Below are 57671 nucleotides of genomic sequence, written 5' to 3' on the forward strand. Positions count from 1 at the left end.
CGCGCACCTCGCGCTGCGCGGCGGCCAGCTGGCGCGCCGGGTCGTCGCTCAGGTCCAGCATGGCCAGCGCCGAGGTGGCGTGGCGCAGCGCGCTTTCGCTCAGGCCCGGCACGAAGCCGTACACCGGCCACGCGCACAGCTTCTGGCGCAGGTTCAGCCACTGCGGCGCGATCAGCGGCTGGCGCGGGTCCAGTTGCAGGCTGTGCAGCAGCGCCTGCTCGGCCTGCGGCAGGTCGCCCTGCGCCTCGGCCAGCCGGCCGATGTTGTTGTACAAGCGGATCTGCAAGACCGGCGACACGGCCGCCGCGGCGTCGAGGTCGTCCAGCGCGGCGCGCCACTGCGCCAGCGCCGCTTCCGGCTGGCGTTGGCGCTCCAGCAGCGCGCCCAGTCCCAACTGGCTCTCGGTGAAGCCGGGACGCAGCCGCAGCGATTGCCGGTAGCCGCGCTCGGCGCCGGCCTCGTCGCCGGCCTGCAGCTGCACCACGGCCAGGTTGTACCAGGTCACGTATTCCAGCGGCGAGTCGCAATGCTCCAGCCACAGCTGGTACAGCGAGATGGTTTGCTCGGTCCGGCCCTGCGCGGTCAGCAGGCCGGCCAGGCCGATCAGGTCGATGATGGCCAGCTCGCCCAGCCGGGCCAAAGCCAGCGCCAAGGTGCCCGCCTCGGCCAGGTTACCGGCCGCCATAGCCTTTTGCAGTTGCTGGGACATGGGCGGGCTCCGGTCGGTTGGCGTGGCGTCAGTGCTGCTCGGCCAGCATCAGCACGCCGACCAGGTCGAGGTAGCGCTCGGGCGCGTCCGGCAGGCCGGGCGCGTAGCAGTCGAAGCCGGTCTGCGCGCCGCCGGCCTGCTCCGGCACCGACACCGCCAGCCGGCTGGCGCCGTACGGGCGCAGCAGGCTGTGGCTCCACAGCAGCGGCAGCGGAATGCTGGAGTAGACGAAGGGCAGCGTCTCGGTGTCGGCGTGGCGGGTGGCCACGCGGGCGTTGAAGGCCAGGCCGTCGTCGCTGCTCAGCTCCAGTTGCAGCGCGTCGTGGTGCGGATCGGATTTCAGGAACAGCGCCAGCGGGAACATCTCGCTGTTCAGTTCCAGGCGGCTGCCGGGCAGCATGCGCAGGTAGTCCAGCTGCATCAGGCGGTTGCCGGTGTGGCCGGGCTGCACCGGGCCGGTGGTGAACTGCTGCAGGTTCCGGCCGGGCAGGTACATCGCGCTCAACTTGGCGAACGGCGACACCGCCTGCAGCCGCGCCGCCGTGACCGACAGCGGCTCGGCGTGCTGCGCCGCCAGCGTCAGCAGCCGCTGCGCGACGATGGCGCCGACGATGGAGGTGGCGTGCGGCGTGTCGTAGTGGGCCGGGTCGCGGTACAGCCAGTCCGGCGCGCGGCCCAGGAACAGCGACGACAGCGCGGCGCGCACGTCGATCACCGGCAGGGCCAGCTGCTCGAAGGCGCGCAGCTGGGCGTCGTAGATCGGATGCGGCGCGGCCGACGAGAAGTGCTGCTGCTGCGCCAGCACCAGCGGCACGAAATGCGCCGCCGGGTACAGCTGGGCGGCGGCCTTGAGCACCAGGTGGAAGCAGAACAGCCAGGACTCGGCGCCGCCGGGGCGCGGCGCGAAGTGGCCGGTGTCGTTGATCGAATACTCGTACAGCACCACGTCCACCGGCTTGCCGTCGTAGGTCTCGTACAGCCGGCCGATGGCCGACAGCGAGGTGGTGGCGCCGACCGAGATCTGCACGATGTCGGGCTCGGTGTAGCCCTGTAGCGAGTGCGCCAGGTGGGTGACGTAGCCGTCCTTGAGCAGCGAGTTGGAGCCGCCGATGATGAGCACTCGCATGGCGTCAGGCCGGCACGGCGGTGATGAGGTAGCGTTGCGCCAGCGCGTCCTGCGCCGCCAGCTCGGGATCGCTGCCGCTGGCCTGGGCCAGCTGGCGCAGGATGGGCAGGAAGGCCTCGCGGCCCGGCTCGTTGAAGACCACCGGCATGCCGCCGCTCATGCGGAAGCCGGCCTGGTCCAGCAGCTCCAGCAGCGAGCCGCGCGTGAAGCCGTGCAGCTCGTCCGGCTGCATGACGCCGTCCGCGCGGTAGCGGAAGTCGCCCATGTTCAGGCGCACCTGCACGCTCCAGTGCTGCAGGTTGCGCACCGACAGCGCCAGCGTGCCGCCCGGCGCCATGCTGGCGCGGATGGCCTTGAGCACGGCCAGCGGATCGCGCACGCGTTCCAGCGCGCCGTCCAGCACCCACAGGTCGGCCTGCGCCACCTGGCGCTCGCGCTGCGGGTCCGCGGTCTCGATGTCCTGGCTGTAGACGAAGTCGCAGTGCGCGCGCGCCTGCTCGGCGGCGATGGCGTCGCGCTCGATGCCGGTGTAGTTGCACAGCGGGTGGCGCTGCTTGTAGGCCTTGGCGAAGGCGCCGTCGCCGCAGCCCAGCTGCACCACCTTGACCGCGGCCGGCGCGAAGTCCAGCAGCTGCTGGTTGATCTGCACGGTGGCGGCGGGCTTGTCGTAGTGGTAGCCGCCGGTGCGGCGCACCGTGCCCTGCCAGTCGTGGCGGATGAAGATGCGCTGCGCCGGCTGGTCGCTGAAGTCGTTGTTGACCCAGGCGATGTTGCGCATCAGGCGGTCGCTCTGGCCGGCCTGCGCCATCGCCACCATCGGCGGCAGCATCGGCGCGCCGTGCTTGACCGGCAGCGGCCACTGGCGCACCACCTCGATGTTGGTCAGCATGCAGGCCGGGTGCAGGTAGGGCATGCTGCCCGCGCCATGCGGTTGGCCGTCGGCGTTGACCGGCGTGACGTTGCCGACGCCGTACATGTGCGGCTCGAGGTTCTCCACCAGCGATTCGAGGAAGCCGCGCTTGAGGATCTCGACGTCGGAGTCGAGGAACAGCACCTGGCCGGACAGCTCCAGGTTCTCGATGGCCCACGCCATGCCGGGGCCGTGGTGGATGTTGTAGCCGAACGGGATGAAGCGCACGCCCGGGTATTGGGCGGCGATCGGCGCGATCTGCGCGGCGATCTCCGGCGTGGAGCCGTCGATGATGGTGACCGGATTATCGGGATAGAACTGGCGGAACGTGCCCAGCAGCGAGGCGATCAGGTCGGGCGCGTTGTAGGACACGGCGATCATCGGAATCTGGTCGATATTCATGGGGGCTTTCGTCGTGTGGGTTGCAGCGGTTGCGCTTGCGGCGGCGGTTGCGGGCAGCGCCACGCGCCGCATGGCCGCTTCCAGGTTGCGTACCAGGCGCGGCGTGTCGAACAGCGCGCAGCTCAGGCGGTTGTCGACCAGCTGGCGCTTCATGGCGGCGATGGCGGCCGGGTCGTGCGCCAGCGCCACCGCTTTCTCTTCGTAGTCGGTGAAGTTGTAGGTGATCAGCTGCGGCAGGTCCACCGCGCGCAGCAGGCTGCCCGCCATGCGCGAGGCGAAGGTCGGCCCGGCGCAGGTCAGCAGCGGCAGGCCCGCCCACAGCGCATCGCTGGCGGTGGTGCCGGCGTTGAACGGGAAGGTGTCCAGGAACAGGTCGGCCAGCTGGTAGCGCGCCAGGTAGTCGGCCGGCAGCGCGCGTTCGGCGAAGATCAGCCGTTCGGCAGCGATGCCGGCTTCGGTGGCGTGGCGCTTGAGGTTCTCGGCCACCAGCGGCGTGTCGGCCACCAGCCACAGCACGCTGCCCGGCACGCGGCGCAGGATGTTCATCCAGTGCGCGAACAGCTCGGGCTTGAGCTTGTAGCTGTTGTTGAACGAGCAGAAGACAAACGCGTCCTCCGGCAGCTTGACGCTGGCGCGGGTCGGCTTGTTGCCGATCAGGCGCTGGCGGTCGTTGATCTGGAAGGTGTCCGGCAGGTACAGCGGCTGCTCGGTGAAGTCCTTGGCCATCTCCGGCGTGATCAGGAATTCGTCGGCGATCACGTAGTCGACGCCGGGCAGGCCGGTGCTGCCGGGGAAGCCCAGCCACGTCATCTGCACCGGCGCCGGGCGGTAGGCCAGGATCTGCGGGCGCGCGCCGGAGGTCAGGCCGTGCAGGTCGACCAGGATGTCGATCTCGTGGGCGCGGATCAGGCGGGCGGCCTGCTCGTCGCTCAGCGCGTGAATCGGAATGTAATGGTCCATGCCGGCCACCACGCGGGCGCGCAGCGGCGAGCCGTCCTCGCGGCTCCAGCTGAAGGCGTAGACCTCGAACTGGCTGCGGTCGTGCAGGCCGTACAGCTCGGCGGTGAGGATGGACACCGCGTGCGAGCACAGGTCGGACGACAGGTAGCCGACCCGCAGCCGCTCATGGCCGTAGCGGGAGCCCTGTCCGGCCGGGCCGGTCAGCGACGGCACCGTGGTGTCGAGCTTTTCGGCCACGAAGCGGGCCGCGGCGGCCGCTTGCAGCGCCGGATCGTCGGTCAGGCTCAGCATGGCCAGCGCCGAGGCGCCGTCCTCCATCTGGCGGCGGCTGATGTGCGGCAGGCCGCTCCAGGTCGGCCAGTGGCACTGCTTCTGGCGCAGGTGGACCCAGTGCGTCATCACGTGCGGCTGGTCCGGCTCCACGGTCAGGCTTTGCGCCAGCATGGCTTCGGCCTCCGGGTACTGCTTCCGGATTTCCAGCAGGCGGCCCAGGTTGTTCAGGGTTTGCAGGTATTGCGTGCGCTGGGCTTTCTGGTCCAGCTTGACGGCCGGGCCGAGGATGGTGCGCCACATGGCCAGCGCTTCCTCCGGCTGGCCCTGGCGTTCCAGCAAGGTGCCGAGGTTGAGCCGGCCTTCGACAAAGCGCGGCTGCAAGGCGATGCACTTGCGGTAGGCCGCCTCGGCGCCGGCGTCGTCGGAGTCGGCGGCCAGCAGCGCGCCCAGGTTGAACCAGGCCGCGTACAACAGCGGCTGGCGGGCGCCGTGCTCGATCCAGCAGCGGTACAGCGCGATCGCCTGCTGCGGCTGGCCCTGCTTTTGCAGCGCGGCGGCGGCGTCGAACAGCTGCGGGATGGTCATGTTGCCGCGCGCCGCCTGCTTGAGCCATTGCGTGTGGGGTGTCGCGCCGAGGTTCATGGGCCGCACGCTAGACAACGGTGTTGAAGATTTTCAGCACGTCGGGCAGGTACAGGTTCGGCTCGCGCATCAGCGTGAAGCGGCGCATGCCGATGATCTCCTCGAAGCGCTTGCCGTTGAGCCATTCGGCCGACGAGATCTCGTCCAGGCGGAAGCGGTGCACATTGCGCCCGGTGGCGAAGGCCGGCACGATGGTGGGGACGTAGTTCATGCAGTCGATCTCGACCAGGATGGGCTGGCCCAGGTAGGTCAGCTCGAACTGCAGCACGTTGTCGATCGGCGTGTCGCACACCTCCAGGCGGGTGCGCAGCACGGCCAGGAAGCCGTCCAGGTCGACCTGCTGCCAGTCGGTGCGCACCGTCTTGGCCGGGCGCGAGCGCAGGAAATCGTTGGCGGCGTCGCGGTACTCTTCAACGGTGTAGACGCGCTGCATGGTGACGGCCAGTTTGCCGTCCGGCTTGCCCGCGTAGTCGCCGGCCAGCATCGGCAGCACCACCTCGGCCAGCTCCGGCCGGCGCGCACGCGCGTAGGCGGCGAATTCCACCGGCGTGCGCACCGCCATGTTGATCTCCGAGTGCATATTGCCGTCGTCGATCAGCAGGTTGGCGCCGAACGGGATCACCACTTTCGGCTTGAGGATGTCGATCACGTTCAGGCAGTCGTCCTGGTACATATTGACCAGGCGCTCGCTCTCGATCTGCTTCTCGTGCAGCTTGTCCTGCGGGTACTCCATCAGGAACGGATACCAGTGGATGTAGGCGTACGGGATGCAGGCCACGTCGATGTCGACGCCGACCGTGGTGAACTTGGCCATCGTGGCCGGCTTCAGGTAGTTGTCGTTGCCGTGGTAGATGCAGAAGCGGTCGTTGTAGGCGATCACCGAGGAGTCGATGCCGTTGCTGTCGTGCGTGACGCCGAACACCTTCACGCCGGGCAGCAGCTCGGTCACCGTTTCCGGTTCGATGATGGTGATCGGACGGTCGGCGTTGGCCTGGATGTCGGCCTCGAACGACGGCCGCTGGCCGACGATGGCGACCTTGACCGACGGCTTGAGCGCGCGCAGGAACGGCAGGTCGTAGTGGTCCTGGTGGATGTGCGAGACGATCACGGCGTCCACGTCGTACAGCGCCGGGTCGTCCAGCTGCGGCGGGAAGAACACCCAGGAGTCGCCGTAGGGCTGCGACTCGATGATGGGGTCGAACAGGATCTTCTTGCCGCCGATGACGGCCAGCAGGCCGGCATGCCCCAGGTAGAGCACGCCGTCGGTGGCGCCGTATTGTTCGAGGAACTGGTGCAGTTGTTGGTTCATAACGATTCCGAACGGGGTGAAGGTGGAATGTCCCAGCCGGCCGTGACGTCGGCCGGGTAGCCGCGCCGGAAGTGGCTGGTCCAGGGGTAGGCCGGGCGGTCGGTGCCGTCCTTGAGCTTGATCTTGCTGGTGTCGCAGATGTATTTCGACGGGCTGCCGCCGGCCACGGTGTCCGGCGCCACGTCGCGCCCGACCATGCTGTGCGCGGCCACCAGCGCGCCGCTGCCGACCTTGACGCCGGGCAGCACCACGCTCATGGTGGCCACCGCCGCGTAGTCGCCGATCTCGCAGCCGAGCAGCACGTCGCTGGGCGGATGCGGGTCGTTGGTCAGCACCACGTACGGGAAGATCCAGACGAAGTTGCCGACCTTGGACATCTTGCCGATGTGGACGTTGGAGTGGAAGCGCACGTAGTCGCCGATGCTGCAATCGCCCTGGATGTCGCTCAGCGTGCCGAGCTGGAAGTTGACGCCGGCGGTGGTCTTCTCGCGCACGGTGACGCGGTGGCCGGTGATGAAGCGCGCGCCGAAGGTCGAGCCGGCGTACAGGATGGAGTGCGAGCGGATGCGCGAGTCGGCGCCGATCACCAGCGGCAGGCCCTCGGCCAGCGGGCTGGGGTAGCCGATTTCGCAGAAGCTGTCGATCACCGTGTTGTCGCCGATGTGCACGTTCTCATGGACGATGGTGAACGCGCCGATGCTGACATTGGCGCCCAGGATGGCTTGCGGTGAAACGGATGCGCTGGGATGTATCATGCTGGTCTCCTCCTGTTGTTGGACTTCTATTGTTTTTTTATTTGGCCAGCGCCTGGCGGACGGCGGCGCAGACGGTCAGCGCGTCGGCCTCGCTCATGGTCGGCCCCATCGGCAGGCTCAGCACTTCCTTGTGGATGGCCTCGGCCAGCGGGAAGTCGCCCGGCTTGTAGCCCAGGTGGGCGTAGGCCGGCTGCAAATGCGGCGGCACCGGATAGTGGACGATGGTGCCGATGCCCTGTTCGGCCAGCGCCTTGGCCAGCGCGTCGCGACCGGCGTGGCGGACCACGTACACGTGCCACACCGGCTCGGCCCATTCCGGCACGTGCGGCAGCGCCAGGCCGGGGATGCCGGCCAGCTCGCGCTGGTAGATGGCGGCGATGGCGCGGCGCTTGGCGTTGTCGCCGTCCAGCTTGGGCAGCTTGACGCTCAGCAGCGCCGACTGCACCTCGTCCAGGCGCGAGTTATAGCCCGGCACCTCGTTGTAGTACTTGACCTTGGAGCCGTAGTTGCGCAGGGTGCGGATCTTGTCGGCCAGCGCGTCGTCGCTGGTGGTGACGGCGCCGCCGTCGCCCAGCGCGCCCAGGTTCTTGCCCGGGTAGAAGCTGAAGGCCGCGGCGTCGCCCAGCTGGCCGGCCACGCGGCCGCGGTACAGCGCGCCGTGGGCTTGCGCCGCGTCCTCGATCACCTTCAGGCCGTGCTTGGCGGCCAGTGCCAGCAGCGGATCCATGTCGGCGGTCTGGCCGTACAGGTGGACCGGCATGATGGCCTTGGTGCGCGGCGTGATGGCCGCTTCCACGCGGGCCGGGTCGATGTTGAAGCCGTCGGCGGTGGGCTCGACCGGCACCGGCGTGGCGCCGCAGTCGCTGACCGCCAGCCAGGTGGCGATGAAGGTGTTGGACGGCACGACCACCTCGTCGCCGGGGCCGATGCCGTAGGCCTTGAGGATCATGAAGATCGCGTCCAGGCCGTTGGCCACGCCGATGCCGTGCTTGCTCTTGCAGTAGGCCGCGAAGCTGGCCTCGAAGGCGCTGGTCTCGCCGCCCAGGATGTACCAGCCGGAATGCAGCACGCGCTTGAACGCGGCTTCCAGCTCGTCGGCTTGCGACAGGTTGATGGCTTTCAGGTCGAGGAAGGGAACGCTCATGGCAAGACTCACTTAGGTTGTCGCTTGGGTTGTTGGTGTGCCGCGGCCACGAATTCGTCGTAGTCGTGGTAGTAGTCCTTGGGGTCGTACAGCGTGGAGGCCAGCACCACGCACACCGCGCCCGAGGAGAAATTCTCGACCTCGCGCCACATCATGCCGGGCACGTACAGGCCGTAGTAGGAACGGTTGAGCTGGAACTTCTTGCGCTCGTAGCCGTCGTCGACGATCACGTCGAAGCTGCCCGACATGGCGACAAACAGCTGCTGCAGCTCGATGTGGCCGTGGCCGGCGCGCGCCGAGCCGCCCGGCACGTCGTACAGGTAGTACACGCGCTTGATGTCGAACGGGATGTGCACGCCGCCCTCGATCACCGACAGGTTGCCGCGGATGTCGTGGTGCGGTGGCAGTTCGATCAGCCTGCATTGGTCCATCATGATGCCGCTCCTTCCCGTTGCGCCGCCAGCACCTGGTGGTAGCGCTGCTGCGAGCGCGCCACCATCGGGAATACGCCGCTCAGGCGCGCGGCCACGTCGTCCACGGTCGGCTGCATGGCCGCCAGTTCCTCCGGCGCGACCATGCCGATGTCGCACGATTCGATCAGCAGGTCGATGTAGTCGGAGAAGCAGTAGCCGAAGTTGGGGTTGCTGTTGATGTTGCTGTTCGATTCCAGCCGCTGGTCGTGGCGGAAGTAGGACAGCTCCTCGTCGATGTAGAACACCTTGCCGTCGCGCGCCAGGTTGAAGTAGGTGGCGACGTCGGCCAGGCCCAGCGTGCAATCGTGGTTGTGGTAGCGGAACAGGTGGCGGCCCACTTCCCACAGGCGCTCGCGGCGGAACATGATGGAGGTGAACTCGCCGATGAAGTTGCGCATGCCCAGCACCATGCTGCGCTGCATGTCGCGCCCGTCCATGCTGCCGCTGGCCTGGTAGGGGCGGCGCAGCTCGGTGCGCTCGTTGTCGACGTTGATCACCTGCGACGACGAGAACACCAGCTGGATGGCCGGGTCCATGTTCATCGTGGCCACCATGCGCTCGACGCAGAACGGGTGCAGCACGTCGTCGTCGAACAGCGGCTTGATCAGCTGGCCCTTGGCGCCGAACAGCGCGGTCAGCACGTTCTGCTCGCGCAGCGCGGAGTTGCGCTGGTAGATCAGGTGGCCGGTGTATTTGGCGCAGATTTCCTTGATCGCCTCGGTCGGGCAATTGTCGCTGACCATGATCTCGATGTTGGGGTAGCTCTGGCCCAGCGCCGACTTCAGGCACGCCTCGAAGTGGGCGGGCTTGTAGGACGGGATAACGATGCTAACTAATGGCAAACTCATAGATTGTCTGGCTCCTGGCTGAGGCGGTTAAGCGGCGACCGCCATCACGATGTATTGCCACGGCAGCGCGTCTTCCACCGCCACCACCGGATCGAGGCCGCTGGCGCCGGCCATCAGGCGGATGGCGGGCAGGTATTTTTCGCGGGCCGGCTCGTCGATGATGCGGGCGCTGCCGCCGGCGATCTGGAAGCCGGCCTGCTGGAACAGCTCCAGCATGGCGCCGCGGGTGAAGATGCGCTTGCGCGATTTCTCGATGCCGCCGGGACCGTAGCGCATGTCGCCGGCGTTCAGGCGGGCCTGGATGCTCCAGTGCTGGAAGTTGCGCAGCGTGGCGACCACCTTGCCGCCCGGCGCGATGCTGGTGCGGATCTTCTGCAGCACGGTCCACGGATCGTTGAGCGTCTCCAGCGTCTCGTCGATGACCCAGCAGTCGGCGCCGCGCACATGGTCCCACAGGTCGGCGCCGGCATGCTCGATGTCGAGGTTGAACACGAAGTCGCAATGCGGACGGGCGGCCTGGGCCGGTGCCGGATCGGCCTCGATGCCGGTGTAGTTGGCCAGCGGGTTGCGCACGCGGTAAGCCTTGGCGAAGGCGCCGTCGCCGCAGCCCAGCTCGACCACCTTGACCGCGGCCTGCGGCACGAACTGCAGCAGGTCGGTGTTGACCTCGCTGGTGGCGCTGGGCAGGTCGTAGTGGTAGCCGCCGGTGCGGATCACCGTGCCCTGCCAGTCGTGCTTGATGTAGGTGCGGGTCGGCTCGCGGGCGAAATCGTCGCGCACCCAGTCGACCGCGTGCAGCAGCGCGTCCTGGCCGGCGCGGTGCAGGGCCAGCATGGCCGGCAGCAGCGGAGCGCCGTGCTTGATCGGCAGCGGCCACTGGCGCATCACCTCGGCGTTCACCAGCATGCAGGCCGGGTGCAGGTAGGGGATGCCGTCGGCCTCGCGGCTGTGGCCCAGCTCGTTGACGTGCTGGACGTTGCCGACGCCGTACATTTCCGGGCGCAGCTGGCTGTGCAGCGATTCCAGGAAGCCGGGCTTGAGGATCTCGACATCGGAATCGAGGAACAGCACCTCGCCCGACAGGCCCAGGTGGTTGAGCGCCCACGCCATGCCGGGGCCGTGGTGGATGTTGTAGCCGAACGGGATGAACTCGACGTTGTCGTGGGCGTCGGTGATGGCGCGGATCTTCTCGGCCACGTCCGGATTGGAGCCGTCGATCACGTACACGCGGTTGCCGTAGAACTGGCGCAGGGTGCGCAGCAGCGCCTCGATCAGGTCGGGCGCGTTGTAGGAAACGGTGACGATGGGGATGTCGGCGATGCGCACCGGCTCGGCGGCCTGCGACGGTTCCTGCGGACGCACCGCGTGTTCCGGCGCGGCCAGGCGCGGCGCGGCCGGCTTGGCGACCTTCTGCAGCGCGGCCTCCAGGTTGCGCACGAAGCGCGGGCTGTCGAACAGCGGGCAGGTCAGGCGGTTGGCGGCCAGCTGGCGCTTCATCGAGGCGATGCGGGCCGGATCGTTGGCCAGCGCCACCGCCTTTTCCTCGTAGTCGGCGAAGTTGTAGGTGATCAGCTGCGGCAGGTCGACCGCGCGCAGCAGGCTGCCGGCCATGCGCGACGAGAAGGTCTGGCCGGCGCAGGTCAGCAGCGGCAGGCCGGCCCACAGCGCGTCGCTGGCGGTGGTGCCGGCGTTGAACGGGAAGGTATCGAGGAACAGGTCGGCCAGCTGGTAGCGCGCCAGGTACTCGGCCGGCACGGCGCGGCTGTTGAAGATCAGGCGGTTGCGGTCGATGCCGGCTTCCTCGGCGTAGCGGTACAGGTTCTCGCGCACTTCCGGATAGTCGGCCACCAGCCACAGCACGCTGCCCGGCACGCGGCGCAGGATGTTCATCCACACCGTGAACAGGTCGGGCGTGAACTTGAAGTTGTTGTTGAACGAGCAGAAGACAAAGGCGTCCTCCGGCAGGTTGACGCTGGCGCGGGTCGGCTTGGGCGCGATCAGGCGCTGGCGGTCGTTGATCTGGAAGGTGTCCGGCAGGTACAGCGGCTTCTCGGTGAAGTCCTTGGTCATTTCCGGCGTGATCAGGAACTCGTCGGCGATCACGTAGTCGACGCCGGGCAGGCCGGTGCTGCCGGGGAAGCCGAGGTAGGTCAGCTGCACCGGCGCCGGGCGGTAGGCCAGGATGTTCGGGCGCGCGCCCAGCGTCAGGCCGTGCAGGTCGACCAGGATGTCGATCTCGTGGGCGCGGATGGTGCGGGCGGCCTGCTCGTCGGTCAGCTTGTCGATGCGGATGTAGTGGTCCATGGCCTTGACCACGCGGGCGCGGATCGGCGAGCCGTCCTCGCGGCTCCAGCTGAAGGCGTAGACCTCGAACTTGCTGCGGTCGTGCAGCTCGTACAGCTCGGCGGTGAGGATGGACACCGCGTGCGAGCAGAAGTCCGACGACAGGTAGCCGATGCGCAGGCGGCCGTGGCCGTAGCCGTGCTGGCCGGTCAGCGGCGCCACGGCGGCGTTGACCTTCTCGTTGACGAAGCGGCGCGCGGCGGCCAGCTGCTGGGCCGGATCGGCCGAGGCGCTGAGCATGGCCAGCGCCGAGGTGCCCTCCATCATGGTCGCGACCGAGATGTGTTCAAGGCCGCTGTAGACCGGCCACTCGCACTGCTTCTGGCGCAGGTGGACCCAGTGGGTCATCACGTTGGCCTGTTGCGGATCGACGCGCAGGCTCAGCGCCAGCATGGCCTCGGCCTCCGGGTAGCGCTTGCGGATTTCCAGCAGGCGGCCCAGGTTGTTCAGGGTTTGCACGTACAGCGTCGGATTGGTCTTGATGTCCGGCTGGACCTCATCGGAGAGGATGGTCTTCCACATCGCCAGCGCGTCGTCCGGGCGGCCGGTGCGTTCGAGCAGCGTGCCCAGGTTGAGGCGGGCCTCGACGAAGCCGGGATTCTGGCTGATGGCCTTGCGCAGCACGGCCTCGGCGCCGGCATCGTCGCCCGCGTTGGACAGCACCACGGCCAGGTTGAAGCAGGCGGCGTAGGCCAGCGGCGACGGCGTATGGTCGATCCAGGCGCGGTAGAGGGCGATGGCGGCGGGCAGTTGTCCGCTTTCCTGCAACACGGCGGCGGCGCCGAACAGATCGCCGATGGACAGCACGCCCTTGACGGCCAGCGCCATAACGGTGCCCAACGGGCTGGTATCGATGGGAGCGGCAGGTACTTGAGCGGTCATAGCGGGCGTAGGATGGGATGAGCCATAAAAGGTACGCACTATCATACCTTTTTGTCGCTGGATGAGGGGCAACTTTTGGCTCAGGAGCAAGACTGTAAAACGCTACCTGCTCAACGGATAGGCAGGAGTAACAATCAACTTGGGGGCAAACTTGGGGTCAAGTCTGGCATTCGGACACGAGCCCGGCAGTAACGGCGTGGGGTCAGGTCTGACATTCGGACACGAGCACAACCGTAGCCCCCGCTACGGTTGTGCTCGTGTCCGAATGTCAGACTTGACCCCAATGTGACGGCAGAGGTCGTGTCCGATTGCCAGACTTGACCCCACCGGGTCGACCCCACCGGGGTTAGCGGTTGGGGACGCTGAACCAGTTGCCGGTGTTGTGTTGCTGGTCGTCGGGCTGCTTGTTGAGCGCGGCTGCGGCGCCCGCCAGGGCTTGCCGGCTGCGGTAGTGCTGCAGCGCGTCGGCCATCGCTTGTGCGTTGCTATCGACTGCCGCCGTGTCGGACTTGCACAACGCCGCTTGGGGCGCCGGCGCCGCAGGCGCGTTGCCGGCGTAGGCGGCCATTGCGTTGCTCAGGCCGCTCACTTGCTGTTGCAGCGTGGCCGCGGTCGTGGCCGCGCTCTTCTGCGCCAGGAACCAGACGTCGGCGCTGGCGTGGCTGCTGCCGTCCGTGCCGGTGTAGCTCGATGTCAGGCCGACCATGTTGCCGTTCTGTTGCGTCAGCGCGTGGCCGGCGCTGGTGCTGATGGCGGCGATGCCCAGCTGGTCCAGCGTCTTCAACTCGCCGGCCTGGCTGATGCCGTCGGAGTTGCCATCCACCCACACCCGCAGCGCGCCGAAGCCGCTGTCGGCGCTGGTGATCTGGCCGTCGCCGTTGCTGTCGAGCGACTTGAGCGCGGCGTAGCCGTCGGCCGCCGTGCTGCCATCGGCCAGCCTGGTGGCGCTGCCGAACAGTTCGCCGCCGTCGTTGATGAGGCCGTCGCCGTTGCGGTCCAGGGCCAGCAGGCCGTCGTGGGCGTCGACCCAGCCGGTGTGCACGGCCTTGCCTTCGGCGCGGATGTCGAATTGCACTCCCGCCCCGATGCCCAGCGTTTGCACGCCGTTGCCGTCCAGGTCCAGCACCAGCGGCGTGGCGTAGTTGGTGGACGAGGCGTTCAGCGCCATGGTCTGCGTGACCGTCATCGCCGCCACCTGCGTGCCGGTGAAGGCGTTGGCTTGCGTGACGCTGAGCGCGGTCAGCCCGGCCGTGGTGAGCGACGGTACCTGCGCCGCCGTGAACGCGGCGATCTGGTCGGTGGTGAAGACGATCAGCTGGCTGGTCTTCAGGCCGGCCACCTGGGCGTTGGTCAGGCCGGCGATCTGCGCGGTGGACAGGTAGCCGATCTGCGTGGCCGTCAGCGAGCCGAGCTGGCTGGTGCTCCAGGCGCCCAGCTGCGTGGTGGTGAAGGCGTTGATCTGGTCCACCGTCAGCGCGGCGATCTGGGCGTTCTTCAGCGCCGCCATCTGCGTGGTGGTCAGCGCGGCGGCCTGGGTGCCGGTCAGCGCGTTGAGCTGGGTCGAGCTCAGCGTCTGCAGCTGCGAGGTGGTGACCGCTTGCAGCTGGTCGGTGCTGAACGCGGCCATCTGGTCCACCGTCAGCGCGGTAATCTGGCTGAGCTTGATGCTGGCGACTTGCGCCGTGGTCAGCGCCTGGACCTGCGTGTTGGACAGCGCGGCCAGCTGCGTGGTGTTCAGGTAGCCGATCTGCGCGGTGCGCAGCGCGGCGATCTGGCTGGTGCTCAGCGCGAACATCTGGTCGGCCGTCATCGCGCCCAGCTGCAGGCTGGTCAGGGCCTGCATCTGCGCGGTGTTGAGGCCGGCCAGCTGGCCGGCGGCCAGGCTGGACACTTGCAGCGTGCCCAGCGCGGCCACGTCGGCCGTCTGCAGCGCGCCGATCTGGTTGGTCGACAGCGCGGTCACGGCGTTGATGCTGAGCGCGGCCGCTTGCGCGGTGCTCAGCGAAGCGATCTGGTCGGTGCTGAGGACGTTCACCTGCGGCACGTCGATGGCGGCGATCTGCGCGGTTTTCAGGCCGCGGATCTGCGCCGTCGTCAGCGCGACGGTCTGGTCGGTCGACAGGCCGGTGAACTGACCGGCGGTCAGCGCGGCGACGTCCTGCGTGTCAAGCGCGGCCACCTGCGCGGTGCCCAGCGCGGCCAGCTGGCCGGCGCTCAGCGTCGGCATCTGCGCGGTGGACAGGCCGGTGACCTGGGCCGTGGACAGCGCGGCGATCTGGTCGGTGGAGAGGTTGCTGGCCTGGTCGGTGGTCAGCGCGGCGATCTGCGCGGTTTTCAGCGCGCGGATCTGGTCGCTGCCCAGCACCTGCAGGTTGTCCAGGCTCAGGCCGTACGCCAGCTGCGCCGTGCTGAGCGCGGCGATGTGGTCGGTGTCGAGCGCGGCCACCTGGCCGGTCTGCAGGCCGTAGGCCAGCTGGCTGGTGCTGAAGGCGGCCAGCTGCGCCAGGCTCAGCGCGTTCAGCTGAGCGGTGTTGAGCTCGCTGACCTGGGCGGTGGTGAAGGCGGCGACCTGGCGCGTGCTCATCGCGTTCAGGTCCACCGTTTCCAGCGCGGCGATCTGGCTGGACGTCAGCGCGGCAACCTGCTGCGTGGACAAGGTGGACGCCTGCGCGGTGCTCAGCGCGACGATCTGGTCGGTGGTCAGCGCCTGCACCTGGGCGGTGCCCAGCGCGACGGTCTGCGCGGTGCGCAGCGCGCCGATCTGGTCGGTGGTCAGGGCGGCGATGGCGTCGCTGCCCAGGCCGTAGGCCAGCTGCGCCGTGCCCAGCGCGGCGATGTGGGCGCTGTCCAGCGTGACCAATTGGGTGGTGCTGAGGCCGTTGTTGATCTGGCTGGTGGTCAGCGCGGCCAGCTCGGCCGTGGTCAGCGCGTTCAGCTGGTCGCTGCCCAGCGCGGCGACCTGGTCGCTGCCGAGCGCCACCATCTGGCGCGTGCTGAAGGACGACAGGTCGGCTGTTTCCAGCGCGGCGACCTGGGCCGTGGTGAGGGCCGCCACCTGGCGGGTGGCCAGCGAGCTGGCTTGCGCGGTGGTCAGCGCGGCGATCTGGTCGGTGCCCAGGCCGCTGGCGACCTGGTCGGTGGTGAGCGCCGCGACTTGCGCGGTGCCCAAAGTGGCGAACTGGTCGGTCAACAGCGCCTGCAGCTGGTCGCTGCCTAGCAGGACGACCTGGGCGGTGGTCAGCGCGGCCAGGTCGGCCGTTTCCAGCGCGGCCACCTGGTTGCTGGTGAGCGCGGTCAGCTGCACGCTGCTCAGCGCGCGCACTTGCGCGGTGCCCAGCGCGACGATCTGGTCGGTGGTGAGCGCGGCGAACTGCGCGGCCAGCAGGTGGTTGACGGCGCTGGTGCTCAGCGCGGCGAACTGGTCGGTGCCCAGCGCGGTCAGCTGGTCGGTGCTCAGCACCGGCGCCTGCACCGAGGTCAGCGCGGCCACTTGCGCCGTGCTCAGCTGGCCGAATTGCGCCGACGTCAGCGCGGTGATTTCCTGCGTGGTCAGGCCGGTGAAGGCGCTGGTGGACAGGGCGTTGAGCTGGTCGCTGGTCAGCGCGGCGAACTGGGCCGTGCTGAACGCGGCCAGCTGGTTGCTGCGCAGCGCCACGAAGTCCTTGGTGCTGAGCGCGGCGATCTGGCTGGTGCTCAGGCCGCTGATCTGCAGCGTGCTCAGCGTACCGACCTGGGCCGTGCCGAGCGCCTGGATGTGGTCGGTGCTGAGGGCGGCGATCTGGCCGCTGGCCAGGCCGGCGATCTGCGCGGTGGTCAGCACGCTGACCAGGTCGGTGGTCAGGGCGGCGATGTTGGCGCTGCCGATGGCGGCGACCTGCGCCGAGCCCAGCGCGACGAAGTCGGCGGTCTCCAGCGCGTCCAGCTGGTCGCTGCTGAGGGCGGCCACTTGCGCGGTGCTCAGCGCGGCCACTTGCAGGCTGCTCAGGCCGACCATCTGGTCGGTGGTGATGGCGCCGAACTGGCCGGCGTTGAGCGCGCCGATCTGCGTGCTCGACAGCGTGGCGAAGTCGTCGGTGCTGATGGCGGCGATCTGGTCGCTGCTGAGCGCGTTCAGCTGGCGGGTCGCCAGGTTGTCCACTTGCAGCGTGGTCAGCGCGGCGATCTGCGCGGTGGTCAGCGCGGCGGCCTGGGCCGAGGTCAGCGCGTCCATCTGCGCCGTGGTCAGGTTTTGCAGCTGGTCCATCGTCAGCGAGACCAGCTGATTGGTGGTCAGCGCCTGCACTTGCGCGGTCTTCAGCGCTTGCAGGTCGTCGGTGCCGAGCGCCTGCAACTGGTCGGTCGACAGCGTCACCAGCTGGCTGCTGCTCAGGGCGGCCGCCTGCGCGGTGGTCAGCGCGCCGATGTGGGCCAGGTCCAGTTGCGAGATCTGCAGCGTGCTCAGGGCCAGGATCTGGTTGCTCAGCAGCGCGGCCAGGTCGGGCAGCTCGATCGCGGCCAACTGGTCGGAACTGAGCGCGGCCAGCTGCGACGTGCCCAGCTGCGCGTACTGCTGCGTGGTCAGCGCGATGATCTGGTCGGTGCTGAGGGCGCGGAACTGCGCCGTGCCCAGCGCGTTCAGTTGCGCCGAGCCCAGGTTTTGCAGCTGGTCGGCGATCAGGACGTTGAGCTGGTCGCTGCCCAGGGCGGCGATCTGCGCGGCCTTCAGCGCGTCGAGGGCGTCGCTGCCCAGGGCCTGGATTTGCGCCGAGCTCAGCGACACCAGTTGATTGGTGGTCAGCGCCTGCGCCTGCGCGGTGGTCAGCGCGGCAATGCGGTCGGCCGCCAGCGCCTGCATCTGGTTGGTGCTCAGCGCGGCGATCTGCGCGGTCTTCAGCGCGGCCAGGTCTTCGGTTTCAATCACGGCCACTTGCTGCGTGGACAGCGCGGCCACTTGCGCCGTGCCCAGGGCCACGAATTGCTGCGTGGTCAGTTCAATGATCTGGTCCGAGCTCAGCGACTGGATCTGCGCGCTGCCCAGGGCGTTCAACTGCGTGGCTCCCAGGCTCTGCACCTGGGCCAGCGCCAGCGCGGCGATCTGGTCGCTGCTGAGCGAGGCGATCTGCGCGGTCTTCAGCGCCAGGATCTCGTCGGTGCTGAGCGCCTGCACCTGGCCGGTGGTCAGCGCCTGCACCTGCGCGGTGGCCAGGCTGGACGCCTGCGCCGTGGTCAGCGCCTGCACCTGGTCGGTGGTGAGCTGCTGGATCTGCGAGGTCTGCAATGCCGCCAGTTGCGCGGTCTTCATCGCGGCCAGGTCTTCCAGTTCCAGCGCGCGCAGCTGGTCGCTGCTCAGTACGCTGACGCCGGCCGTGCTCAGGCTGCCGATCTGTTTGGTGGTCAGCGCGACGATCTGGTTGGTGCCCAGCGCGGCGATCTGGTCGGTGGTGAGGCCGCCGATCTGCGCCGGCGTCAGCGCCTGGATCTGGTCGGTGCTCAGGTTGTTCAGCATGCCGAGCGCGCTCAGCTGGGCTGCCGTCAGCACGGCGAAGTCTGCCGTGCTCAGCGCGCCGATCTGGTCGGACGACAGCGAGGACAGCTGGGCGGTCGACATGGCGCCTACCTGGTTGCTGGTCAGCGCCATGATCTGGTCCGTGCTCAGCAGCGTGACCTGGGCGGTGCGCAGCGCGTTGATCTGCGCGGTCTTCAGCGCGGCGATCTCGTCGGTGTTGAGCGCGGCCAGCTGGCCGGCGCTCAGGGTGGCGATCTGGCCGGTGGCCAGCGCGCCTACTTGCAGCGTGGTCAGCGCGGCGATCTGCGCGGTCTGCAGGCCGAGGAATTGCGCCGTGCTCAGCGAGGACAGCTGGGCCGCCGTCATCGCCTGCAACTGGTCGGTGCCGATGGCGTCGAGCTGGTCCGTGCTGAGCGATTGCAGCTGCGCGGTGCGCAGCGCGGCCAGGTCTTGCGTTTCCAGCGCCTGCACCTGGCCGGTGGTCATGGCCGTCAGTTGCTGCGAGGTCAGGCCGGACACCTGGGTGGCGGTCAGGCCGGCGATCTGGTCGCTGCTCAAGAGAATGAACTGGTCGGTGCTCAGCGCAGCCACTTGCAGCGTCTTGAAGGCGGCCAGGTCCTGGGTTTCCAGCGCGGCCAGCTGGGTGGCGGAAAGCGCGCGCACCTGGGCCGTGCCGAGGTTGGCGGCCTGCTGCGTGCTCAGCGCAACGATCTGGGCGCTGGTCAGCGCCTGGAACTGGGCGCTGCCCAGGGCCGCCATCTGCGTGATGCTCAGGGCGCGGAACTGGTCGCTGCCCAGCGCTTCAAGCTGGTCGGTGGTCAGCGCCAGGATCTGCACGGTGCGCAGCGCCGCGATGTCTGCGGTGGAGAACACCTGCAACTGCGCGGTGCCCAGCGCGGCCAGCTGGCGCGAGCTCAGGCTCGCTACCTGCGTGGTGGTCAGCGCGGCCGCTTGCGCGGTGCTGAGGCTGGCGATGACGTCGGTGCCCAGCGCGGCGAACTGCGCGGTCTTGAGCGCGGCGAAGTCCTGGCTTTCCAGCGCGTTCAACTGGTCGCTGCCGAGGGCGGCGATCTGCTGCGTGGTCAGGTTGCTGACCTGGACGGTGGTGAGCGCGGCCAGCTGGTCGCTGTTGAGGGCGGCGATCTGCGCGGTCTTCAGCGCGGCGATCTGCGCCGTCTTCATCAGCGACAAGCCTTGCGTGCCCAGCGCCACCAGCTGGTCGCTGCCCAGCAGGCCGACTTGCGCCGTGGCCAGGCCGGTCACCTGCGCGGTGCTCAGGTTGGCGATCTGCGCGGTGGCGAAAGCGGCCAACTGGGCGCTGCCCAGCGCGGCCAGCTGGGCCGTGGTCAAGGCTTGCACCTGCGACGCGGTCAGCGCGTTCAGGTTGTCGGTGCCGAGGCCGGCGATCTGCGAGGTCTTCAGTGCGGCCAGGTCGCGTGTTTCCATCGCGACGATCTGGCTGCTGCCCAGCGACAGCAGCTGGCGCGTGCTCAGGCTGCCGACTTGAGCGGTGGTCAGCGCGACGATCTGGTCGCTGCTCAGCAGGCTGATCTGGTTGGTGCCCAGCGCGGCCAGTTGCGCGGTCTTCAGCGCAGCCAGGTCGTCGGTGGCGATGGCCAGCAACTGGTCGCTCGACAGCACGGCGATTTGCTGGCTGCCCAGGTTGCTGGCCTGGGCGGTGCTCAGCGCGGCGATCTGGTCGGTGCTCAGCGCGGCCAGCTGCTTGCTGGTCAGCGCGGCCAGCTGCTGGGTCTTCATCGCCTGCAACTGGGCGGTGGTGATGGCGGCCACGTCGGATGTGTCCAGCGCGACGACCTGCTGCGACTTGAGCGCGGCCAGGTCGGCGGTTTCCAGTGCGACGATCTGGTCGGTCGACAGCTGCGCCACTTGCTGGGTGGCCAGCGCGCCCGCTTGCAGCGAGGTCAGCGCGACGATCTGGTCGGTGGTGACGGCGGCCAGCTGGTTCGAGCTCAGCGCGTTGAGCTGGCTCGACTTCAGCGAGGCCCAGTCGGCCGTGGTGAGCGCGGCCACCTGTTCGGTCAGCAGGTAGCCGATCTGGGCGGTGCTCAGGGCGTTCACCTGCGCGGTGTTCAGCGCGCCCAGCTGGGCCGAGTTCAGCACGCGGATCTGGTCGGATGTCAGCTGCGTGATCTGCGCGGTTTTCAGCGCGGCCACCTGGCCCACGGTCAGCAGGGCGATGGCCTTGGTGCCCAGGCCCAGCAGCTGGCTGGTCTGCAGCGCGGCGAAGTCCTGGGTTTCCATGGCGTTGAGCTGGTCGGTGCTCAGCGCGTTGAGCTGGCCCGGCGTCAGCGCGCCGGCCTGGGCGGTGGTCAGGGCGACGATCAGGTCGGTGCCCAGCGCGGCCACCTGGGCCGTGGTGAGGGCGATGATCTGCGCGGTCTTGAGGGCGGCGAAGTCCTGCGTCTCCAGCGCGTTGAGCTGGTTGGTCGACAGCGCGGCGATCTCGCGCGTGCTGAGCGCGGCGGCTTGCGCGGTGGTCAGCGCGACGATCTGGTCGGTGGTCAGCGCGGCGATCTGGGCGGTGGTGAAGTTGCTCAGCTGGGTGCTAGCCAGCGCGGCGAACTGCGTGGTGGTCAGCGCGGCCACGGCGTTGCTGCCCAGCGCGGCGGCCTGCTGCGATTTGAGCGCCACCAGGTCCTGCGTTTCCATCGCGGCCACCTGGTCGGAGGTGAGCGCGGCGATCTGCTGGGTGGCCAGCGAGGCCACCTGCTGCGAGCCCAGGCCGACGACCTGGTCGGTGGTGAGCGCGCCGATCTGGGCGCTGCCCAGCGCGGCCAGCTGGGCCGTTTTCAGCGCGGCCAGGTCGCGGGTTTCCATCGCGGCCAACTGGCTGGTGCCCAGCGCGGCCAACTGGCGCGTGGTCAGCGCGCCGGCTTGGGCCGTGGTCAGGCTGACGATCTGGTCGGTGTCGAGCGCGCCGGTCTGCTGGGTGCCCAGGGCCGCCACCTGCGCGGTGGTCAGCGCGGCGACCTGGTCGGTGCCCAGGCTGCGGATGTTGTTGGTGCTCAGGCCGCCCAGTTGCTGGGTGCGCAGCGCGGCCAGGTCTTGGGTGCTCATTGCGGCGAGCTGGTCGCTGCTCAGCGCCGACAGTTGCAGCGAGCTGAGGGCGTTGGCTTGCGCGGTCTTCAGCGCGGCGACCTGGTCGGTGCTGAGCGCGGCGATCAGGCTGGTGCCCATGGCGGCCAGCTGCTGCGTCTTGAGCGCGGCCAGGTTGGCGGTGCTCAGCGCGCCCAGTTGCGTGGTCGACAGCGCGGCCACCTGCTGCGAGGCCAGGCCGCCGATCTGGGCGGTGCTCAGCACGGCGATCTGGTCGGTGCCGAGCGCGGCCAGTTGCGCGGTCCGCAGCGCGCCCATTTGCAGCGAGCTCAACGCTGCGATCTGGTCGGTGCCCAGCGCGGCCACGCCGCTGGTGGACACGGCGGCGATCTGCTGCGTGCGCAGCGCGGCCAGGTCCTGCGTTTCCATCGCGGCCAGCAGGGTGGTGCTCAGCGCGGCCAGTTGCTGTGTGGCCAGGCCGGCCGCCTGCGCGGTGCCCAGGCCGGCGATTTGACCGGTGCCCAGCGCGTTGATCTGGGCGGTGGTGAAGGCCGCCACCTGCGCGGTCTTCATCGCGGCCAGGTCGCGGGTTTCAATGGCAGCCACCTGGTCCGAGCTCAGCACGATGATCTGCGCCGTGCCCAGCGCGGCCACCTGGGCCGTGGTCAGTGCGACGATCTGGTCGGTGGACAGGCCGCGCAGCTGGCCGCTGCGCAATGCGGCGATCTGGGCCGTGGTCAGCGCGGCGACCTGGTCGGTGCTCAGCACCGAGGTGCTGATGGTGTTGAGCGCGTTCAGCTGCTGGCTCTTGAGCGCGGCGAAGTCCTGGGTTTCCATCGCGGCCAGCTGGGTGCTGGACATCTGGCCCAGTTGCAATGTGGTCAGCGCGGCGGTCTGCGCGGTGGTCAGCGCGACGATCTGGTCGGTGCTGAGGGCGGCGAATTGCTTGGTGGTCAGCGCGGCGATCTGCGCGGTCTTCAGCGCGGCGAAACCGTCGGTGCCGAGCGCGGCCAGTTGGTCGCTGCCGAGGGCGCTGATCTGCTGGGTCGCCAGGCTGCTGCTTTGCGCGGTGCGCAGCGCGGCCATCTGCGCCGTGGTCAGCGCGCCCAGCAGGCCGGTGCCCAGCGCGAGCAGCTGCTGCGTGCCGAGCGCGGCGATGTCGTCGGTGTCGACGCTGGCCAGCTGGTTGCTGGACAGGGCGGCGATCTGGCGGGTCTGCAGCGCGGCGGCCTGGCTGCTGGTCAGCGCGGCGATCTGGTCGGTGCTCAAGGCGCGCACCTGCGCGGTGTTGAGCGACACCAGCTGGGCGCTGCGCAGCGCGGCGATGTCGCCGGTGCCGACGATGGACAACTGCTGCGTGCCGAGCGCGGCCAGCTGCAGGGTCGCCAGCGCGGCGAACTGGTCGGTGGTGAGGCCGTTGACCAGCTGGTTGGTGCTCAGGCTGACGATCTGGCCGGTGGTCAGCGCCGCGATCTGTTTGGTGGTGAAGCCGTAGCCCAGCTGCTGCGTGGTGAGCGTCTGCAGGTTCTGGGTGGACAGCGCCCGCAACTGGCTGGTGCCGAACGCGGCCAGCTGATCGGTGCTCCACGCGGTCATCTGCAAAGTGGTGAGCAGCACGATATCCGCAGTCGTCAGTAAAGCGATCTGATTGGTCTGCAGGCTGGCGATTTGGTCGGTCGTTAAACCAGGTACGAGTGATGGCATGTGAAATAGTCTCCTTACGGAAATATATAGTACCGCCAAACGATGTCATACAGTAAGGAAAGGGGGGAAAGTAGTGTAAATCTTGGTCTGAAAACAATGACTTAGCACGCGTTCTGTCATCAGGATGTCATCAATTCCCAGGACCAAAGTAAGCATTTAGGAAACACTGTAAGATCATGGCTTGCGATTCCACCCGAGCCCCCCTGCCATGCTGCTGACTCCCGCCACATTTACCCCGCTGATCCGCCCCCAGGACCATGACGATCCATTAACTTTCGTGTTTCACCGTGGGGAGTTGCTTTTGCGCAACGAAATCCTCGGCCTGCCCGACCGCGAGGCGGTGGCGGCGCTGAACCTGCCGGCCGAGCGCTTCCACGCGCTGGGGCTGTGGGAAGGGCGCTACTACCAGCTGGCCTGGGTCGACCAGCCGCAACTGCCGGGGCCGGAATACGGCTACCACGGCCTGCGCTCGCTGTTCGGCGTGGTCGACGAAAGCTTCGTGGCGCTGGCCGCGCGCGCCAGCCAGCTGGCCGAATGGGCGCGCACCCACCGCTACTGCGGCGTCTGCGCCACGCCGATGCGCCAGCTCGAGGGCGAGCGCTGCTACCAATGCCCGAGCTGCGGCATGAGCGCCTATCCGCGCATCTCGCCGGCCATGATGGTGCTGGTGCGCAAGGGCGACCAGGTGCTGCTGGCCATGCACGCCAACGCGCCGTACAAGCGCTACACCGCGCTGGCCGGCTTCCTGGAGGCGGGCGAGTCGATCGAGGAGGCGGTGCACCGCGAGGTGTACGAGGAGGTCGGGCTGCGGGTGCACAACCTGAAATACTTCGGCAGCCAGTCGTGGCCGTTCCCGCATTCGCTGATGATCGCCTACACCGCCGAGTACCTGGACGGCGAGATCCGCGTCGACCAGAACGAGATCGCCGACGCCCGCTGGTTCGGCGCGGACGACGAATGGCCGGACATGACGGTCACCGTATCGATCGCCGCCGAGTTGCTGAACGCCCACCGGCCAAAGCGACAGTGAACTGTGACGGAGTAAACGATAGTGCCTGCCGCGCGGAGCGCCACGCATGGCGGCGTTGCAAATGCTCGCAATAGCTCGCTATTGCTGCGCTTTGCGCCTTGCCCTGCGCGCCGCCCGCGCGTCCTGCCCTACCGTTTCCTCCGCCACAGTCCACTTGCCGGTAGCTTGCCGCGGATTTCTATATACTGTCGGCAATCGTTAAAAAAAGGTGTTTCAACATGTCTCAAAAAGAATTTTCGGAAGGCGACTGGCGTCGTCTGATCGCCAGTTTCGGTGAAGATCCCGACCGTCCGGGCCTGCTGGAAACCCCGGCCCGCGTCTCCAAAGCATGGAAACACTGGACCTCCGGCTACGGCCAGGACCCGGTCGAGCTGCTGAAAGCGTTCGAAGACGGCGCCGAACAGTACAACGAGCTGATCGTCGTGCGCGGCATCCCGGTCTACAGCCACTGCGAACACCACCTGGCGCCGTTCTTCGGCAAGGCCACGGTCGGCTACGTCCCGAACGGCAAGATCGTCGGCCTGTCCAAGCTGACCCGCCTGGTCGACTGCTTCGCCAAGCGCCTGCAGGTGCAGGAACGCATGACCATGCAGATCGCCAACGCGCTGATGGAAGTGCTGGAACCGAAGGCGGTCGGCGTGGTGGTCAAGTGCCGCCACCTGTGCATGGAAAGCCGCGGCATCCGCACGCCGGGCGAAGAAACCGTCACCTCCGCCATGCTCGGCGAGCTGCAGCCCAACCTGGCGATGCGCACCGAATTCCTGGCGCTGGCACGCGAGTCCTAAGCGGCATGGCGGCGATCGCTTGGCAGCACGGCGGCCTCGACGCCGCCTTCGCATTGGCGGCCGCGCAGCAGCGGCCGCTGTTCCTGTACTGGGGCGCGGTCTGGTGCCCGCCCTGCAACCGGGTCAAATCCGACATCTTCGCGCGCGACGAGTTCATCTCGCGCTCGGCCTCGGTGGTCTGCCAGCAGCTGGACGGCGACAGCGCCGGCGCGCAGGCGCTGGGCGCGCGCTACGGCCTGCGCAGCTATCCGACGCTGGTGCTGTACGCGCCGGATGGCCACGAAATCACGCGCCTGCCGTGCGAGCTGGACGGCGAACTGTTCACGTCCGCCTTCGACAACGCGCTGGCCGTGCACGCGGCCGGCTCGTGCGCATCGAGCGCGCTGGCGGCGGCCTTGTCCGGCGAGCGCAAGCTCAGCGCCGGCGAATGGTCGCTGCTGAGCCATTATTCCTGGGACACCGACGAAGGCCGCCTGCTGGGGACGCGCGCGCTGGCGCCGACCCTGCTGGCGCTGGTGCGCGCCTGCGACGATGCCGACGCCGGAGTGCGCCTGCAACTGCACGCGCAACTGGCCACGGCCGGCAAGGACATCGACGCCGAAGCCAACGCCGCGCTGTTGCTGAAGGTGTTTGCCGACGCGCGGCTGGCGCGCGCCAACATGGACATCCTCACCAACAGCGGCATCAACCTGATCAAGTTCGCCACGCGGCGCGAAGAACTGGTGGCCGCGCTGGGCGCGGTTGCCGCGCAATGGGCCGACGACTTCTGGCTCGGCGCGCCGGACCGCCTGATGGCGGTGCGCCTGCAGATGCGCCTGGGCCGCCTGCTGGCGCCATCGCAAGGCTTGCAGGAGCGGGTGCGCGAGCGGGTGGAGCAAGCGCTGGCGGAGTCGACCGATCCGTACGAACGCCACACGCTGGTCAACACCGCGGTGAGCGCCCTGAACGACGCCGGCCTGTCGGCGCAGGCCGAGCAAGTGCTGCTGGCCGAACTGCCGCGTTCGCATTCACCGTACTACTTCATGTTGAGCCTGGCATCCAGCGCCAAGCGGCGTGGCGACACGGCGGCTGTGCTCGAGTGGTACGGCAAAGCCTGGCAAGCGGCGGTAGGCCCGGCGACGCGACTGCAATGGGGCGTCACCTACCTGAGCAGTTTATTGGAGCTGGCGCCGCAAGACAGCGCCCGCATCGAGCAAGCCCGCACCGGCCTGCGCGCCGACATCGCCCAAGCCGGCGCCGACGCCCACCAGCAACGCAACCAGGCCCAGCTGCAAAAACTCAATTGGGGTCAAGTCTGACATTCGGACACGAGCTCAGCCCTAAGGTGGGGTCAAGTCTGACATTCGGACACGAGCTCTGCCGTTGCAGGGTGGGGTCAAGTCTGGCAATCGGACACGAGCTCAGCCCTTGTCCCGGCGCTCCAGCGTGGCGACGGCGCGGCTCACCGTCTTGACCGAGACGCCGAAGTGCTCGGCGATTTGCCGCATCGAAAACGCGGTGGAGCGGTAGGCTTCCGCCATCGCGACATCGCGCGCGTACCGCAACGCGTACTCGTCAAGCGGCATCGCCAGCGCGCGCCGCTGCACCCGCGCGATTTCCACCGATCTGGATTCCTTCGCCAATTCGCGGTGCTGCGCGATGAACCCGGCATCACCCAATATGCACCGGAAGCGCACCTGCTTGAGCGGGCTGTCCGCGTGCATGCCGGCCATGACGAACTGGTGATAGGCAAGCCGCGCCGCCATCTGATCCTGGCCGAAGCAGGCCAGCAGCCAATGGGTTGCCAGCCAAGCGGCTGCCGGGGCCTCGCCAGTCATCGCGCGATAGCTGCTCCACTCCCAATCGCCGGGCGCGCACGCCATGCCGGCGCGCACGGGATTCAGAACGATGTAGCGCGCCAGTTCGCGCAGGTAGCTCTCCTTTTGCACGAGGATGGCGTGATATCGGCCCTGCATGACGTGGCCGGCCAATTCGTGGCGGCGGTTGTAGTACTGCGAGTACGCGCTGTTCAACTGGCGCATGCCTCGCCCGAGATTGCCTTCGGGCGTCTCGACCAGCACGTGATAGTGGTTCGCCATCTGGCAAAACGCGTGGACGACGAAATGAAAACGCCCGCATACGCGTTCAATTTCCGCGAGCCAGGCCAGGCGATCGGTGCGATCGCGAAAGATACGCTCACGCCGGTTGCCGCGGCAAGTGACGTGGTAAAGCGCACCGGGGAATTCGAGTCTGAGTGGACGGGCCATCGCCACAATGTAGCGGTTGCTTGACGGCGCGGCGCTGATGCAGCGCAGAAGTCGTCATAGTCCCGGCCGCCAGATACGGCAGAGCTCGTGTCCGAATGCCAGACTTGACCCCCACAATCTTCAGCAGAGCTCGTGTCCGAATGTCAGACTTGACCCCACATCAGCGCTTGAACTCGGCGTTGTCTTTCCATTGCGGGCGGTCTTTGCCCTGGGCGACCTGGTAGCCGGCTTTGAACAGCAGTTCGATGTCTTCCACCGCGCCGCTGGTGTCCCATTTGGCTTGCACCGTGTCGTTGACGGTGTGGTACTGGTGCGCGCTGTAGTTGAGCAGCTTCTCGCGGCCGTAGCCGGCGGCCTTGCCAATGAAGTTGGCGCTGCTGCGCAGATACACCACCGGCACGCCGCCCCTGGCGAATTCGAACTGGTCGCCCCGGTAGAAGCTGCCGTAGTCGGCGTTGCTGTCCGGCCGCACGCTGCGGCCCTGCCCGCGCGCGATGCCGATCACCAGATCGTCAGCGCTGGATTTGCCCATGCCGCTCAACTCGACGTCGCGCGTGCGGCCCCACATGTTCAGGCCGTCCACGTTGATGTCCAATAGCGTCTTGTTCAGCGGGTAGGCCGGGTTCCGCGCGTAGTATTGCGCGCCCAGCAGGCCGCGCTCCTCGGCCGTGGTCAGCACAAACACGATGGTGCGCTTGGGCGCCACCGGCAGCGCTTTGTAGGCGCGCGCGATTTCCAGCAGCGCGGCGACGCCGGTCGCGTTGTCCATCGCGCCGTGGAAGATCTGTTGCGTGCGCGGTCCCGGCAGCGTGTCGTCGATGCCGAAGTGGTCCCAGTGCGCGCTGTAGACGATCGCTTCGTTCTTCAGCAACGGATCGGAGCCGGGGATCCGCGCCACCACGTTGTGCGAGCCCACCTCGCGCCACGCGTTCAGCGCCGTGACGTTGAGCTTGACGCCCAGCGGCACCGGCTTGAAGTTGCGCGACAGCGCCTGCTGCTTGAGCACATCGAAGTCCTGGCCGGCGGCCTTGAACAGTTCGCGCGCGCGGTCGCCCTGCAGCCAGCCGGGGATGGCCGGGAACAGCGGATCGGGCGTCTTGCCCTTGATGGCGAAATTCTCGCGGCCCCAGCTGTTGCGCACCACGTCGTACGGATAGGTGGCCGGCTTGGTCTCGTGCACGATCAGCGCGGCGGCCGCGCCCATCTTGGCCGCCATCTCGAATTTGTAGTTCCAGCGGCCGTAGCGCGTGGTGGCGCTGCCGCCGAACATGGCCGGGTCCAGCTGCTTGGGATGCTTGGGGTCGGGCAGCTGGGGGTCGTTGATCAGCATGACCAGCGTCTTGCCCTTCAGGTCGGCGCCCTTGTAGTCGTCCCACTGAAACTCGGGCGCCTGCACGCCGTAGCCGACAAACACCAGCTCGGAATTGGCGACCTCGATTTTCTTGTCGGTGCGCGCGGTCCACGCCACGTAGTCGTCGCCGAAGGTCAGTTGCTTGCTTTGGCCGTCCTTGATGTAGCTCATCGTCGGATGGCTGGAGATGGCCACCAGCGGCACCGGCTGCAAATAAGTGCCGTCCGGGTTGCCCGGCTCCAGGCCCATCTTCTTGAACTGCTGTTGCAGGTATTCGATGGTCACGGTTTCGCCGTGGGTGCCCGGCGCGCGGCCCTCGAACTCGTCGGAGGCCAGCGTGGTGATGTGCTCCAGCAGGCGTTCGCCGTCGATGCGCGGCGTCGCCGCCTCGGCCGGTTTTCCGGCCTTGGGCGCGGCGGCCAGGGCGTGGCCGGTGCTTAACGCCAGCAGCGCCATCGACAGTAGGTATCTCATTTGGAAATGATTGCTAAGAGGGAAGCCCTTATTCTGACACATTTTGTTGCTCAAGAACACTAGCAAGCCAATCGACCACCACCCGCACGCGTGGCGACAGGTGGCGGTTGTGCGCGTACACGATGTTCAGCGGCAGCGGCGCCGGCCGCCATTGCGGCAGCACCTCTTCCAGTTGGCCCGAGGCCAGCAGCGGCGCCAGGCTCTGGCGCGGCATCTGGATCAGGCCCAGGCCGGCCAGGCAGCAGGCCAGGTAGGCGTCGGTGCCGCTGACCGACACCTGGCTGCGCATCGGCAGGGTGCGTTCGGCGCCGTCGGCGTCGACGTATTCCCAATCGAGGTCGCGCCCGCTCTGGCTGGAGAAGAAATTGACCGCCGTGTGGTGGCGCAGGTCGTCCAGCGTTTGCGGCCGGCCGTGGCGCGCCAGGTAGGTGGGCGCGGCGACATTGATTTGTTCCATCGCCGCCACACGGCGCGCCACCAGCGTGGAATCGCGCAGGGTGCCGCCGCGCACCGCGCAGTCGATGCCTTCGCCGACCAGGTCGACGTAGCGGTCGGTGGAGCCCAGCCGCAGCTGCAGGCGCGGATGGCGCTGGCAGAACGCCGGCAGCGCCGGGATCACGTACAGGTGCGCCAGCCGCTCCGGCAGGTCGATCCGCACCGTGCCGCTGAGCAGGCGGCCGTCGCCGGCGAACAGGCCGTTCAGGTTGTCCAGGTCGTTGAGCAGGGCGGTGCAGCGCTCCAGGTATTGCGCGCCCTCCACCGTCAGGCTGACCTTGCGCGTGGTGCGCTGGAGCAGGCGCACGCCCAGCTGCTGTTCAATGGCCTGCACGGCGTTGGTGACGCTGGGCTTGGGCAGGTCCAGCCGCTCGGCCGCCTGCGTGAAGCTCTTGCAGTCGGCCACCGCCTGGAAGATCTGCATGGCCTTGAACTGGTCCATGATTGTTATCTCTGGTCGAATAAAGTAATAGGATCTACTGTATTTATTGCTGATATCGATAATAGCATAATGGCGCCACTCACTCACCACCCTGGAGATTTCATCATGCAAACACGCAAACTTGGCCGCACCGGCCCGCAAGTCGCCCAGCTGGGCCTGGGCCTGATGGGCATGTCCGACCTGTACGGCCCGGCCGACCGCGGCGAAAGCCTGGCCACCATCCGCGCCGCCATGGACGCCGGCGTCACCTTGCTCGACACCGGCGACTTCTACGGCATGGGCCACAATGAAATGCTGCTGGGCGAGGCGCTGGCCGCCGGCGGCCGCGACGGCGTGCAGATCAGCGTCAAGTTCGGCGCGCTGCGCGATCCGTCCGGCCAGTGGAGCGGCCTCGACACCCGCCCGGTCGCGGTGAAGAACTTCGCCGCGTATTCGCTCAAGCGCCTGGGCGTCGAGCACATCGACATCTACCGCCCGGCCCGGCTTGATCCCAACGTGCCGATCGAGGACACGGTGGGCGCCATCGCCGAGCTCATCCAGGCTGGCCGCGTCAAGCACATCGGCCTGTCCGAGGTGGGCAGCGAGACCTTGCGCCGCGCCCACGCGGTGCATCCGATCGCCGACCTGCAGATCGAGTATTCGCTGATCTCGCGCGGCATCGAGAACGGCATCCTGCAGACCTGCCGTGAGCTGGGCATCGGCATCACCGCCTACGGCGTGCTGTCGCGCGGCCTGATCAGCGGCCACTGGAGCAAGCAGCGCGAAGGCGAGGCCGATTTCCGCGGCCTGGCCAGCCCGCGCTTCCAGGGCGAGAACCTGGACCGCAACCTGGCGCTGGTGGAGAAGCTGCGCGCCATCGCCGGCGAGCTGGGGGTGTCGGTGGCGCAGGTGGCGATCGCCTGGGTGGCGGCGCAGGGCGAGGACATCGTGCCGCTGGTCGGCGCCCGCACCCGCGTGCGGCTGGAGGAGGCGCTGGCCTCGACCAGGGTGAAGCTGTCGCCGTCCGACCTGGCGCGGCTGGAGCAGGCGGTGCCGCCCGGCGCGGCGTCCGGCGGCCGCTACGACGCCCACTCGACCTCGGTGCTGGACAGCGAGAACAGCTGACCTATCGGATAAGCGGATGAGTTTAAGCGGATATTTGCGCTTTTATATCTGAAAAATTAATCCTACTATGACTCCATCGACGACACAAAGCCGGTTGGCCCCCAGGACTGGGTGCCACACTTAATCTGACAAGGAGCATCACATGAACGCCAAATCCATCATCGCATCGGTCTCCCTCCTGCTTGCCGCTGGCGGCGCTTTCGCGCAGGGCCCTGTGGAGCAGAACGAAGTCACCGCCGACATCGCCAACGCCAAGCCGGTCGCCAGCACGGTCACCCGGGCCCAGGTCAAGGCGGAAACCATTGCCGCCATCCAGGCCGGCGCGCTGGAGCAGAACGAAGTCACCGGCGACATCGCTTACCAGGCGGCCCATGGCGGCAAGACCCCAGGCGTGGAAGCGCGCCTGGCCGCCAAGTCGGTCAAGGACCGTAGCGTTCAATAAAAATCCGCCGCAGTCTTCCGGCGGGCGCCGCGATGCAGATCGCGGCGCCCGTTTTTTTTTGATGCACATATGCAAATAAACGACAGTGTCTAGGACACAATTGGGGTATTCTGATTGCCATAAGACAATACGGAGACCCTGTACCATGAATAAGTTGTCCTTCCAACAGAAGCTCTGGGTACCGTTGATTTGCAGCCTGCTGTGCATCACCGCCATCTTCATTTACCAGACCCTGCAGATGCGCGACGTGCGCATCGAGGAACGCCAGATCGATCTGATGAATCTGGACGAGGCCGGCCTCAGCCTCCTCAAGCTGTACGGCGACAAGGCCAGCTCCGGCGCCATGAGCAAGGAGGACGCCCAGAAGCAGGCGATGGCCGCGATCCAGGCGCTACGCTTCGGCAAGGACGGTTACATTTCCATCACCCAGGGCACGCGCTCGCTGATGAATCCGTTCAAGATGGATAACAACGGCAAGGACATGGCCGACTTCAAGGACCCGAACGGCGTCTACCTGTACCGCGACATCGCGGCGGCCGCCGCCAAGCCCGAGGGCGGCGGCTTCGTGCGCTATTCGTGGGTCCGGCCCAACACCAAGGAGCCGGTGCCCAAGATGAGCCGCGTGGTGCACTTCGCGCAGTGGGACTGGGACCTGGTCACCGGCGCCTACATCGACGACATCGACAACGCCTTCTACGCCTCGCTGTACAAGTCGGCCGGCGTGCTGGCGCTGGTGTGCCTGGTGCTGTGGACCATCGTCAGCATGGTCAACAAGAGCCTGCGCCACACCATCGGCGGCGACCCCGAGTATGTGGGCGAGATCGCCCGGCAGATCGCCGGCGGCGACCTGAGCGCGCACATCAAGACGCATGAATCGGACCGCGCCAGCATCTTGTACGGCATGAAGTCCATGCAGGCGCGGCTGGCCGACACCATCGGCGAGATCCGCCGCAGCGCCGACACCATCGCCACCGCCTCGGGCGAGATCGCCTCGGGCAATATGGACCTGTCGGCCCGCACCGAATCGCAGGCCAGCTCGCTGGAAGAGACCGCCGCGTCGATGGAGGAGCTGACCTCGACCGTGAACCAGAACGCCGACAACGCGGTGCAGGCCAACCAGCTGGTGATGTCGGCCTCGGCGGTGGCGGAGAAGGGCGGGCGCGTGGTATCGCAGGTGGTGCAGACCATGGACACCATCAACGCCTCGGCCACGCGCATTGTCGACATCATTTCGGTCATTGACGGCATCGCCTTCCAGACCAACATCCTGGCCTTGAACGCGGCGGTGGAAGCGGCGCGCGCGGGCGAGCAGGGCCGTGGCTTCGCGGTGGTGGCGTCCGAGGTGCGCAACCTGGCGCAGCGTTCGGCCGGCGCGGCCAAGGAAATCAAGGAGCTGATCAACGCCTCGGTGGACAGCATCAACGCCGGCAGCGCGCTGGTGGCCGAGGCGGGCACGACGATGGATCAGGTGGTGGCCAGCGTCTCGCGGGTCACGCAGATCATGTCGGCGATCACCGAAGCCTCGAGCGAGCAGAGCACGGGCATCGGCCACGTCAACATGGCGATCACGGAGATGGATTCGGTGACGCAGCAGAACGCCGCGCTGGTGGAGCAAGCGGCGGCCGCAGCGGGCAGCATGCAGGACCAGGCCGGCCGCCTGGCCGAGCTGGTGAGCCGCTTCAAGCTGGAAGGCGAAACCGCCGCCGGCGCCAACCGCCCAAGCCGCCTCGCCCTGCGCTAAAACACTGGGGTCAAAACACTGGGGTCAAGTCTGACATTCGGACACGGGCTCTTCCGTAGCAAGGTCGCTACGGAAGAGCCCGTGTCCGAATGTCAGACTTGACCCCAATTTTATTTGGCGGGTTCGAGGACGGCGGCTTCGAATACCAGCTTCTTGTCTTCCACGCGGAATACGCCGATCAGCTCGCCCTCGCTGCCTTTGACGTCGGGATACTGCGTGCACGTCTGCGTTTCGACCTGCCACTGCTCCTTGCCGGCGCGTAGTGTCCAGACGTTGTCGCCGTTGGACAGCAACTCGATCTCCACATCATCGGCCGGCATCTCGGTCAGCTCCAACCTGCGCAGGCAGTCCGGCAGCCGCTGCATGATCAGCTCGACGCTGCTGTCGCTGCTCCAGAAGTGCTTTTGCGCGCGGTGCAGCGTCAGTGCGTGATTGCCGGTGCTACCGTCCGCGTAGTACGAGGCCGAGTCGTCGACGCAAGCCGTCAGCAGCAGGGAGGTCAGTACGATCAGGATCTTGCGCATGGGCCGTGGTTCCGTTGGGGGTGAGTGCCAGTGATTGCCGATCATTATAGCGGCCTCCACCGGCCGACCCGGTTTTGAAGAAGCCAACCACCGCCGCCAGCGCCGCCGCCTGCTCCTGCATGCTTTGCGACGCCGCGGCGGCCTGCTCGACCAGCGCCGCATTTTGCTGCGTCACCTCGTCCATCTGCGCGATCGCCATGTTGATCTGCTCGATGCCCATGGTCTGCTCCTGGCTGGCCGAGGTGATCTCGCCCATGATGTCGGTCACGCGCTGGATGCTGGCGACGATGTCGCCCATGGTCTGCCCGGCCTCGCCGACCAGCCGCGAGCCGTCGTCGACGTTGGCCACCGAGGCCGAGATCAGCTCCTTGATTTCCTTGGCCGCCGCCGCGCTGCGCTGCGCCAGGTTGCGCACCTCGGACGCCACCACCGCGAAGCCGCGCCCCTGTTCGCCGGCCCGCGCCGCTTCCACCGCCGCGTTCAGGGCCAGGATGTTGGTCTGGAACGCGATGCCGTCGATCACGCCGATGATGTCGACGATCTTGCGCGACGAGCTGTTGATGTTGCCCATGGTGCTCACCACCTGCGAGACGATGGCGCCGCCCTTGGTCGCCACTTCCGACGCGGTGCACGCCAGCGTGTTGGCCTGGCGTGCGTTGTCGGCATTCTGCTTGACGGTGCTGGTCAGCTCCTCCATCGACGAGGCGGTCTGCTCCAGCGAGCTGGCCTGCTCCTCGGTGCGGGTCGACAGGTGCAGGTTGCCGGCCGCGATTTCGTTCGACGCGGTGGCGATGGTGTCGGTGCCTTGCCGCACCTGGTTGACCACGTTGAGCAGTGTGTCGTTCATCGTCCGCAGCGCGCCCAGCAGGTGGCCCGTCTCGTCGCTGGTGCGGACCTCGATGTGCGACGACAAGTCGCCCGAGGCCACCGTCTCGGCCACGCCGACCGCCGCCGTCAGCGGCACCGTGATCGAGCGGCTGATGAACCAGCCCACCGCGCAGCCGATCGTCATCGCCAGCACGCCCAGCGCCACCAGCACTTTCTGCGCGGTGCCCAGCGCCGCGTTGACCTCTTCGCCGGCCTGGCCGGTCTGCGCGGTTTCGTAGGCGACGATATCGTCCAGCACTTTCTGCACGTCGTTCAGCGTGGGGCCGGCCACCTGCGTCAGGTAGGTCATGGCTTCCTGGAGCTCGCCGTTCTTGCGCAGCTCGATCACCTTGTTGTTCTTGGCCGCGCCGGTCTTGAGCAGGCCGTCCAGCGTGGACAGCATGGCCTTTTCCTTGTCGTCGCGGACATGGTCGGTGAGGATTTTTTTCGCGTCGCCGTAGCGCTTGCGCGACGCGGCGATCTTGTCCAGCTCGGCGTTGACCTCCTCCATGCTGGAGACCACGAGGGTGGTGGTCAGCGACAGGGTGATGCCGCGCACGTTGTCCAGCATGCGGTTGGCCGCATCCACCTTGACGTTCTTGTCGCCGATGATGTCCTGCGTGCGGTGGCCGATGCCGGCCATGGAGCTCAGGCCCAGCACGACGATGGCCACCAGCAGCGCCAGCACGATGCCGAAGCCCAGGGTGAGGCGGGTGCCGATTTTGACGTGGTCGAATGACATAACGATTCTCCTCTCGTTGAGACGAAAAAAACGGGCATTCAAGAAAACTGGTTTCTCAAAGTGCCCGTTCCTGGCAGCCCTGCCGCGGCGCCTACGCCATCCGCGGCGCTGTGTGCTTAGAAGCGATAGCCGACGCCGACGCCTACCATCAGCGGATCAACCTTCACGCGGCTGACCTTGGCACCGCTGATGAACACGTCGCTGCGGATCTGCGCTTTCTTCACGTCGAAGTTGAGCGACCATTTCTTGTCGATCGCGTAGTCGACGCCCGCTTGCAGCGCCAGGCCGAAGCTGTCATGTTCCAGGCCGCCCTTGCCGCCCAGCAGATCCACCTTGGACATGGTGGTGTAGTTCACACCGGCGCCCAGGTAAGGCTTGAACGGGGTGCTGTTCACGAAGTGATATTGCAGCAGCAGCGTCGGTGGCAGGTGCTTGAAGGTACCGATCTTGGCGCCGTCCAGCGACACGTCATGCTTTTGCGGATAGGTCAGGATCAGTTCAGCCGCCAGGTTAGGCGAGAAGAAGTACGAAACGTCGAATTCGGGGATGGTCTTGTTGCTGACGGTCAGGCGGTCGGATGCGCCCACGCCGCCGACTGGATCGGATTTGTCCGCGGTATCCAGATGCACGGCGCGCACACGCACCAGCCATGGGGTTTCTTCTGCCATCACGCTGCTGGCTGCAACCAGGCTCAGGGTGGCCAATACTGCTGCTGCTAAGGACTTGCTCATTTCAACCCTCTTTGTCGTTGTGAAGTAACGTAAGCAAGTCTATTGATGCAGCGCAGTAAAAACTTTGATGCAAGTCAAAAAAGAAAATATTTTCCAAATGAGTGTAAGTAATCGCCACAGCGGCGCGACAGAGTCATGCAACACCTACCCCACTTACCTTTCTTGGAGAACCACATGAACCACATCACCCGCATCGCCGCCATGGCCGCCACCGTTGCCACCATGGCCATGTCCGCATCGGCCATCGCCGCCACCTCGACCGTCAGCGCCGACGACACCGTGCACTGCGCCGGCATCAACAGCTGCAAGGGCACCAGCGATTGCGCCACCGCCGAAAACGCCTGCAAGGGCCAGAACTCCTGCAAGGGCCACGGCTTCCTGGCCACCAAGGCCGGCGCCTGCTTCGCCAAAAAAGGCAAGATTGTCGATCTGGACAAGTAATCATTGCTGCGGCGCCGGCCCGGCCGGCGCCATCGATACCATCGCCACCATGAGACCTACATTGCCGTCGCCAGGTTACGGACTTGGCCTGCGCCCCGCGCACTACACCGACATCATCGCCACGCCGCCCGCCGCGACCGGCATCGACTGGTTCGAGATCCTGTCCGAGAACTACATGGTCCCCGGCGGCAAGCCGCTGGCCATGCTGGACCGCATCCGCCGCGACTATCCGATGGTGATGCATGGCGTGTCGATGTCGATCGGCACGCCGCAAGGGCCGTCCGACGACTACCTGCGCGAGCTGAAAAAACTGGTGCGGCGTGTCGAGCCGCTGTGGGTCTCGGACCACCTGTGCTGGACCGGCACGCACGGCGCCAACATGCACGACCTGTTCCCGCTGCCCTACACCGAGGAGGCCGTGGCCATCGTGGTGCGCAACGTGCGCCGCGTGCAGGACTACCTGGAACGCCCGCTGTTGCTGGAGAACGTGTCGAGCTACCTGTCCTTCGAAGCGGACACCCTGCAGGAATGGGACTTCGTGGCCGCCGTGGCCGAGGAGTCCGACAGCCTGATCCTGCTGGACGTGAACAACGTCTACGTCAGCAGCGTCAACCACGGCTTCAATCCGATCACTTATCTGGACGCGCTGCCGGCGCGGCGCGTGCAGCAGATCCACCTGGCCGGCCACAGCGTGCAGGAAGGCTGCATCATCGACACCCACGACCAGGCGGTGGCCGATCCGGTGTGGGCCTTGTACGCGCAAGCCTTGCGCCGTTTCGGCAAGGTCGCGACGATGATCGAGCGCGACGACCACATCCCGCCGTTGTCCGAACTGTCGGCCGAACTGCAACGCGCGCGCGCCCTCGCGGAGGCGCTATGAACACGCTCGATCAAGTGCAGAGCGCCTTCCAGCGCTACATCCTGGCCGACGACGCGCCGGGCGCGATCCACGCCGCCGTGCGCGAGCAATACGGCCTGAGCGCCACCGCGCGGCTGGCTATCTACCACCGCGCCTACCGCAGCCGCCTGCGGCAGGCCTTGTGCGAGGCCTACGACAAGACCTGGACCTACATCGGCGACGACATGTTCGCCGGGCTGGCCAACGGCTACATCGCCGCGCAGCCGTCGCGGCACGCCAACCTGCGCTGGTTCGGCGGCGGTCTTGCCGCGCACGCGGCGGTGGCGCTTTCGGACTACCCCTTCATCGCCGAACTGGCGGAACTGGAATGGTCGCTCAGCCTGGCCTTCGACGCGCAGGGCGACGCGCCGCTGGCCGCCGCCGACCTGTCGGACATACCGCCCGAAGCATGGAGCGAGCTGCGATTCGCCCTGCATCCGTCGGTGCATCTGCTGGATATGCAATGGAACGCGGTCGCCCTGTGGCAGGCGCTGGCCGCCGGTACCGAGCCGCCGGAGCCGGAGCAATCGAACGGCGCCACGCACTGGCTGGTGTGGCGCCAGGGCGAGCAGCCGCACTTCCGCTCACTGCCGGTGGTGGAGGCCGACGCCTTGTACCGCATCGCCGAAGGCGCGACCTTCGGCGAAGTGTGCGCGGCAGCCGGCGAGGAAGCGATGCTGGCGCTGGCTGGCTATCTGCAGCACTGGCTGGCGCAGGGGCTGCTGCTCAAGCGTTAGCGAGCCACTCCTTGCACGCCCGCCACTGGGCCTGCGTCTGCTCGGCCATCGCGGCGGCGGCGTTGAGCATCGGCTGGCGCCAGCCGTCGTCGCGGCCGTGGGCGATCAACTCGTCCGCACCGGCCGCGCCGCGCCGGCCCGCCGCGCGCAACTGGTCCCACGCCAGGTTGCAGCCCATGGTGGCGATCACCTCCTCCAACCGGCTCAGCTTCTTGCCCCACGCGTCGAGCGCCACGCGGTCCTCCGACGGCTGCAGCCCGCGCAGCACGCACGAGCGGCCGTCCAGCGCGATCGCGTGCAGGAAGGCGTGATCGACCGCCTGCATGTGGTGCTGCGCCGTCACCACGCGGCTGGCATGGTCCGACCACGCCGGCTGCGCGATCTTCCACGCGGCCAGGCGCGGCGCCAGCGCCGACGGTTTGCATTCCTTGATGTCGAGCAGGTAATTCCCGTCCGGCGAACCCTTGCCCTCGACCAGCACCACAAAGCGCATCAAACCCAGGCTGCCGGTGCCGGCGATGCGGCGCGCCGCGTCCAGCATGGTGTAGAACCCCGGCTGCTCCTGCTGCGCGGCGAAGCCTGGCAGGAAGGCGTCCAGCAGTTCGCGCTGGCCGGGCAGCAGCGGCAGCGCCTTCACACCATCGAGGTTCAGGCTGCGGCGCGGACCCTTGCGCGTGGTGCGCTTGTCGAGGAAATCGGCGCGCTTGCGGTCCTGCAGATCGCACAGCAGGTCGCGGATCAGGCCCACGCTGGTCTCGCGCTCGACCCAGCGCGGCTTGCCGTTGGCCAGCGCGGCGCGGTACGCGTCCAGGCAATGGGCACTCAACTCGGCCGCCTCGTTGGCCGACACGCGCAGCGCCTCGGCGCCGCACTGGATGCTGGTCAGCAGGCGCACCAGGTCCCAGCTGGCCGGCGCCAGCGCGGCTTCGTCGAAATCGTTTATATCGAAATACACCTGGCGGTTGTCGCCCTTGTAGCTGCCGAAGTTCTCCACGTGCAGGTCGCCGCAGCTCCAGGCCAGCGGCGCCTTGCGGAACAGCGGCTGGTCGGGCAGCAGCTCGTCGTAGAACAGGTGGTCGGCGCCGCGCAGGAACAGGAAGGCGCTTTGCGCCATCTTGCGGTACTTCATGCGCAGCAGTTGCGGATCGCGGTCCTGGTTGTGGGTTTGCAGGGCGGCGATCAGTGCGTTGGTATCCATGGAGCCTCCTAGCGGTAGCGCGCCAGGATCTGGTCGATCACGCCTTCCCTGAGCATGGCGTCGATGACACGGCTGGCGTCGGTGAACGGAACTTGCGATTTGCGCGAGAACGCGCACTGCGCCTTGTAGCTGGAGAACACCAGCTCCGGCCGCAGCTTCAGCGTGGGATGGACCCGCTGCAGATAGACCAGCGTGCTTTCGCCGGCCACCGTGTACGGCGTTTTACCGGCGATCATCTGCTGGACGTTGAGGTCCATGCTGGCCGAGTCGACGCGCGCGAAGCGCTTGCCCAGCACCTGCTCGATGCGCGGATAACGGTAGCCGGCCACGGTGCCCACCGGCTTGTCCTTCAGGTCCTTGAGCGAGCGCAGGCGGGGCGCCTCGGCGCGCGCCACCACCAGTTCGGTATCGGGCAGCAGCGGCGCGCTCCAGTCGTAATCGCCGTCGATCCAGAACGGCAGCACGTAGCACATGGCGTCCGCGCGGCCGCTGGTGAGGGCGGGCGTCACGCCGTGCACGTCGACGTTGATGTACACAGGGCGCAGGCCCAGGCGCTGCGCCAGCGCGTCCCCAACATCCTTGACGATGCCACCGTCCAGCGCGCCATTGCTGAAGCGGACGATGGGCATGGTCTGGTCCAGCGGCGCCAGCATCACCAGTTCGCCGGACCCGGCGTGCGCGGGCAGCGGCGATAAGGCCGCCATCAGGATGGAAAGCAGGGACAAAAAGGTTTTCGGCATCGCGTATTCCAGGGCCCCGGGAGACGGATCATTATAGACGCCACCGGGTTTAGAGTGCATCCTCTAATCCCGGCGGCCCACCTTTACCTTTTACGCCATTGTGCAAGAATGATCAGCACGAACTCATTGAACGGTAATAACAAGACCATCGTGTTCACCCCACTCGTTAGTGCCCTCGCGGCAAGCGCAGTAACCCTCCCCAACACCAGCCTTCCATTTGCCTGTCCGCGACGATAGCTTCGCCAGGCTGCTGCATCCCACAACTTTATCCACAACCGAAAGGTTCGTATGTTTACCCTGCTTGGCAGTGAAGTAACCGTTGTCGTCTGCATTCTCGTCATCGCCGCCCTGGTCAAGTTTTCCGGGGCCATCAAGTACATCCCCAACGACCGCGTCGGGGTCATCGAAAAACTCTGGAGCTCGTCCGGCTCCGTGCAAAACGGCCTGCTCGCGCTGAACGGCGAGGCCGGCCTGCAGCCCGAACTGCGCCGGGGCGGCTTCCACTTCTTCGCGCCGTTCCAGTACCGCGTGCACATCCATCCGATGGTATCGGTCACGCAAGGCACCATCGCCTACGTCTTCGCCCGCGACGGCCTCGACCTGCCGGCCGGCCAGACGCTGGCCGACAACTCGCGCATCGTCGACTTCCGCAACGTCCGCGACTTCCTGCGCGACGGCGGCCAGAAAGGCCCGCAGCGCATGGTGCTGCGCGAAGGTACCCACATCATCAACCCCGCGCTGTTCGTCGTGATGACGGAGGAGACCACCTATTCGATGTCGCTCGACGCGCTGGAAAAAGCCTACTACCAGCAGATGCGCGGCGTGCTTGACGAGCGCGGCGGCTTCAAGCCGGTGGTGATCAAGGAAGTGACCGGTTCGCATGACTCCGACCAGCTGGCCGTAGTGACCGTGCAGGACGGCCCCGGCCTGCTGAAGGACGAGCTGCTGGCGCCCGATGTCGGCGACAGCCACAACGCCTTCCAGGAGCCGGAGAAGTTCCTTGCCGCCGGTGGCCGCCGTGGCCGCCAGGAGCGTGTGCTGGTCGAAGGCACCTACTTCATCAACCGCCTGTTCGCGACGGTGGAGTTCATCAAGAAGACCATCATCCCGGTCGGCTTCGTCGGCGTGGTGGTGTCGTACACGGGCCGCGTGGGCACCGATTTGTCCGGCACCGAATACTCGCACGGCGAGCTGGTGGAAACCGGCTGCCGTGGCGTCTGGCGCGACGCGCTGATGCCGGGCAAATACGCCTTCAACACCTACGCCGGCAAGATCGAGCTGGTGCCGACCACCAACTTCGTGCTGATGTGGAAGTCCGGCGAGAGCGGCTCCAACTTCGACAAGAACCTGCGCGAGATCACCCTGATCACCAAGGACGCGTTCGAGCCGCAGCTGCCGCTGTCGGTGGTGGTGCACATCGACTACCGCAAGGCGCCGATGGTGGTGCAGCGCTTCGGCAACGTGGCGCAGCTGGTCGAGCAGACGCTGGACCCGATGGTGTCCTCGTACTTTAAAAACGTCTCGCAGACCAAGACCTTCATCGACCTGATCCAGTCGCGCAGCGAGCTGCAGAACAATGCCTCGACCGACATGAAGCAGCGCTTCCAGGCCTACTCGCTGGAATTCCAGGAGGTGCTGATCGGCACGCCGAAACCCCAGCCCGGCGACAACAAGATCGAGGACATCATGGCCCAGCTGCGCGACCGCCAGATCGCCCGCGAGCAGGTCGAAACCTTCGCGCAGAAGCAGATCGCGGCCGACAAGCAGCGCGAGCTGAACGAAGCCGAACAGCGCGCCGCCAAGCAGAAGGAGCTGACCGGCTCGCTGGTGGACATCTCGATCAAGGAGAACCAGGGTTCGGCCAGCGTCAAGGCCGCCGAGAAGCGCCGCCAGGAGATCGAGGCGCTGGCCCAGGCCGACAAGTTCCGCCAGGAGATGGAAGGCGCCGGCCGCGCCTCGGCGATCCGCTCGGTGGGCGAGGCGGAGGCGGCCGCCATCCAGGCCAAGTCCGAGGCGATGCAAGGCGAGGGCGCGGACAAGCAGCTGATGCAGACCGTGATGCTGCGCCTGGCCGAAGCGTTTGAAACGGCCAAGGTGCCGCTGGTGCCCCAGGTGCAGATGGGCGGCGGCGACAGCAACGCCTTCGGCACGCTGATGGGCCTGATGAGCGCGATGAAGGCCGGCGAACTGACGCAGGCCATCGACAACAAGGGCTGATCGCCCGGCGCGCGCACCGTGGCGGTGCGCGCGATTTCCTGTCGGCAAACGGGCGCTACCCGCGCGGCATCGGACGTAGACTGGAATGGTGACCGAACTCTAGCGTCCGGTCCCTAGCGTCTTAACCCAGGAGCCCACCATGACACACACATTGGCAGCAGTATTTGAAACCCGTGCCGAGGCAAACCGAGCCAAGGACGAGCTGATTCACAGCGGCTATGCCGCCGAGAGCATCACCGTGAGCGATTCCGGCAGCGTAGCCGGCACGCCGCGCATCAACGACGACGAATCCATCCTGCACAGCATCAAGCAGATGTTCAGCCAGTTGCTGGGGCGCGAGCACGCGGACCGCCACATCTACGCCGAAGCGCTCAACCGTGGCCACGTGGTGCTGACCGTCCAGACCAACAGCATGGACGCGGCCGACCGCGCGGCCGACATCGTCGACGACTTCAATCCGATCGACATCGACGAACACGAAACCATGTGGCGCGCCAGCGGCTGGACCGGCGGCGAACTGCTGCGCAGCGGCGGCACCGCCCAGACCGCGCTGGGCGCGCAGCAAAGCGCCCCCGAGCAGCACGGTATCCGTCCGCGCGAGGAGGCGGTGGACTTCGCCCGCTCCGCGCAAGGCTCGCTGACGCAGGGCTCGATGCAGCGCGGCGAGACGGTCGCGCCGACCATGACCGGCGTGAACGCGCCGATCTCGGAACAAAGCACGGTGCAGCGCAGCGGCATGCGCATCTATCCGAGCGCGTCCGTGCCCAACCAGGAAAGCCTGGACATCCTGCGCGGCGACGACAGCGGAGACGACGCCGAATATTTCCGTTCGCACTGGGAAAAGACGCTTTCGTACACCGGCAACACCTACCAGGAATTCGATCCCGCCTATCGCTACGGCGAATCGATGGCCGGCAATCCCGGCTACAAGGACCAGCCGTGGGAAAGCGCCGAACCGACCTTGCGCAGCGAATGGGAAACCCGGCACCCGCAGTCGAACTGGGAAAAATTCAAGGAAGCCGTGCGCGCAGGCTGGGAGCGGGTAACGAAGTAGGCCGCGCGCCGGCGCGCTGAAGGCGGTACACTGGTTTCCCGCTGAAACCAGGAGTAAAGATTTTGCACAAAAACACCCGCCTTGGATATTGGACCGGAAGCGCCTTGCTTGTTCTGCTGCTCGCGGGCGGGACCGGCTGCGCGCAAGACAAGCCCGGCGAGCGCCTCGACCACGCTGCCGCGCGCGGCGAGAACCTGGCGCAACTGGAGCCGTTAAGGCTAGCCATCGATCAACGTTTGTTGCTGGCACAAGGCGTCGCGCGCGCTAAGTGGAATGCGCGCGCGCAGGTTGAGGATTTGCCGCGCGAAGCGCAAGTCATCCGCGCCGCTGTCGAGCAGGGCGCCGCGTTGGGCTTGCCGGCCAGCTGGATCGAAGCCGTGTTCCGCGCCCAGATCGAAGCCTCCAAAACCGTGCAAAGGGAACTGTTCGCCCAGTGGCGCGCACAACAGGTGGACCACTTCGCCGACGCCCCCGACCTGGCCAAGACCGTACGCCCCGAACTTGACCGCCTCACCGCGCAGATCTTGCGCTCCATGCTGACCAACCAGTCCGTGCTGCGCGACCCCGCGCGCAAATCCGACGTGGCACGCGCCCTCGGTGCGCTTGAAGCAAGAACCCTCAGCCCCGCAGCGGTCGAACAGGCACTGGCGCCGTTTCAATCTCCACAATAGTGTTGCGCCTCGCGGCATTGCGTAGTGCAAGCTGCAAGGCGATTGTTGAAGATCAAAAGCGCGATAAGCGGGCATGACATCATCGGCAACCTGTGCGGTAAAAAACTGCGAGGGATGCCACGATGGAAAAGCTGTTGCCATACTTCGAACGCGAATTAAGCATGCTGCGCCGCTCCGGCGCCGAGTTTGCAAGTCGCTATCCCAAGTTGGCAGGCAGCTTGCAAATGAGTGGAGAGACCTGCGCCGACCCGCACATCGAACGCCTGATCCAGGCCTCCGCCTTCCTCAACGCCCGCACCGCCAAGCTGCTCGACGATGGCTACGCCAACTTCACCGAAGCGCTGCTGGGCATGCTGTACCCGCACTACCTGCGGCCGATCCCCTCCTGCTCCGTCGCCCAGGTCGACTACGGCGGCGCGGCCGGCAACGTCGTCACCAGCGTCACCGTCCTGCCGCGCGGCACGGCGCTCAAGTCCCTGGGGCGCGGCGCCATCAGCTGCCGCTTTCGCAGCGTCTACGATGTGACGGTAGCGCCGGTGGCCATCAGCGCCGCCTGGTTCGAGCCCTACATCCAGACGCCCTCGACCCTGCCGCTGCCGCCCGAGGCCGGCTCCGCGATCTGCATCACCATCGACAGCACGGCCACCGCGCGCGGCCTGGCGTCGCTGGAGCTGTCCACCTTGCGCGTCTTCATCGACTGTGACGCATCGCTGCGGGCCGCCTTGCGGGACATGCTCTTCATGCGCGCGGCCTGCGCCTGCGTGGAAGCGAACGGCCAGTGGCGCCTGCTGGACAGCATGCCGATCGCGCCGGCAGGCTTCGCCGCCGAGGATGCATTGCTGCCGGCCGCCGCCTCCGAGCACAGCGCCTACCGGCTGCTGAGCGAGTACTTCGCCTTCCCTGAAAAATTCGACTTCTTCGACATCGACCTCTCCGCCTTGCTCGCCGCCAGCCCGGCCGATTGCTCGCGGCTGACACTGCGCATCGCCCTGGGCGACGTCCGACCCGACGCACCGGCCGCCCGCATCCTGCGCACGCTGTCGGCGGAACACCTGCTCCTCGGCTGCACACCCGTGATCAACCTGTACCAGCAGCCGGCCACGCCGATCCGCGTCGACCACCGCCGCAGCAGCTACCCGCTGATGCCGGATGAAATGCCAGGCAGCGCCTGCGAGATCTACAGCATCGACACGGTGCAGCTGCTGCGCAAAGCCCCTCAGGGCAACTCGCTCACCGAATTCTTCCCCTACTACTCGCTGCGCCACGGCGAGCAGGACAGCCGCAAAGGCCACTACTGGCTCGCCCATCGCGACGAGGAACTGGCCGATGCCGAAGCCGGCCACGAATACACGCTCGCGCTGCTGGACCGCGACTTCTCGCCGCTGACGCTGGACGAAGGCACGGCCTCGGTGCGCCTCACCTGCACCAACCGCAACCTGCCGCACGGCCTGCCCTACGGCCGCGCGGCCGGCGACCTCAGCGCCGAAGCGGCCACCGGCGGCTTCCCGATCCGCCTGCTGCGGCGGCCGACGCTGTCCTACCGCCAGCCGGGCGGCGGCAACCGATGGGGACTGATCGCGCAACTGGCCCTGAACCACCGCTCGCTGACGCAGGAGGGCTTGCCCGCGCTAACCGCGATGCTGCGCCTGTACGCCCAGCAGGACAGCGCCGTCTCGCAGCGGCAGATCGATGGCGTGATGGCGCTGTCGCAGCAGCCGGCCACCGCGTGGGTGCGGCAGGCGCGCGGCAAGGCCTACCTGCGCGGCGTGGAAGTGCGGGTGTCGCTAGACGAGGAAGCCTATGCCGGCACAGGCGTGCACGCCTTCGCGCAAGTGCTCGACCACCTATTCGGCCTGCACGTGCACTTGAACAGCTTCACGCAACTGGTCGTGCTGTCCCACGGAAGCGGAAAGGAGTTGCTGCGATGCCTGCCTCGCAACGGCGCACTGACGCTGGCCTGATCGATGTGCTGCTGGCCGAGCCGCACGGCTTCGAGTTCTTCCAGGCCGTGCGCCTGATCGAGCAGGCGCGGCCGCCGCGCCGGCTGCGCTATCGCAACCGGCTGTCGCTGGCCTTCCCGCCGAACCAGATCGAGAACATCAGCAACGACGGCCACGACCTGGTCCGCCTGACGCCCGCTTTCATGGGCCTGCTGGGCAGCCACGGCGCACTGCCGCTGCACTACTCCGAGCGCATCAACCGCCACGAAAGGACCAGCAACGACGGCGGGCCGCGCGCCTTCTTGGACATGCTGTCGCACCGGTCGCTGTGCATGTTCTACCAGGCATGGGCCAAGCACCGGCCGGAATGCATGACCGCGGCGGACGGCGGCGACGGTTTCCTCGCGATGCTGCTTGCACTGTCCGGTACGCATGTCGACGGAACCGTCGACCGCGAGACGCTGGCGCGCTACGCCATGCAGCTCCGCAGCCGCAGCGCATCGGCGCCGCTGATGGCGGGCATCTACTCGGAATACTTCAACGTGCGCGTCGTGGTGGAGCAGCTGGTGGGGCAGTGGCAAGCGCTGCCGGCTGCGGACCAGGCGCGGCTGGGCGTGGCGCATGTCGACCTGGGCGCGGGCGTGATGCTGGGCCAGCGCACCTACGGCTGCGACGCGCGGGTGCGCCTGCGCATCGGCCCGCTGGACCGGGCGCTGTACGAGGACTTCCTGCCCGGCCACAGCGCCGCGCTGCGGCTGGAAGCGATGCTGGGCCTGCACTGCGGCGTCGGCATGACATATGAAGTGCATCTGATCCAGCGGGCGGAAGACATCTCCGCGCTGAGCCTGGATGGCGGATGCAGGCTGGGCGTCAATGCCCGCCTGGTGGACGAGCCGGTGGACCGGGACCGGGAAGAGTTGATGTACCTGCTGCATATCTGAGGAGCGATTGTGGAAAGCGATAACGACTTTTTCAGCTTCATGGGCCTGGCCAAGGAACTCGTGACCAGCAACCGGCCTTTACGCCTGCGGCTGGACCTGCCGGGAGGCATCAACGACGACATGCTGCTGCCGCAGCGGGTGTACGGCTCCGAAACGCTGTGCGGCGGCATCGAATACCGCGTGCTGTGCGTATCGTCCAACGCGCAACTGCCGCTCAAGGAAATGATCGCCGTGCCCGCCGCGCTGGACTTCGTCACCGACCGTGGCGATTTGCGCAGCGTGTGCGGCATCGTCACCGAAGCCTGCTCGGGCGACAGCGACGGCGGCCTGGCGAGCTACCAGCTGGTGCTGCGCGACGCGCTCGCGCTGCTGGAAAAGCGTAACAACACCCGCGTGTTCCGCAACATGGACGAAGTGGAAATCGTGCAGCGCATCCTGAACGAATGGCGGCAGAACAGCCCCATCCTGGGCGTCTGCTTCAAGCACGAGCTGGATGAATTCTTCACCATCCGCGAATATCCGCAACGCGAATTCACGATGCAGCACAACGAATCGGACGCCGCCTTCATCCGGCGCTTGCTCAAGCGGCGCGGCATCGGCTGGTATGTGCGCGCCGTGGGCGGCGACTATCCGGTGCACACGCTGGTGCTGTTCAACAACGCCGACAGCCTGCGCCGCAACGCCGCCGGCACCATCCGCTACCACCGCGACGCCGCGACCGAGGAACGGGACACGATCACCTCCTGGAGCGCGGTGCGCAGCCTGCAAGCCGGCAAGGTGACGCGGCACAGCTGGGACTATCGCAACCCGCTGGGGCGAGACTTCATGATGGCGGATGTGGGCAGCGGCGTGGACCAAGGCGTCCACGGCAACGAACTGGCCGCCAGCCTGGACGACTATCAAATCCTGGCGCCCCATGCGGGCGACGACAACGAAGACCTGTGCCGCCTCGGCAAGCTGCGCATGAGCCGGCACGATTTCGAGTCGAAATGCTTTCACGGCGAAGGCAGCGTGCGCGACCTGTGCGCGGGCGAGTACTTCACACTGGCCGAGCATCCGGAAGTGGACAGGCATCCGGTAGAGGAGCGGGATTTTGTCGTCACGGCCTTGCAGGTGAACGCGCAGAACAACCTGCCCAAGGCGCTGGCGGCGCGCGTGGAAAAGCTGTTCGCCCGCAGCCGGTGGATGCAGGGAGGGCAGGAACTACAGATGCAAAGGGATGTGGCGGACAAGGTGGCATCGGGACCGCTGCGCATGCACATCCAGTTCACAGCCGTGCGGCGCGGAGTGGTCATCGTACCGGCCTACGATCCACGCAACGACCTGCCGCAGGCGCTGATGCAAAGCGCGATCGTAGTCGGCCCGGAAGGGGAGGAGGTGCATTGCGACCAAATGGGCCGAGTCAAAATCCGCTTCCCCGGCACGCGCGCGGCGGACCACGAGGAAGCCGCCGGCATTGGCGCATCAGATACCGACAGGGACTCGGCCTGGGTGCGCGTGGCGTCGAACTGGGCCGGCAACGGACCAGGCAGCCTGCAGCAATGCGGCACCATCGCCTTGCCGCGCGTGGGGACGGAGGTGCTGGTCAACTTCCTCGGCGGCGATCCGGACAAGCCGGTGATCGTCGGGCAGCTCTACAACCAGCAAGCGCAGCCGCCAGCGCTGAGCAACGTTGGCGAGCTGCCCGGCAATCGCTACCTATCCGGAATCAAGAGCCGTGAGGTGCGAGGAGGACGCGCGAATCAGCTTATGTTCGACGACACAAATGGCGAGATCAGCGCGCACTTGGCTAGTGATCATGGTCGAAGCGAACTCAATCTTGGATTTCTCACGCTGCCGAAACAAGGTGGCAGCGGTAGTCGAAGAGGAACGGGCGCGGAGTTGCGCAGCGATGATGCGATAGCTGTTCGCGGTGCCAAGGGCCTGTTGCTGACGGCTTGGCAGCGCTTGGGCGGCGCAGACAAGCAGTTGGCTAGAGATGAGTTTTTGAGCCTGCTAGATCAGTGCGGAGAATTTGCCCATGCGCTTGGAAACTATGCGGAAGATCATCAAGGGTTACCTACCGATATCACCGCCCAGGATGACTTGGGTAGTGCGATCGACGGATGGGAGGGCGATAAAGAAAATTCCGATGCCAGCTCCGCCCAGGATGCCGCGATCGGTGTAACTGCACCAGTTGGTATCAGCTTTGCGACACCCCGAACGGTAGTCAGTTACGCGGGATTGAATTTGGACTCATTCGCGAAGCAGCACTTGCAAATGGGAGCTGGGCAGAACGTGGTAATCAATTCGGGGAAGGGAATGTCATTATTTTCGCAATACGGCGGCCTTCGTGCCATCGCTCACCATGGCCAATTGCTTTTACAGAGTCAGCACGATGGGACAGTCATTAACTCAGCCAAGGACATTAGCTTCACCGCAAGCGACGGAAAGTTAATCGGTATGGCCAAGGAAATAGTGTTGATCGCAGAGGACGGTTCGTTTATCAAAATCGGCGGTGGCATTGACATAGGAACTCAAGGCACGATTACGCACCACGGTGCAAGTTTCCCATTTGTCGGTGGGGCCACGATGAGCACCGCTTTCCCCAAATTTTCAGAGTCCACCTCCAAAGCTGTTCGGGAGCTGCGCATTGAGCTTGTGGACGTTGATGGCCAGAGCCCAGATGGCGAGCCGCTAAAACTCATCTTCCATACGGACAAACAAGAGGTCGTCAGCAATCTCCAAGCTGGCGCGGCGACGATTAAAGACGTGCCCACCGGTAGTTTCATGCTAATTCAGCCTTCCCGTCGGTCGTAATTTTAAAAGCAGGAGTGATCATGCCTACCCAAAGCGCGCAAACTAAAAAACGTAACAACAAAAAAAGAAGTAAGAAAGTGACAATTCCAATTGATTTGCCTGGCCAACCAATTCAATGTTGGATGGACGATGCGGAGGCGGTAACAGTTATTCTAAGGAAACATCGCGATGTCGTATTTGATATTCAAATGGAATTGGGAAAGAAATATACAATAATTTCTGATGCTTCCGAAATGTATGATACCCGAACAAAAAAATTAATACACCCGCTCGAAAAAGTTTACTTCAATGATGGGGAGGTATTGCATTTATGGGTCGGTCGAAATTTCAAAGGAAAAATCACGCTTTATCATGATTCAGTAAAGCTTGGGGAGTACGTTGTTAGTAATATCGATGTAAGTATCGATAGTATGGATCCCGCATTCAAACCAGCTCCGATAAGCGTAATAATTAGAAATAATTCAATCACGGACAATCGTAAGGCGTTCGATATTGTTCAACCAGACGGTAGTTATAGTACACCACCGATTTTGAGCAATTACGAAGCCGAAAAGTTTCTTCAAATAGTAGAAATAGACACTTTAAAAGATGATGTGCCGAAAGAAATTGCTGATTTCTTTAAACACGGTGGAGAACAGGAGGTGGTGGTTTCTGGCGGCGTCGTAACCCATAACTGGATAATGAACCAAGTGGTATCGCAATCGGCGTACGCTAGCGACAACAAGGCTTGGATAAGGGAGTTGTGGGATGAGAAAGTCGTTTTGAAGGCGATTAACCACAAAAGTGCAGGCAGAAAAATATACGTAATTTTGACGGGCTCGACAAGGATTCGACGACAAATTACCGCCGCGCTTTATAGTGCAAATAACACCAAGGTTTTGGCATTCTCTTTCGGCGCGGGTTCGGCCGATGGACTTCGTCATGGAGCGTGGTCAACCGTAAAAGGAAATTCAAAAGGGGCCGGCCTGCTTTCGATATTGTTTACTGTAACGTTGGATATTGCCGAATGGAGCGCTGACTACGAACAGCGGGACCCGATTACAGGAAAGCCAAAACAAGATATAACGGACCTATTTATAAAAATAGGCTTGGACGTCAGCAAAAATTTAATGAATTCAGCAATTACTTCGGTGCTAATGTGGGCGATGCTTTCGATAGTTGGCGGAGCTCCGATTATCATTATAATTGTGGGAACCGTTGTGACCTCTATTTTTGTAGGGCTATTTGTCGATTACGTGGATAAACGTAATAAAATTTCAGAGAAGGCTGGCGCGATAATAAAGAAAAATGTGCAAATGCTCGATAGGAAATTGCCGCTCGATTATAAGGGATATAGCCCCGCTGTGGAGCAAGCAATGAAATATGGAGGGTTCACAGAATGATCATTTACCGCGCTCTCGTGGACAATCCGTGGAAAAGGGTGGTTCCAGCGTTTTTCATGTTTAATTCTTTTACATTGCTTTCATTTTTTATAGTTTTTGATATTTTGGGGTACGAAAAGGACGCCATTATTTTTGTCTTTTTCATTATTCTATTTTTGTCTGTCGTTCTACTTCTGATTGGATATATTTCCACTGGCCCATATCGCTTAAAATTTTTTGTATTGATAGTAGGAGGTTTTGGCGCCGTTCCAATTTTTTTATTTAATATGGCGCCCTTCATTCTATGTCTTATATTTCCTCATGGGAGTCTATTTTTGAGGATTTGTATTTTTCTTCTATTTTCCTTTGTTTCTGCCACGTGGGTTTTTTTTGAAATTAGATGGATCCGAAATATTTTTGAAGAAACCAGATACTTTGAAGAGCAGATAAAAGTTTGTGGAAATATTTCTTATGTGGATCCGGATAAGATAAAGGACATTTATGACTTTAAGGAAAAAAAAGGTAATAGAAGGGTTTATGCTATGGCAATAGGAATAATATTTCCGCTCGCCTCAATTGGCTACCCATTGCAAAAATTAATAACTAGCATCAGTGGTGAATTCGGAACACTTTTTTTTATTAGCATACTCTCTGTCCCGCTGTCGATATATTTCATAGGGAGATTGTCTTCGGGATATTATTTGTGGATATACTTGATCGGCAAATTTGAGAAGGAGAAAGATACGAAGGTTATCCGCAGATAGTAGTAGTTTAGATGTCGAGTCGCCATGTTTCAATTGCTGTGGCAATTTCGGTTGCTGTATTAAAAGACCTGCATTAAAAGTGGCTTTCGCGCCGCTTCTTTTCTGCAGATTTCCTAAAAAATTCCAGCTACAAAACGTTCGGTGAGGAATTAACGGCGGTACAAAATGTGTTGAGAGAATAAATGACGAGCATATCTTTAAGTAAAGACAGGCTTGTTGTCCGCCAATTTGGCCAGAAAATGTAGAAAGAGCAGTTTGATTGCCCAAGGTGATCCTTTCAGCAACCTTCCCTATCCAACCTTCTGAAAGCGAACGCCACCATCATGGAAAGGCGGTCGCATATGATGGAGATAAGGCGGCCTGTGGTGCCTTGCTGATTTCTTCAATGTAGCCATTGGATGTTCAATATTGGATGACCGTCGAATCCCCATAGTGGGAGCTTGCCGGTAACTTTGGAGCGAGCATGCTTAAAATCCATGCATTTCGGTACCGCTATGTGATTTTAGCCACGACAGTAGCGGCATTCTCATTGGACCTCAGTGCTGACCCCGATCAGAATGCTCGTAAGACTGACGTGCTGCCGATATCTGCTCGCGTCAAACGGCTCTTCACAGAGACAAAGACGATTTGCGTGGGCAGGTTTTTGATAGATGTACCGCAGAAATCCGAAGTGGTCTACGGCCCGACGTCTCTTCCTTGGCCGATCATCGCCTATCCAGGTAAAGGCAATAGTATTGATAAGATCGTAGCAGAGCGGCTGAGCGAATTGGCTGAGGAGAAGGATTGGGCGATCGGCCCCTTGGCCGATGAGGATTCTTCTGTAGGTAAGATAGTGAACGGAGCAGTGCCAAATCAAAAGATAATCTTTGGCGTTAGTAAAGAAAGTGGTGGCATCTATAGAATTGACTCGTATATAAAAGTGGATAGTGATTTATTCATTCAAAAAGCGAACCCGATTTCTTCAAGAAAGGATGAGACGGTGCGAGAACTAAACGCTATTGCAGCATCGCTTCGTTCAAGAGACGAACTTGAAGTTCCTACACAACCCGGCGTCTGTATTGAGGCTGGATTTGTCAGTGATCCCAACATCGCTGGTTACGAGGCGTTAAATATAGGAGTCAGACTGGCCGAATTTCCTGACGTACATCTCGCGGTATCTGTGACAAAGAAAGATGTTCTTGTCGAGTCCGACGCGTTGGAACCTCGGTTGAGGCAGGCTGAGGAGATAGCGAGTCGTTCGGGAAACGCTGCCTGGTACTCACACATTAAAACACTTCGCCGGGGAGGACGCGTAATTGGCAAGTGGCACGGCTTTGAAATACTAGCGTGGAAGCCAGCGCAGGCAGAGGAAGGGGAGTCGCACGAGTTCGTATTTGTGAGTCAGGGCGAGCCTAAAAATTCATTGTTACCTGTTCTTGAAGTTGAGTTTCATACAGGAATCAAAGAGAACCGTTTAGGCGGGACGAAGCCAAGCGTAAGTGACGACGAAGCAGTCGCAATATGGGACAAGCTCACCGCATCCATTCGCGTTCGCCCTACAGATGGCCAGTGACGGGTTCATCTAAGGTTGAGGAGAGCGATATGCCGAACGTCATACGCGTCGGCGATCCAACATCGCATGGCGGAAGTGTCCTTAGCAGCAGTGTCAGCCATTTTACTGTTGAGGGAAAGGCTGTCGTCGTCGTTGGCGACAAATGCAGCTGTCCCATCAACGGTCATCAGAATTGCACAGTCGCGAGTGGCAGTTCAACGCACACGGTGAACGGTAAGGCGGTTGCCTATGAAGGCGACAAGACCTCGTGTGGTGCGACGCTTACATCCACTATCTCTACATTCTCGACGAGCTGAGAGCGCATTGACTTGTTTAATGTTATAAATAGTTTATATCGTTAAGTTGTACAATGGCCAGTCCCAAGGTGGGCCTCAACCAGATGACCGCTGGAGAAGACAAGTTGCCGATATCTGCTCATGCTACTCAGCCCTTCGCCAAAACAAAGACTGTTTACATCGGTCGTTTTTTTGATCGATGTACCCGCTAACGCACAGGTAGTCTACGGACCTGCATTTTTCTGTTAAGTGAAGGATATTTCTAGCTAAGCGGAGGTCTTACTAGCTTTGCCCTTCAAGGTAAGTAGTAGCTGATGTGGGCAGGTTGACGCGGTAGTATCGCGCACCTAAGCGAAGGCTGCCTACGATAGTGCGGCTCCGCACATATCCTTCTTTCTCGGCCCATATCAGGAGCGACCGATGACCAAGACCTCTGTGTCAAAGATATTTTTAAACCAGGACGACGCGATCGCCGTCGCTCTCTATGTCATGACTTCGAAAGGAACGATCCAATACGAGTGCATGCCAGGAGGGCAAGCACGTATCACGGTTGATCAAGAAGGTGCTGCGTTGTTGAAGAAAAAATCAGCACCGTCATACGTCTACGTGCAAGAGGGCGGCTCAACGTCAGAGTTGTTTTTGCATGAATACGAGACCGAGTTGTTGGCTCTCGCCGGTCGAGTTGATTGCACATCGGCTGGTGCATACAGGACTGGCGCGGTTGTTGAAATCGCTCCGTGTTTACAAGCATTGGGAAAGGTTTTTTATGCTACAGCGGAAGCTCTCGTTGGCACGGTTCCAGGTCTGACGTTCTACGCAGAGGATTGATTAGTGGGTCGTATTTACCAGCAGACGTACGTCGACACTTTTTCGCTATGAGAATTCGAATCTTGCGCGGTGTTTCGCAAGATAGGCAAGATTTCCTGATGTAAGGGTTTCGATTCCGCGAAATCTGTCGAGCGCAAAAATGTACCGGGCTTCGTCGTCCAGATTACCGCTCATTTGAAGTCTGCCGTCAGCTTCGAAGGTGATGAGCCCTCTATCAAAAAGCCTGTCAATATGCGGGGCAAGTAGTAAGCCGTTGTCAGGATCCAATCGCGCTTGATTGTCGCATAGAGCCCAAGCGTCTATATGCGACGCGACCATTAAGTTAATATTCGATAGCCCCGTCAACGCACACCTACCGTTCCAGCGCTGGATGAGATCCGCTCTAAATTTGCCTTGTCCAATTCGGGCTTGTACCAATGCCTCGCGAGTTGTCTGGGAAATTCGTTGCTGAGATGCTTCACCGGATTCGATCGCGGCTTGTTCAAATAATCCTGCTTGATGAACCGTCTCTAGCAAAAATAGGCCCGCATCTGCCGGCAGACGAGCCATGTAAATTTGGTTCAACGTGGCTTTGTTGTTGAAGACAGACGGCTCAGTACGCTTATCGAAACGTTCGATAAATTCTGAGGAAATTTCGTTCCGATGAATTCTTCTGTCAATTTCGATGATGTCTACGTCAACTCGATTTCCAATTGAATCCCATTCGTTGAAGGATGCGTTCAGCGGGCGGGTGCCGCGGTAGGAATCGGTGCGCGCAATAGCTAGGAAACTGATTCGTTGATCATAGCAGCAGAAGATGAGATCTCCCTTGACGACATGGCCGACGTTGTCCCAGTGAAGTCTTGTAACTACTCGACCATGGTCACCTATGGGGCTAAGCGGTGCCCACAAAAAGCGTTGATCTACTACCGCCTTGTGAGTTGTACCTAGGTTAACCCAATAGAATTCCATGAAGACCCTTGTTGTGAGTTTTTAAATATTCCTCTCACGAATCATACTATTAATTTCTACGAAATATTGTCGAAAGGTAGTTATCTTTTTGAGAATGCAAAAAAAAACGGCCCGAAGGCCGTTTTTCAATTCTTTAGCGACAAATCTTAGACGTCGATATTGCCAGCGCGCAGAGCATTGTTCTCAATGAACGCACGACGCGGCTCCACATCATCACCCATCAGCGTAGTAAAGATCTGATCCGCAGCAATCGCATCCTCGATCTGCACCTTCAGCAGACGACGAACGGTCGGATCCATGGTGGTCTCCCACAGCTGATCCGGGTTCATCTCACCCAGACCTTTGTAGCGCTGCTTAGACACCACACGTTCCGCCTCATCGCGCAGCCACTCCATCGCCTGGTGGAAGTCCACCACGGCCGATTCCTTGGTGCGCTCCCCTTCGCCGCGGCGCACGTAAGCGCCTTCGCCGATCAGGCCCTTGAACGTGGCTGCCGCGCTGGCCAGCACGCCGTAATCCGCGCCCTGCACGAAGTCCGCGTCGATCGCGCTGACCTTCACGTTACCGTGATGCATACGCTCGATGCGCAGCGCGTGTTTCTCGGACAGCTCATCCGATATCACCGTCACCTTCACGCTGATATCGTTGATCTCCGCCACCAGCGCGCGCGCCGATGCCTCGGCCTGCTCCAGCGTATCCAGGTTCAGGGTCACGCCGGTCATGATGGCGGTCAGCGCCGCACGGTCGATCACGCGCGTCAAACGCATCATGATGATGTTGGCCAGGTTGAACTGGCGCACCAGCTCGGCCAGCGGTTCGCCGACGATAGGATCGGCGCCTTCGCGCGGCATCAGCGCGGCGGTGTTCAGCGCCACGTTCATCATGTAGCTTGCTTCTTCCGCGTCATCCTTCAGGTAGCGCTCGTCGCGGCCGGCCTTGACCTTGTACAGCGGCGGTTGCGCGATGTAGATGTGGCCGCGCTCGACCAGTTGCGGCATCTGGCGATAGAACAGCGTCAGCAGCAGCGTGCGGATGTGGGCGCCGTCGACGTCCGCATCGGTCATGATGATGATGCGGTGGTAGCGCAGCTTCTCGACGTTGAATTCGTCCGGGCCGATCGACGTGCCCAGCGTGGCGATCAGCGTGGTGATCTGTTCCGACGACAGCATCTTCTCGAAGCGCGCCTTTTCCACGTTCAGCACCTTGCCTCGCAGCGGCAGGATCGCCTGGAACTTGCGGTCGCGGCCCTGCTTGGCGGAGCCGCCTGCGGAGTCACCCTCGACGATGTACAGTTCGCACAGCGCCGGATCTTTTTCCTGGCAGTCGGCCAGCTTGGCCGACAGGCCCAGGCCGTCCATCACGCCTTTGCGGCGGGTCAGGTCGCGGGCCTTGCGGGCCGCTTCGCGCGCGCGCGCCGCTTCGACGATCTTGCCGCAGATGATCTTGGCGTCGTTCGGCTTTTCCTGCAGGTAGTCGGCCAGCGTCTTGGCGACGATCTCTTCGACCGGGCCGCGCACTTCGGACGAGACCAGCTTGTCCTTGGTCTGCGACGAGAACTTCGGCTCAGGCACCTTGACCGACAGCACGCAGGTCAAGCCTTCGCGCATGTCGTCGCCGGAGATTTCCACCTTGGCCTTCTTGGCGAATTCCTGCTCGTCGATGTACTTGTTGATGACGCGGGTCATCGCGGCGCGCAGGCCGGTCAGGTGGGTGCCGCCGTCGCGCTGCGGGATGTTGTTGGTGAAGCACAGCACCTGTTCGTTGTAGGCGTCGTTCCACTGCATCGACACGTCCACCGAGATGTTGGTGCCCTGGTCCGACAAACGCTCGCCGGTGGCCTGGAACACGGTCGGGTGCAGCACGGTCTTGGCTTTGTTGATGTACTCGACGAAGCCGCGGGTGCCGCCTTCGAACGCGAAGATCTCTTCCTTGCCGGTGCGCTGGTCGGTCAGCTTGATGTTGACGCCGTTATTCAGGAACGACAGTTCGCGGATGCGCTTGGCCAGGATCTCGTAGTGGAATTCGACGTGGCCGAAGATGGTCTCGTCGGCCCAGAAGTGCACGTCGGTGCCGCGCTTGTCGGTTTCGCCGATGACCTTGATCGGCGAGACGGCCACGCCGTCGCGCGTTTCCAGTTCGCGGTTGACCGGCACGCCGCGCGCGAATTCCATGAAGTGGACCTTGCCGTCGCGGCGGATGGTCAGCTTCAGGGTTTTCGACAGCGCGTTCACGCACGAGACGCCCACGCCGTGCAAACCGCCCGACACCTTGTACGAGTTCTGGTCGAACTTGCCGCCGGCGTGCAGCT

The 57671-nt window shown here is 64.5% G+C and carries 38 protein-coding genes and 1 pseudogene (1 of these 39 running past the window's edge); 19 read left to right on the plus strand and 20 right to left on the minus strand.

Translation table 11 applies throughout. From position 1 onward, the window contains the following. The 10 genes and pseudogenes from GTP90_RS14285 to GTP90_RS14330 all read right to left on the minus strand — a co-directional run. Nucleotides 1–709 (minus strand): annotated as a pseudogene (locus GTP90_RS14285) (glycosyltransferase); the annotation flags it as partial. A 28-nt stretch (nucleotides 710–737) separates the two neighbouring features. Next, on the minus strand, nucleotides 738–1835 hold the full coding sequence (locus GTP90_RS14290; protein ID WP_161084180.1) for an SGNH/GDSL hydrolase family protein: 1098 nt from the start codon (nucleotides 1833–1835) through the stop codon (nucleotides 738–740). 4 nt (nucleotides 1836–1839) lie between these two features. Next, on the minus strand, nucleotides 1840–5022 hold the full coding sequence (locus GTP90_RS14295; protein ID WP_161084181.1) for an O-linked N-acetylglucosamine transferase family protein: 3183 nt from the start codon (nucleotides 5020–5022) through the stop codon (nucleotides 1840–1842). A 10-nt stretch (nucleotides 5023–5032) separates the two neighbouring features. After that, nucleotides 5033–6331, minus strand: a complete 1299-nt coding sequence (locus GTP90_RS14300) for an MBL fold metallo-hydrolase (protein WP_161084182.1) — start codon at nucleotides 6329–6331, stop codon at nucleotides 5033–5035. Then, a complete protein-coding gene (locus GTP90_RS14305; protein WP_161084183.1) occupies nucleotides 6328–7086 on the minus strand; it encodes an acyltransferase in 759 nt (252 codons plus the stop codon). The genes GTP90_RS14300 and GTP90_RS14305 overlap by 4 nt, the downstream gene beginning before the upstream one ends. A gap of 37 nt (nucleotides 7087–7123) precedes the next feature. Next, entirely contained in the window at nucleotides 7124–8230 is a 1107-nt protein-coding gene (locus GTP90_RS14310) for a DegT/DnrJ/EryC1/StrS family aminotransferase (protein WP_161084184.1), read from the minus strand. An 8-nt stretch (nucleotides 8231–8238) separates the two neighbouring features. Then, nucleotides 8239–8664, minus strand: a complete 426-nt coding sequence (locus GTP90_RS14315; protein ID WP_161084185.1) for a sugar 3,4-ketoisomerase — start codon at nucleotides 8662–8664, stop codon at nucleotides 8239–8241. Next, nucleotides 8661–9551: a glycosyltransferase gene (locus GTP90_RS14320; protein ID WP_161084186.1), complete on the minus strand. Its 891-nt coding sequence runs from the start codon at nucleotides 9549–9551 to the stop codon at nucleotides 8661–8663. Before GTP90_RS14320 ends, GTP90_RS14315 begins: the two co-directional genes overlap by 4 nt. Before the next feature lie 27 nt (nucleotides 9552–9578). Further along, nucleotides 9579–12776 carry an O-linked N-acetylglucosamine transferase family protein gene (locus GTP90_RS14325; protein WP_161084187.1) on the minus strand — a complete coding sequence of 1066 codons (3198 nt, stop codon included), beginning with the start codon at nucleotides 12774–12776 and terminating at the stop codon, nucleotides 9579–9581. Between the two features lie 346 nt (nucleotides 12777–13122). Next, nucleotides 13123–23022 carry an SPM autocatalytic domain-containing protein gene (locus tag GTP90_RS14330; protein ID WP_161084188.1) on the minus strand — a complete coding sequence of 3300 codons (9900 nt, stop codon included), beginning with the start codon at nucleotides 23020–23022 and terminating at the stop codon, nucleotides 13123–13125. Between the two features lie 208 nt (nucleotides 23023–23230). Here GTP90_RS14330 and nudC point away from each other — a divergent pair, with 208 nt between their 5' ends. The 3 genes from nudC (at nucleotide 23231) to GTP90_RS14345 (ending at nucleotide 26135) form a co-directional block, all read left to right on the plus strand. Further along, nucleotides 23231–24052, plus strand: coding sequence for an NAD(+) diphosphatase (gene nudC, locus GTP90_RS14335; protein ID WP_161084189.1), 822 nt, complete (start codon nucleotides 23231–23233; stop codon nucleotides 24050–24052). 218 nt (nucleotides 24053–24270) lie between these two features. Then, nucleotides 24271–24837 carry a GTP cyclohydrolase I FolE gene (folE, locus tag GTP90_RS14340; RefSeq protein ID WP_161084190.1) on the plus strand — a complete coding sequence of 189 codons (567 nt, stop codon included), beginning with the start codon at nucleotides 24271–24273 and terminating at the stop codon, nucleotides 24835–24837. A gap of 5 nt (nucleotides 24838–24842) precedes the next feature. After that, nucleotides 24843–26135, plus strand: coding sequence for a thioredoxin family protein (locus GTP90_RS14345; protein ID WP_161084191.1), 1293 nt, complete (start codon nucleotides 24843–24845; stop codon nucleotides 26133–26135). A gap of 102 nt (nucleotides 26136–26237) precedes the next feature. Here the strand turns inward: GTP90_RS14345 and GTP90_RS14350 are convergent, their stop codons facing one another. From GTP90_RS14350 to GTP90_RS14360, 3 genes are all read right to left on the minus strand, one after another. After that, nucleotides 26238–27083: an REP-associated tyrosine transposase gene (locus tag GTP90_RS14350; protein ID WP_161084192.1), complete on the minus strand. Its 846-nt coding sequence runs from the start codon at nucleotides 27081–27083 to the stop codon at nucleotides 26238–26240. 160 nt (nucleotides 27084–27243) lie between these two features. After that, nucleotides 27244–28908: a M20/M25/M40 family metallo-hydrolase gene (locus GTP90_RS14355; protein WP_161084193.1), complete on the minus strand. Its 1665-nt coding sequence runs from the start codon at nucleotides 28906–28908 to the stop codon at nucleotides 27244–27246. A 28-nt stretch (nucleotides 28909–28936) separates the two neighbouring features. After that, nucleotides 28937–29845: a LysR family transcriptional regulator gene (locus GTP90_RS14360; RefSeq protein WP_161084194.1), complete on the minus strand. Its 909-nt coding sequence runs from the start codon at nucleotides 29843–29845 to the stop codon at nucleotides 28937–28939. A 105-nt stretch (nucleotides 29846–29950) separates the two neighbouring features. On the opposite strand from GTP90_RS14360, the gene GTP90_RS14365 reads away from it, so the two are divergent. The 3 genes from GTP90_RS14365 to GTP90_RS14375 all read left to right on the plus strand — a co-directional run bounded on the left by GTP90_RS14365 (nucleotide 29951) and on the right by GTP90_RS14375 (nucleotide 33132). Continuing rightward, nucleotides 29951–30949, plus strand: a complete 999-nt coding sequence (locus GTP90_RS14365; RefSeq protein ID WP_161084195.1) for an aldo/keto reductase — start codon at nucleotides 29951–29953, stop codon at nucleotides 30947–30949. 142 nt (nucleotides 30950–31091) lie between these two features. Continuing rightward, nucleotides 31092–31391: a DUF4148 domain-containing protein gene (locus GTP90_RS14370; protein WP_161084196.1), complete on the plus strand. Its 300-nt coding sequence runs from the start codon at nucleotides 31092–31094 to the stop codon at nucleotides 31389–31391. A 145-nt stretch (nucleotides 31392–31536) separates the two neighbouring features. Then, a complete protein-coding gene (locus tag GTP90_RS14375) occupies nucleotides 31537–33132 on the plus strand; it encodes a methyl-accepting chemotaxis protein (RefSeq protein WP_161084197.1) in 1596 nt (531 codons plus the stop codon). Between the two features lie 110 nt (nucleotides 33133–33242). Here the strand turns inward: GTP90_RS14375 and GTP90_RS14380 are convergent, their stop codons facing one another. The 3 genes from GTP90_RS14380 to GTP90_RS14390 all read right to left on the minus strand — a co-directional run bounded on the left by GTP90_RS14380 (nucleotide 33243) and on the right by GTP90_RS14390 (nucleotide 35996). Further along, nucleotides 33243–33656: a hypothetical protein gene (locus GTP90_RS14380; RefSeq protein ID WP_161084198.1), complete on the minus strand. Its 414-nt coding sequence runs from the start codon at nucleotides 33654–33656 to the stop codon at nucleotides 33243–33245. Further along, a complete protein-coding gene (locus GTP90_RS14385; protein WP_161084199.1) occupies nucleotides 33574–35265 on the minus strand; it encodes a methyl-accepting chemotaxis protein in 1692 nt (563 codons plus the stop codon). Before GTP90_RS14385 ends, GTP90_RS14380 begins: the two co-directional genes overlap by 83 nt. Before the next feature lie 116 nt (nucleotides 35266–35381). Next, nucleotides 35382–35996: an OmpW/AlkL family protein gene (locus GTP90_RS14390; RefSeq protein ID WP_161084200.1), complete on the minus strand. Its 615-nt coding sequence runs from the start codon at nucleotides 35994–35996 to the stop codon at nucleotides 35382–35384. 174 nt (nucleotides 35997–36170) lie between these two features. On the opposite strand from GTP90_RS14390, the gene bufA2 reads away from it, so the two are divergent. Genes bufA2 through GTP90_RS14405 form a run of 3 tightly spaced genes read left to right on the plus strand, consistent with a single transcriptional unit; the run spans nucleotide 36171 to nucleotide 38072 of the window. After that, nucleotides 36171–36437 (plus strand): BufA2 family periplasmic bufferin-type metallophore, encoded by a 267-nt coding sequence (bufA2, locus tag GTP90_RS36955; protein ID WP_117015655.1) that lies wholly within the window; start codon nucleotides 36171–36173, stop codon nucleotides 36435–36437. A gap of 49 nt (nucleotides 36438–36486) precedes the next feature. Beyond that, complete coding sequence (gene bufB / locus GTP90_RS14400) at nucleotides 36487–37317, plus strand: MNIO family bufferin maturase (RefSeq protein WP_161084201.1); 831 nt, start codon at nucleotides 36487–36489, stop codon at nucleotides 37315–37317. Then, the gene (locus GTP90_RS14405; protein WP_161084202.1) at nucleotides 37314–38072 is read left to right on the plus strand and encodes an HvfC/BufC N-terminal domain-containing protein; all 759 of its coding nucleotides are present in this window, start codon (nucleotides 37314–37316) and stop codon (nucleotides 38070–38072) included. The genes bufB and GTP90_RS14405 overlap by 4 nt, the downstream gene beginning before the upstream one ends. Here GTP90_RS14405 and GTP90_RS14410 read toward each other — a convergent pair. Both GTP90_RS14410 and GTP90_RS14415 read right to left on the minus strand, forming a co-directional pair. Continuing rightward, on the minus strand, nucleotides 38062–39270 hold the full coding sequence (locus GTP90_RS14410; RefSeq protein WP_161084203.1) for a DUF2252 domain-containing protein: 1209 nt from the start codon (nucleotides 39268–39270) through the stop codon (nucleotides 38062–38064). The genes GTP90_RS14405 and GTP90_RS14410 overlap by 11 nt on opposite strands. A gap of 8 nt (nucleotides 39271–39278) precedes the next feature. Further along, a complete protein-coding gene (locus GTP90_RS14415; RefSeq protein WP_161084204.1) occupies nucleotides 39279–40010 on the minus strand; it encodes a substrate-binding periplasmic protein in 732 nt (243 codons plus the stop codon). A gap of 288 nt (nucleotides 40011–40298) precedes the next feature. On the opposite strand from GTP90_RS14415, the gene GTP90_RS14420 reads away from it, so the two are divergent. The 10 genes from GTP90_RS14420 (at nucleotide 40299) to GTP90_RS14465 (ending at nucleotide 54412) form a co-directional block, all read left to right on the plus strand. Next, complete coding sequence (locus tag GTP90_RS14420; RefSeq protein ID WP_161084205.1) at nucleotides 40299–42227, plus strand: SPFH domain-containing protein; 1929 nt, start codon at nucleotides 40299–40301, stop codon at nucleotides 42225–42227. Nucleotides 42228–42366: 139 nt separating this feature from the next. Further along, the gene (locus tag GTP90_RS14425; protein WP_161084206.1) at nucleotides 42367–43281 is read left to right on the plus strand and encodes a hypothetical protein; all 915 of its coding nucleotides are present in this window, start codon (nucleotides 42367–42369) and stop codon (nucleotides 43279–43281) included. 104 nt (nucleotides 43282–43385) lie between these two features. After that, nucleotides 43386–43952, plus strand: a complete 567-nt coding sequence (aroQ, locus tag GTP90_RS14430) for a gamma subclass chorismate mutase AroQ (RefSeq protein ID WP_254451865.1) — start codon at nucleotides 43386–43388, stop codon at nucleotides 43950–43952. Nucleotides 43953–44074: 122 nt separating this feature from the next. Next, nucleotides 44075–45913, plus strand: a complete 1839-nt coding sequence (gene tssF, locus GTP90_RS14435; RefSeq protein WP_161084207.1) for a type VI secretion system baseplate subunit TssF — start codon at nucleotides 44075–44077, stop codon at nucleotides 45911–45913. After that, nucleotides 45877–46833, plus strand: coding sequence for a type VI secretion system baseplate subunit TssG (gene tssG, locus GTP90_RS14440; protein WP_161084208.1), 957 nt, complete (start codon nucleotides 45877–45879; stop codon nucleotides 46831–46833). The genes tssF and tssG overlap by 37 nt, the downstream gene beginning before the upstream one ends. A 9-nt stretch (nucleotides 46834–46842) precedes the next feature. After that, nucleotides 46843–49632, plus strand: a complete 2790-nt coding sequence (locus GTP90_RS14445) for a type VI secretion system Vgr family protein (protein WP_371875053.1) — start codon at nucleotides 46843–46845, stop codon at nucleotides 49630–49632. 20 nt (nucleotides 49633–49652) lie between these two features. Next, nucleotides 49653–51014, plus strand: a complete 1362-nt coding sequence (locus tag GTP90_RS14450) for a hypothetical protein (RefSeq protein ID WP_161084209.1) — start codon at nucleotides 49653–49655, stop codon at nucleotides 51012–51014. A 1206-nt stretch (nucleotides 51015–52220) separates the two neighbouring features. Beyond that, nucleotides 52221–53309, plus strand: a complete 1089-nt coding sequence (locus GTP90_RS14455) for a T6SS immunity protein Tli4 family protein (RefSeq protein WP_161084210.1) — start codon at nucleotides 52221–52223, stop codon at nucleotides 53307–53309. 29 nt (nucleotides 53310–53338) lie between these two features. Continuing rightward, nucleotides 53339–53605: a PAAR domain-containing protein gene (locus GTP90_RS14460; RefSeq protein WP_161084211.1), complete on the plus strand. Its 267-nt coding sequence runs from the start codon at nucleotides 53339–53341 to the stop codon at nucleotides 53603–53605. Between the two features lie 399 nt (nucleotides 53606–54004). Continuing rightward, nucleotides 54005–54412, plus strand: a complete 408-nt coding sequence (locus tag GTP90_RS14465; protein ID WP_161084212.1) for a hypothetical protein — start codon at nucleotides 54005–54007, stop codon at nucleotides 54410–54412. 45 nt (nucleotides 54413–54457) lie between these two features. Here the strand turns inward: GTP90_RS14465 and GTP90_RS14470 are convergent, their stop codons facing one another. Together GTP90_RS14470 and gyrB are read right to left on the minus strand one after the other, a co-directional pair. Beyond that, entirely contained in the window at nucleotides 54458–55363 is a 906-nt protein-coding gene (locus GTP90_RS14470; protein WP_161084213.1) for an HNH endonuclease, read from the minus strand. Nucleotides 55364–55509: 146 nt separating this feature from the next. Next, nucleotides 55510–57671: the 3' portion of a DNA topoisomerase (ATP-hydrolyzing) subunit B gene (gyrB, locus tag GTP90_RS14475; protein WP_161084214.1), read on the minus strand. The gene runs 343 nt beyond the window's last position; only the last 2162 of its 2505 coding nucleotides appear in the window; its start codon lies off the right edge, out of view — the gene reads right to left on this strand; its stop codon occupies nucleotides 55510–55512.

The sequence above is a fragment of the Duganella vulcania genome, assembly GCF_009857655.1.
GTDB classification, from domain to species: domain Bacteria; phylum Pseudomonadota; class Gammaproteobacteria; order Burkholderiales; family Burkholderiaceae_D; genus Rugamonas; species Rugamonas vulcania.

Coding starts and splice junctions, on each gene's coding strand:
- GTP90_RS14465 (WP_161084212.1), top strand. CDS start 54,005: ATGACCAAGACCTCTGTGTCAAAGATATTTTTAAACCAGGACGACGCG.
- GTP90_RS14405 (WP_161084202.1), top strand. CDS start 37,314: ATGAACACGCTCGATCAAGTGCAGAGCGCCTTCCAGCGCTACATCCTG.
- tssF (WP_161084207.1), top strand. CDS start 44,075: ATGGAAAAGCTGTTGCCATACTTCGAACGCGAATTAAGCATGCTGCGC.
- nudC (WP_161084189.1), top strand. CDS start 23,231: ATGCTGCTGACTCCCGCCACATTTACCCCGCTGATCCGCCCCCAGGAC.
- GTP90_RS14380 (WP_161084198.1), bottom strand. CDS start 33,656: ATGCGCAAGATCCTGATCGTACTGACCTCCCTGCTGCTGACGGCTTGC.
- GTP90_RS14300 (WP_161084182.1), bottom strand. CDS start 6,331: ATGAACCAACAACTGCACCAGTTCCTCGAACAATACGGCGCCACCGAC.
- GTP90_RS14420 (WP_161084205.1), top strand. CDS start 40,299: ATGTTTACCCTGCTTGGCAGTGAAGTAACCGTTGTCGTCTGCATTCTC.
- bufB (WP_161084201.1), top strand. CDS start 36,487: ATGAGACCTACATTGCCGTCGCCAGGTTACGGACTTGGCCTGCGCCCC.
- GTP90_RS14365 (WP_161084195.1), top strand. CDS start 29,951: ATGCAAACACGCAAACTTGGCCGCACCGGCCCGCAAGTCGCCCAGCTG.
- GTP90_RS14425 (WP_161084206.1), top strand. CDS start 42,367: ATGACACACACATTGGCAGCAGTATTTGAAACCCGTGCCGAGGCAAAC.
- GTP90_RS14460 (WP_161084211.1), top strand. CDS start 53,339: ATGCCGAACGTCATACGCGTCGGCGATCCAACATCGCATGGCGGAAGT.
- GTP90_RS14330 (WP_161084188.1), bottom strand. CDS start 23,022: ATGCCATCACTCGTACCTGGTTTAACGACCGACCAAATCGCCAGCCTG.
- GTP90_RS14315 (WP_161084185.1), bottom strand. CDS start 8,664: ATGATGGACCAATGCAGGCTGATCGAACTGCCACCGCACCACGACATC.
- GTP90_RS14385 (WP_161084199.1), bottom strand. CDS start 35,265: ATGTCATTCGACCACGTCAAAATCGGCACCCGCCTCACCCTGGGCTTC.
- GTP90_RS14295 (WP_161084181.1), bottom strand. CDS start 5,022: ATGAACCTCGGCGCGACACCCCACACGCAATGGCTCAAGCAGGCGGCG.
- GTP90_RS14325 (WP_161084187.1), bottom strand. CDS start 12,776: ATGACCGCTCAAGTACCTGCCGCTCCCATCGATACCAGCCCGTTGGGC.
- GTP90_RS14390 (WP_161084200.1), bottom strand. CDS start 35,996: ATGAGCAAGTCCTTAGCAGCAGCAGTATTGGCCACCCTGAGCCTGGTT.
- GTP90_RS14320 (WP_161084186.1), bottom strand. CDS start 9,551: ATGAGTTTGCCATTAGTTAGCATCGTTATCCCGTCCTACAAGCCCGCC.
- GTP90_RS14455 (WP_161084210.1), top strand. CDS start 52,221: ATGCTTAAAATCCATGCATTTCGGTACCGCTATGTGATTTTAGCCACG.
- GTP90_RS14305 (WP_161084183.1), bottom strand. CDS start 7,086: ATGATACATCCCAGCGCATCCGTTTCACCGCAAGCCATCCTGGGCGCC.
- folE (WP_161084190.1), top strand. CDS start 24,271: ATGTCTCAAAAAGAATTTTCGGAAGGCGACTGGCGTCGTCTGATCGCC.
- GTP90_RS14290 (WP_161084180.1), bottom strand. CDS start 1,835: ATGCGAGTGCTCATCATCGGCGGCTCCAACTCGCTGCTCAAGGACGGC.
- bufA2 (WP_117015655.1), top strand. CDS start 36,171: ATGAACCACATCACCCGCATCGCCGCCATGGCCGCCACCGTTGCCACC.
- GTP90_RS14345 (WP_161084191.1), top strand. CDS start 24,843: ATGGCGGCGATCGCTTGGCAGCACGGCGGCCTCGACGCCGCCTTCGCA.
- GTP90_RS14450 (WP_161084209.1), top strand. CDS start 49,653: ATGCCTACCCAAAGCGCGCAAACTAAAAAACGTAACAACAAAAAAAGA.
- GTP90_RS14350 (WP_161084192.1), bottom strand. CDS start 27,083: ATGGCCCGTCCACTCAGACTCGAATTCCCCGGTGCGCTTTACCACGTC.
- GTP90_RS14470 (WP_161084213.1), bottom strand. CDS start 55,363: ATGGAATTCTATTGGGTTAACCTAGGTACAACTCACAAGGCGGTAGTA.
- GTP90_RS14375 (WP_161084197.1), top strand. CDS start 31,537: ATGAATAAGTTGTCCTTCCAACAGAAGCTCTGGGTACCGTTGATTTGC.
- GTP90_RS14360 (WP_161084194.1), bottom strand. CDS start 29,845: ATGGACCAGTTCAAGGCCATGCAGATCTTCCAGGCGGTGGCCGACTGC.
- GTP90_RS14355 (WP_161084193.1), bottom strand. CDS start 28,908: ATGAGATACCTACTGTCGATGGCGCTGCTGGCGTTAAGCACCGGCCAC.
- GTP90_RS14310 (WP_161084184.1), bottom strand. CDS start 8,230: ATGAGCGTTCCCTTCCTCGACCTGAAAGCCATCAACCTGTCGCAAGCC.
- tssG (WP_161084208.1), top strand. CDS start 45,877: ATGCCTGCCTCGCAACGGCGCACTGACGCTGGCCTGATCGATGTGCTG.
- GTP90_RS14370 (WP_161084196.1), top strand. CDS start 31,092: ATGAACGCCAAATCCATCATCGCATCGGTCTCCCTCCTGCTTGCCGCT.
- GTP90_RS14410 (WP_161084203.1), bottom strand. CDS start 39,270: ATGGATACCAACGCACTGATCGCCGCCCTGCAAACCCACAACCAGGAC.
- GTP90_RS14415 (WP_161084204.1), bottom strand. CDS start 40,010: ATGCCGAAAACCTTTTTGTCCCTGCTTTCCATCCTGATGGCGGCCTTA.